Genomic DNA, 55921 nt, shown 5'->3' with positions numbered 1-55921 from the left:
TCACCCAAGACCTTGGACGACTTTTCAGCTGCCTTGTTGGAGGTCACCTTACCGGGCTTTGCTTGTGATAGCGCACTCCCTCCTGCTGACTTCGAGGCGGCCCCCGTCGCGTCGCTGCGGATTACGCCAGATGCCTTCTTGGCTACCTTGGGACTGGTGGTCTTGCCTGCCATTGCCGTCTCCTGTTGGTCTCGGGATCATAGCCGCTCCGCTTGGAGGCCCGCCCTCAGGAAGCCCTTGCAACGGCGCCAGTAGCGGCGAAGTTCGAGGGGTAAGGGGTAGCGCTGCACGACCCGCGTAGAGGCCGTTTGCACGCTCTCGGCCGGAGGAAGGCGGGGCGGCCGGCAGATTGATCCGTTGATTGTGAGCACCGCCCCCGCTGTTCGCCAATTGCCGCCCCCACTTGGAAGAGCGCACCTTGGGTGCGAATACCACATTGATCGAGTAGTCTCGCCACCCTCGACCATTGCCCCCTTCATTTGGTAGAAGCCTTCAAGTCGATTTCCCCCCCGATTAGGTAGAGCACCGCAGTCCTGCCAGCCGGAGACACTTCTGGCGAACTACACAACCACCTTACCCGCCGCCGCACGATCACTGCGCTGGCACCTCATCAAACTCACCGGACCTGCGTTCGCCCCGGTGATAAGACCTCAGCCGCTTTGGTTGTGGTGTGACTATGAGGGGGTAGGGGGAGTGAGACGAAGTCTCCCTATGGGTTTCCTGAGGGTGCATCTCAGAGATGCCTTCGGCATGAGGAGACCAAGGAAGAACATCCTCATCCTGATGCACCTTAGAGATGATCATGAAGATGTCCTGTTGTCACCCCTGAGGCCATCTCTATTGGTCTCCAACAGGTCGCCCTCCATGGGTCCCACTGAGCATGGGCTTCATCCGTGGTTTCACCTCATCCCTGTGCACCACCGCGTTCTATCGACAGCAACTTGAGGCCCAGGCCGACGATCTCGCCGTGACTCCAAGTCCCTGCCGATAGGTCGCCACCCGCGTCCTTCCTACGAGCCTTTGCGCCAACTTCGGTGCAGGGGCTTTTTCTTTGTTTCTCCACTTCACACGAGCTTGTAATGGCACAACATCCCCCGCGTGTAATCCGCGCCTACTCCCTTCCCGTTCCCCTGTTCGATCACCTCAAGGTGTTCCAGCGAAGCCTCCAACTCGCGGCCGATATCGCAGCGGGTACTCCAGCGCGAGAAGGCGATCCGCACTGGATCGATAACAGCCGCGCCCTCGCTAACATCCTGCAGCAGCACACCCTGTTCTCTGTGGCCGCAGGGCAGGCCGGTATGCAGTCGGCGGAATTCGCCGTCGCCCTTTATCAGGGTGATTTGAAGGCGGTCAGCTCCACCGAGGTCCAGGCATGAGTCGCGCCCAGGTAGGCGACCAATTCGGAGGGCAGCAACTCCAGACGCAGGCCCGCCCGGTGGCCGCTACGGAGCAAGCTGCGGCGCCCCAACAGGAGACCCGATGGAAGGGCCTCGCGGATGTCTTTGCGCAAGGCGCAGGACTGGCCGACACGGTGCGCCAGCAGGCGGAGATCGATGAGCGGAACGCCGCCAAGCGGTGGGCGCAATCGATGACCGTAGGGGAACTCGGCAAGGCAATTCAGGAGGGCAAGATGCTGCCCTCTCAAAGCCCTGTGTTCGTCGGGACGGTGCAGCACATTTGGGGCGTGAACTCGCATGAGGCGGGCATGCGCGACCTCACAACGAAAGTCGCCAAGGGTGAGCTGAAGTTCAACTCCACCGAGGAGGCGGACCAATACCTCACTGAGTGGCGTAACACCACGCTGGCGGGTCAGAGCGACTTCGCCAAGGCGGGCTTTGACAAGGCGTATACGCAGAGCCGCGACCGCGTGCTGGATCAAGTCGCCAAGGTGAACGATGCGCAGTGGGTCAACAACGCGACTACGCAAGCTGGGGACTTCCTCGCGAACGCCTTCAACACGGTCGCGGGGTCGGACTTCAAGGGCACCCCTCAGGAGGCCGCTGCGAATCTCATGTCGCAGTATCAATTGATGCGCCACACAAAGACCCTGCCGGATGCCGCTGCGAAGGGCGCCATGGGGGAGATGCTTGTCCGCATGGCTGGCTCCGGCCGCAAGGACATCCTCGAAGCATTCCTCGACACCGACATGGACGGCATCGGCAAGGTCCGATCGTTCGTCGGCGAGTCGAAGGCGATGACCCTGATACATCAGGCCGCGGCTGCCGATGACCAGGTCCAGCGCCAGCGCATCGATAGCGAGATGTTGCCTTGGTACAAGGCCGCTGACGCGGGCTCCTTGAACGTCACCAAGCTGGAGGCGTGGGCAGCCGATCCGAGAAACTCTAAGTTCGTTTCTAGCGCTACCGTTCACAGCCTCACCAGAGCCAATATGGCAGCTCTGGCGGATCAACAGCGGACTTTGGATCGGGCAAAGATCCAAGTAGCCGTGCAGGAGTCGGAACACAAGGCCCGACAATACGTAGACGCGGCCCTGGCCGAGGGCAGCCTATGGAAAGTGCAGGGAACCGGTACCCCGCAAGTGATTACCTCCAATGGCGACGTTCGGGACTTCGACGTAAAGGAATACGCCACGCAGGCGCTGGTCGTACGCACCGCGGGTACGGGGCGGGAAATCGTCGCACGCTGGACCCCGGGTACTACCCCGACACCCCAGCAAATCGAGCGGGCTGCGGCTGGCACCGGTCCCATGCCGCTACAGCAGCAAGTGTCGATATGGGCTCAAAACGGCTTGGATAACCCGAACTGGAAGAACGCACTTTCGTCCGGCTTCCTGAACCTTGCCACTATTGGAGTCGCCTCTAGAGGCAAGCCCACTGGGCAACTCAACGAGGCGGGGCAACAGGCCATTGCTCTCTTCCGCGAATTGGACAAGGTGAATTCCGAATATGTGCGTGGGCTGGTGGGAGAGAAGACCTACGAACGCTTTAGCGACATTGCCTTTTTGATGCATTTCGGACGCTCCGCAGACGAGGCCGCGGGACTCGCCGCTGGGGCCGCTTCCGGAAGCATCGCTGATAGCGACGTTGGCAAGCTAACGAAGAAGGTTCACGCCCAAGTTGCGATGCTGACAGAAGGGCCTTGGTACAAGCCAGATTGGGCCGCTAAGCTCATGGGGGAAAACACTACTGCGAACACGGCCCAAGTGTCCGGAGCGCTGCGGCGCTACGCCACTTTGTTAGCCCATAGCGGCCAATACGGAGATGCTGAAGCTGCCGTTACAGCAGCGTTCTCCTACCTGTCAGACGACGCCGTTTCGAGCAGGATCAATGGGACGCTATATCTCCGTTCGGAGCTTCCAGGCGGTCCACCCTCGCGGACCCGGGAGGAGTGGTTTAGCCGATTCATTAATGAGGTCCCGAAGAACCGCACTAAGGAGATGTTCGGTAAGCCACAGCCCGTCCGATTGGAATGGAATCCTGCCTCGCGTGCTTATCAGGCGTACGCAGGCGGCGTGCCCGTGACCAATCCTGACAACACTCTGGCGGTCTACAGCAGGGAAGCCATTCGGCAGTGGTACGAGGCGAAGGAACAGGAGGACGTTCTCAAAGCCGTCGCAAAAGGCTCTGCCAACGTGCAAGCCGTTCAGGACACCCGGAACGCCGCCGCACGAGTCTCTGACTGGGCGACGAATGACTTCGGCAGACCACCTAAGCCGGTCACCAAGCCGGCTCCCGCGGCATCGAAGCCCCCTACGCGGAACATCCCGGACTTCTGGATCACCCCCGAGGGGCAAGCAGCGGTCGCTGCTCGTAAGGGTGGCCCCGTAAGGACTCGCTAAGAATCCAGCCGCAGGCGAATCCCGTCTCCCACGCACCAAAGCCCCGCGAGCGTCCTCATGGCGTTCTGCGGGGCTTTTTCCGTTTCAACCCACTCAAAGAAATCAATGAAAGACACAGCACATGCACCCGGTGAGGAAATCCTCATCGAGCGGAAAATCACCTTCAGAAACTCCACTTTCGGCGGACTGAAGACCTACATACGCGAGCACCAGCAGAAGACCGGCGAACGCCTCACCAATGCTTCCGCAGTGGACCGCTTGCTTCGCGCCCAGTTGGTCTACGCGATCAACCGCCGAGCCGCTCACGAGATGATGACGCTGGCGACCCCGGTGGGCGCTGATGCGCTTCGGAGCGTGGACAACAGGGAGGAGCGAGCATGAGCAAGCGAGATGGCCGCTCTCTCCTCAGTACGGTCAACACCGTGCCCACCTCCACGATGCTGACCCTCGGCCTGAGGCCTACACAAGCGCGACGGATCATCCAGGTACGCCGCGTGTTACCGTTGATCGAGGACCGGCGAACCCCTTGCCTCGATGCCCGCAAATTGTGGGAGCGAATAGGCAAGCCGCACACCCGCTTTCGCAACTGGGCGGAGCACTACATCAGACCAATGATGGCGCGGCCAGGAACAAACGCAGAAATATGTGCGTTTGAAAAGAAGGACCGTCCTGGTAAGCCATCGAAGGAGTACACCCTCAGTCGCGACGTTGCGGCCAACTTGGCAATGATGGCAAACACCTTCGAGGGCGAATACATCCGTGCGTACTTCCTCGACATGGAAGATCTCGCGCATCGCCTCATGCTGCACCTCAGTGTCCGTATTACGGCCATCGTAGAGACCGATGCCCTGGTAACGCACATGTTCCGCAGGCGTGCCGGTGATGATGCAAAGGCGGGACGCATCGCGAAAAGTAGTGTGTGCTCGGTTGCGACTGAACGCGAAAAGCTGCTCAAGGAGGTTGTGTGCGACGTCTTGACCGGCCGCTCAACGGGGTACTGGCGGGAAACCTTCAGGCGCGGTTTGCGCGACGTGCTCGGCACGGAAGATGCGAAGCTTTATGCCAAGTGCTACGAGACGGCTCGTGCCGCGGTTGAGTCAGGTCTCATCCGAGATCAAGCTGCTTTGCGCAAGTTTCTGATGCCTTCGTATGGGAGCCGGATTGATCCTGCGCGATATCGACAGGCGGCGTGAAGTAGCGGAGGGCGGACCACTAAACCAGTCCTCTAATTTCACCCATGGGCAAGTCTCACAGCATCTGTTTCGTCACGCGTGACGATTTAGTATGGGTCCTTGAACACCAAGTCGGCCCGTCGCGCCTTGGGTTTCATGCTTTCCTTCTTATCCCATGTCTCCATCACGAATGTTGCTACGGTGTGCGCAGCGTTGACGGCAAGCCGAGCATGGCGGGGCTCCAACTTGTATCCCTTGCGGCCTTCGCTATGGGCGCTGCTTGCGTGCGTGCGTAGTGCGCCAATGCCGTCTACGACAGAGAACAAGCCGGTGATAATTCGTTGGAGGTCTTGGTCCTCGATGCTTGCAGGGTCTAGCCCCAGGTCGGCCCTGACGATCTTGAATACCGGCTGCAAGTCCTGCTTGTCGGGCATCGCGAGGCCGTTGTCCTCGATGTATGTCTTAAAGATAGATTCGAGAACGTTGGCAGCCGCCGACACCGCATCGCGTGGCTTGGCCTCAACGCTGTCCAGTGCTCGCTCAAATTCGCGATGGATGGCTGGAAGGTCGCGGCCCCTGATGAGGTCGCCGAGGGCCTTGCTTGGGGCCATCCCACCTGTTGCGATGATGCCGCCCTTGTGATAACTGAGGCTACACCGTGATAGCACTGATTCGACCTTGCGGACCAGCGCCCGCTTTTTGACGGCATGTTCAGGTTCGTCACCAAAACCCGTGTACTCGTAGTCTGCTTCCAGTTCTATGTCTTCCATGTAGCCACAGATGATCCGGCCCGCCACAGCCAATGGCTCCGCGTGTTGCTTGTTGGTGTTCCGCAACCAATCCTGAGCCTTTGCGACTTTGGTGCCTTCAGGGGCATCGCCAGAGGCTTCTGCGTGCATGAACAGGCCATTGAGCGTCGGATGCGTCTCGGCATGCGAGACGAGTTCAGCGATCACGGCGATGAGAGGCTGTGGGATTGGCTGAGCCACGGCTATCCCTTCAGCGCGTAAAAGATGTGCCACCACCATCCGGTTCGGGTCTCAGTCTTCTTGAGACAATCGAACAGCGCCAGCGGATCGGAGGGCTTCAAGGTGCATAGGCCAACCTGAAGCGCATACCGCTCGTTCTCGACTCGGACCAGCGCGAAGCCGAACCACGTGAGGAGGAGTATCAGTATCACGATTAGCACCATAGAGGCGGAGGACTTCATGAGCGGCATTCTGCTCGCGTTCGGCATCCCTTCCGGTGTCAGCCCCGGCGGAATGAGCGACAAGTTGCGGCGGGGTGCGGGGACCTCACGGCGCCACAACAGGTAGCGTAAGGCCCGGGTACCGGATCGCCTCCACGGCCTCGTGAATCTCGCCGAGCGTGTGATGGTCATAAACCACTGTGCCGACGCTACCCACAGTCTTGTGTCCGGTCACTTTGTCCATCGTGCCATCGCTATGGCCCGCGCGGCGCATCAGTGGGCGCACCGTGTGGCGGAAGCAATGAAAGTCTGGTCTTGTATCAGTGAGGCCCAGGGCATTTCGGTGATCTTTGAACCACCTTCCGAAGTAGTCGCTCGGCTTGCCCTTGCGTAACGGCAGAGCGGGCCACAGGGAATCGCTGAGGGACACCTTCACAGTCTCCACGTACTTTAGAAAACCGAGCCGAATAAGTTCGCTGTGAATTGGCACGCTGCGGTGGCCTGCGGCGCTCTTGATGCTCTGACCTTCGCCTTCGTTGGTCAGCACCAGGACGTTCACCGCATCGACCTTCTGAACGTCATCAGTGCGTAGCTGGCAGAGTTCTCCCAGGCGAGTCCCCGTGAACAGGCCCAACAGCGGAATCCAATAGGCTGCTTCACGGCCACCGTAGCGGGCATCGGGGAGGGCATAGGCTGTGTGCAGCGGAGAGGAGAACAGCGTCGCGAGTTCGTCATCCTTCCACGGCCTACGCTTGTTCGTCGTCGTGGTTTTGATGTCAAGGCCGACCCACGGTTGCTTAGGCAACCATTCCAAGGTTTCGGCAGCGAACTTCAGCAGGGATTTGATGTTCGTGAGTCGGTCGCGTGCGGTCTTTGTCGTGTTGCAGTTCTCCCATAGCCACGTCCGATACGTGTTGCCAATCTCCCGCGTGATGTCGGTTAGGGCGAGGCCCTTGTGTTGCCCTTCGAACTGCCTCAGGGCTCGGTCGTAGACCGCGATGGAATCAGCAGAGCGAGGCTTGTCGCCTGATTTCGTCCAGCGGTCGTAAACATCTCGCAAGGTGCGGGCCAGTGGTTTTGCGGCCGCTTTGAGTGCATCGGAGGAGGGAGGGACGACGGGCGTCTCAATCGCCTCTCCAGCGTCCCTGAGGGCAGCTTCCTGCCGCGCCTTACGGTAGGCCAGCAGACACGCCCCTAGAGCCTCCTGTGCGCCTTCCCCGTGGGGGTCGAAGGCTATCCCCAGCTTGAGGGCCTCGAAACGCACCAACGGAAGCACGGCGGCACGCCTGCGTTTTGCCAGATCGGCGCCTGCGCGGGCATCTAGTAAGGCGTTCAACCCTGCAAGCGTTTCCGCGTCGTCATCGCTGAGGCCTGCTCCGGCTGACATGTCGCGGAATGGGGCTACATGGGGAGTTGATTCGCCGATGCGCAGCGCCGAACTTCCGCGATGTTCAACAACTTTCGCGGCGTGTGCAAACGGGGCGAGTATCGATGCGTCCTCGCGCAGGGCGTCATCCTGGCGCAGCACCCGCGCACGAACCCTCAGGGCCAACTCTTGAGCTAGTTCTCGCGTGATGACCGATAGCGGCTGCGGTTTCAACTCGCGGCGCTTCGCGGCGAATTCAGCAAGCCATTCGGCACGTTTCATGGTGCCCCGAGCGGTGGCCTCTCGGCGGTCGCTTGTGTCCAGTGCGAGGTTCATCGCGCGTTTGCCGTAGACCTCGCGGAGGTCGGGCGGAACGACGATATTGATGTACCACCGCGTGCCTCGCAAATTCAAACCCGTGAGGGTGCCTGCCATGTCTTTCTCCAAGGTCATGGCTGTGCGAGGTTCTACAGTTAGGTTCTACAGACCGGGGCTCGTAACCCCTTGTCAGCGCGTAAGTTCTTGAAAACTCACGGCTTTTTGATGTTAGGTTGACGAGCCTTACCCCTGGCACTGACTACGCAGTTAGGGCTGCTTGGTTCCCCACCTGACCCGGTTGGCCACTTCACCATGCAGGGAGGCCCGTCAGCTTGCATTGTAACCCCCCAGGATGCGCGCACTTTGTGCCGCTTCTCCTTCTGCTGGCGAAACGGGGTTCACCGGCGTCCCATGAAAAATCCCGCTTTTTTTGATTGCCTTGCGAGCCCGGATCGTGCGGCTGCGCCTTTTAGAATGCCCGCAATGTCTTATCTCGTGCTCGCTCGCAAGTTCCGTCCGAAAACCTTCGGTGAGATGGTCGGTCAGGGGCATGTGGTGCAGGCGCTCGAGAACGCACTGACCACCCAGCGCCTCCATCACGCCTATCTTTTCACCGGTACGCGGGGCGTGGGCAAGACCACCGTCTCGCGCATCCTGGCCAAGTCGCTCAACTGCCAGGGGCCGGACGGGCAGGGGGGCATCACCGCCGCGCCGTGCGGCGTTTGCCAGGCGTGCCGCGACATCGATTCGGGCCGCTTCGTGGACTACACCGAGCTCGACGCAGCCTCCAACCGCGGCGTCGACGAAGTGCAGTCGCTGCTCGAGCAAGCCGTCTACAAGCCGGTGCAGGGGCGCTTCAAGGTCTTCATGATCGACGAAGTGCACATGCTCACGAACACCGCGTTCAACGCGATGTTGAAGACGCTCGAGGAGCCGCCCGAATATCTCAAGTTCGTGCTCGCGACCACCGACCCGCAGAAGGTGCCGGTCACGGTGCTCTCGCGCTGCCTGCAGTTCAACCTGCGCCCGATGGCGCCCGAGACGATCCTCGAACACCTGACGGGCGTGCTGCAGACCGAGCAGGTGCCGGCCGAGCCGCAGGCGTTGCGCCTCCTGGCGCGCGCGGCGCGGGGCTCGATGCGCGATGCGCTCTCGCTCACCGACCAGGCCATCGCCTTCGGCAACGGCGAACTGGTCGAGACCGGCGTGCGGCAGATGCTCGGCAGCGTGGACCGCGGCCATGTGTTCAAGCTGATCGAGGCGCTCGCGCAGGGCGACGGCAAGACCGTGGTCGACACCTCCGAGGCCTTGCGCCGCGACGGCATGTCCGCCGCGTCAACGCTCGAGGAGATGACGTCGGTGCTGCAGGGCATGGCCGTGCTGCAGGCGGTGCCTTCGCGGGCCGAGTCCGCCGATTCGGCCACCGATCCGGACGCCGCCGACACCGCGCGTCTCGCATCGCTGATGCCGGCCGACGAAACGCAGTTGCTCTACAGCCTCTGCCTGCATGGCCGGGGCGAACTGGGCCTGGCACCCGACGAGTACGCCGCGCTGACCATGGTGCTGCTGCGGCTGCTGGCCTTCAAGCCTTCCCACGCGGCCGCTTCGACGGCTACCCCGGAAAAAAAAACTCTGAATGAAGCCCAGGGTGCTTCGGCGAGGGCTCCGGCTCCTGTCGCTGCTCCTGCGCCCATGGCCAGGCCCCCGGCCGAGACCCCGCCTCCGACGGCGCCCACGCCGCCAGTGCAGGCTCCCGCCGCAGCGTCGAATGCACCGGCATCGGCCCCCGCGGGTCATCGCCTGGCAGTGGTCGACGAACCCATGCGGCAATCGGACCCAAGGCCCCCGCCGACGGATGCGCCTGCCAAGGTCGTCGGCATGCCGATCCGCGTGCAGCCGCCGCCCGGCCAGCGCGATGCGCCGCGCACCGACGAGCAGCGCGGGCCTGCCGCGCCGATCCCCCCCAGCGAGGACGGCGACTTCTGGTACGCCACGGTCACCCAGTTGGTCGCGGCCGAAAGCATCACGGCGCTCTCGCGCGAACTCGCCTTGCAATCGCAACTGGTGGGGCGTGACACCGACCAGTGGATCCTGCGCATCGAGCGGGAAACACTCAACCAGCCTTCCAGCCGCGAGAAGCTCACCGCGGCGCTCAACGCGCTCGGCCACGACATTAAGCTCGCGATCGAGATCGGCGGCGTGGTCGACAGCCCCGCGCGTCGCAACCGCCACGCCGCCGAGGAGCGCCAGCGCGTGGCCGAGGAGGCCATCCACAGCGACCCCGAGGTGCAGATGCTGATGCGCGACTTCGATGCGAAGATCGTCCCCGGAACGCTGCGGCCGGCCTGAGCGACTGAACCGGGCAACGTCGCCGCGTCTCTCTCTCTTATCCTTCATCCATTTTCTTCACCACACATACAGGACCAACGATGTTCAACAAAGGACAACTGGCCGGCCTCATGAAGCAGGCGCAGGCAATGCAGGACAACCTCAAGAAGGCGCAGGAAGAACTGGCCCACATCGAGGTCGAAGGCGAATCGGGCGCCGGCCTCGTGAAGGTCGTCATGACCTGCAAGCACGACGTCAAGCGCATCACCATCGATCCGAGCCTCCTGGCCGACGACAAGGACATGCTCGAAGACCTCGTGGCCGCCGCCTTCAACGCCGCAGTGCGCAAGGCCGAGGAAACCAGCGAGCAGAAGATGGGCAAGCTCACTGCAGGCATGCCGGGCCTCCCGCCGGGCATGAAGCTGCCGTTTTAATGACTCACCCCCAGGCTTGCCCACTGCGTGTGGCCGCCAACCCCCTTGCAGGGGGCAACACCGCTGGCCCGGCAAAGCCGGCTCCAGGGTGTTCGCGCGAAGGGAAACGTTGACATGGCCGACGCCAGTTCGCTCGACGCGTTGGTCGATGCGCTGCGCCGCCTGCCCGGTGTCGGCGTGAAGTCGGCCTCGCGCATGGCGTTTCACCTGCTGCAGCACGACCGCGACGGTGCCCAATTGCTGTCGCGCGCATTGCAGCAGGCAGCGGGCAATGTGCGGCACTGCGAACTCTGCAACACCTTCACGGAAGCGCCGATCTGCAGCGTGTGCATGGACTCGCGCCGCGATGGCACGAAGCTGTGCGTTGTCGAGACGCCCGCCGACCAGGCCGCGCTGGAGCGCACCGGTGCCTTCCGCGGCTACTACTTCGTGCTGATGGGCAAGCTCAGTCCGCTCGACGGGATCGGGCCGAAAGACATCGGCCTGCAGAAGTTGTTCGACCGTGCGCTCGACGGCACGGTAAGCGAAGTCATCCTCGCCACCAATTTCACCGCCGAGGGCGAAGCCACGGCGCACGTGATCGGCGAAGCGCTCAAGCAGCGCGGCCTCACCGTCACGCGCCTTGCGCGGGGCGTGCCGGCCGGCAGCGAGCTCGAGTACGTCGACCTCGGCACCATCGCGCACGCGCTGGTCGACCGCCGATAGCCCAGGCGACAGCGCCACGCCGACCGACATGACCCTCTCACTGCTCACCGTTGCCTACTGGTGCGTGTTCATCGCCTGCGGGCTGCCGTACCTTGCGGCATGGATCGCGAAGGCCGGCAACTTCGGTCCGCGCGACAACGTGCATCCGCGCGATTGGGCCGCCAGGCAGAACGGCTGGCGCGCACGCGCCAACAGCGCGCAGGCCAACACCTTCGAGGGACTGCCGTTCTTCATCGGCGCGGTGATCATCGCGCACCAGCTGGGCGTCAATCAGGCGCGGCTGGACATGCTGGCGGTGGCCTATGTCGTGCTGCGCACGATCTACCTTGCGATCTACATCAAGGGTCTGGGCGGTGTGCGCAGCGCTGTCTGGGCGCTCGCGTTCCTGGTCAACATCGCGATTCTTTTCCTCGCGAAGTAGGCTGCGGCAGGCCGTTTGGCAGAGGTGCGATGAGGCCTCTCGGGGAGGCCTTCGTGCTTACGTGGAAACCCGCACGGGATGACCCCGATGCAGGCAACGGGCGCGCACCCCTAAGCTCGATTCACTTCACAAGAATCAAAGAGCCCGCAGGACCGCTTCATGCTTCATCGCAGAACCCTCATTTCCGCCTCCGCAGTCGCCGCCGCCGCGATCGCGCTGCCGCGGGTTTTTGCGCAAGCCAAGCTGGAGAAAACGAAGATCTCCATCGCGGTCGGCGGCAAGGCCGCTTTCTATTACCTGCCTCTCACGATCTCCGAGCAGCTGGGCTACTTCAAGGCCGAAGGGCTCGAGGTGGAGATCTCCGATTTCGCCGGCGGCGCGCGCGCGCTGCAGGCGGTGGTGGGCGGCTCGGCCGATGTCTGCTCGGGCGCCTACGAACACACCATCAACCTGCAGGCCAAGAACCAGTTCTTCCAGGCCTTCGTGCTGCAAGGCCGCGCGCCGCAGATCGCGGTGGGCGTGTCGACCAAGAACATGGCGGGCTACACCGGCATCCAGGACTTGAAGGGGAAGAAGATCGGCGTCTCGGCACCGGGCTCGTCGACCAACATGGTGGCCAATCTCGTGCTCTCGCGCGGCGGCCTCAAGGCGAGCGAGGTGAGCTACATCGGCGTGGGTGTCGCGGCCGGCGCGCTCACCGCGCTGCGCTCGGGCCAGATCGACGCCATCAGCAACACCGACCCGGTGATGACGATGCTCGAGCAGAAGGGCGACGTGAAGATCATCAGCGACACGCGCACGCTCAAGGGCACGCAGCAGGTGTTCGGCGGACCGATGCCCGCGGCCTGCCTCTACGCGCCGATCGATTTCATCCAGAAGAATCCCAACACCTGCCAGGCGCTGGCCAATGCGATCGTGCATGGCTTGAAGTGGCTGCAGACGGCGGGGCCGGGCGACATCATCAAGACGGTGCCCGAGACCTACCTGCTCGGCGACCGCGCGCTGTACCTGGCATCCTTCGACAAGGTGCGCGAATCGATCGCCACCGACGGGCTCGTGCCGGCCGAGGGCCCGAAGACGGCGCTCACGGCCATCGCGAGTTTCGATGCCGCGGTGAAGGCCGACAAGATCGACCTTGCCCGGACCTACACCAACGATTTTGCTAGGCGCGCGAAGGACAGGTTCAAAGCCTGACTCCGAACGTCCCCGCGACCCGGCCTTGGCCGGGTTTTTTAATCCTGCAGACATGTCCGATCACGCACTCGAACTTCTCTCCATCAGCTGCACCTTCCACTCGAAGGACGACCCCGGCCAGCGCTACACCGCTGTCGCCGACACCACGCTGCGCATCAAGGCCGGGGAGTTCGTCTCCGTGGTCGGCCCCACGGGATGCGGCAAGTCGACGCTGCTGAACGTGGGCGCCGGGCTGCTCGAACCATCGTCGGGCACGGTCAAGGTGTTCGGCCAGACGCTTTCGGGCGTCAACGCGCGCGCGGGCTACATGTTCCAGACCGAGGCGCTGATGCCGTGGCGCAGCGCCGTCGCCAACGTGATGGTGGGGCTGCAGTACCGCGGCGTGTCCGATGCGGATGCGCGCGAGCAGGCCGAGGCCTGGCTCTCGCGCGTGGGCCTCTCGGGATTCGGCGACCGCTACCCGCACCAGCTCTCCGGCGGCATGCGCAAGCGGGTTGCATTGGCGCAGACGCTGGTGCTCGACCCGGACATCATCCTCATGGACGAGCCCTTCAGCGCGCTCGACATCCAGACCCGGCAGCTGATGGAAAACGAGGTGCTCGACATCTGGAGCGCGAAGAAGAAGGCGGTGCTCTTCATCACGCACGACCTCGATGAAGCCATTGCGATGAGCGACCGCGTGGTGGTGCTGTCGGCCGGGCCGGCGACGCACCCCATCGGCGAATTCGACATTGACCTGGCCCGTCCGCGCGACGTGGCCGAGGTGCGCACGCAGCCGCGCTTCGTCGAGCTGCACACGCAGATCTGGGAGGTGCTGCGCGACGAGGTGCTCAAGGGCTACGCGCAGCAACTGAGGAAAGCCGCATGATCCCGCGCCTCAATGAACGCAACGCGCGCTTCTGGCAGCTCGTGCTGCTGGTGCTCATCCTGGTGGGCTGGCACGTGGCATCGCGCAACCAGCAGTTCGCCTTCTTCGTCGGCGAGCCGATCCAGGTGGCGGGGCGCATCTGGAGCTGGTTCCTGCCGTTCGAGGTGCCGCCGAACCTGCTCTTTCCCGAGGGACTGAAAGGCAACGCCGACATCTACCGGCACCTGGGCACCACGCTGCTGGAGACGGTGCTGGCCTTCGGCATCGGCACCGTGATGGGTCTCGCTTGCGGCCTGTGGCTCGCGCTCGCGCCCACCGCGAGCCTGATCCTCGATCCCTACATCAAGGCTGCCAACTCGATGCCGCGCGTGATCCTCGCGCCGATCTTCGCGCTGTGGTTCGGCCTCGGTATCTGGAGCAAGGTGGCGCTGGCGGTCACGCTGGTGTTCTTCATCGTGTTCTTCAACGTCTACCAGGGCGTGCGCGAGGTGAGCCCGGTGGTGCTGGCCAATGCGAAGATGCTGGGCGCCAACCAGCGGCAACTGCTGCGCACCGTGTACCTGCCGAGCGCCACGAGCTGGGTGTTCTCGAGCCTGCACACTTCGGTGGGGCTGGCATTCGTCGGCGCGGTGGTGGGCGAGTACCTGGGCTCGGCGCGCGGCGTGGGCTACCTCATCCTGCAGGCGGAGGGCACGTTCGACGTCAACACCGTGTTCGCCGGTATCGTCGTACTCACGGCCTTCGCGCTGGCGCTCGACGGGATGGTCGGCCTGATCGAGAAGCGCCTCATGAAATGGCAGCCACGCAGCGGGGAAACCGAAAAACTCTAGCTGCCTGACATTCGACAACTGAAAGGGAGCGAGTCATGTCGAGCAAGAAAAACGGACTGCCAACGACTTTGCGATCGCGCGACCAGGCCGCCAGGGTCTCGAACGAAGAACTGTTCTTCGACCTGGTCTATGCGTTCTCGGTCACGCAGCTGTCGCACTACCTGCTGGACCACCTGAGCCTCCTGGGCGCGCTGCAGACGCTGGTGATGTGGTTCGCGGTCTGGCTCGGCTGGCAATACACCGCCTGGGCCACGAACTGGTTCAACCCCGGGTCGCTGCGCATACGGGGCATGCTGTTCGGCGTGATGCTGCTGGCCATGGTGATGGCGTCGGCGGTGCCCGGCGCTTTTGCCGAGCGGGGGCTGGTGTTCGCGTGTTGCTTTGCAGGCATCCAGGTCGGGCGCACCTTCTGCATGCTGATCGCGGTGGGCAGCAAGAGCCCGCTGGCGCCCAACTTCCGGCGCCTGCTGGCATGGAACTGCGTGGCGGCCGTGTTCTGGATTGCGGGCGGGTTGTCCGAGGGACCGTGGCGCATCGGCCTGTGGTTCGTCGGCGTGCTGTGCGAATACGTCGCGCCGATGGTGGGCCTGGTCTTTCCGGGGCTGGGTCGCTCATCGACGGCGGAGTGGACCATCGACGGCGGCCATCTCGCCGAGCGCTGCCAGCTCTTTGTGATCGTGGCGCTGGGCGAATCGATCCTGGCCAGCGGCATCGCGTTCGGCCATCACGCCGAGTGGCACCTGGTGGACGTGTACGCGCTTCTCGTGGGCTTCGCGGGCAGCCTGGCCATGTGGTGGATGTACTTCGACACCAGCGCCAGGGAGGCCACGCATTCGATCGAGCATTCGAACGACCCGGGCCGCATGGGCGCCAACTTCCACTACACGCACGTGATCCTGGTGGCCGGCATCATCGTGTGCGCGGTCGCGGACGAACTGGTGATCGGAGAGGGCGCGCACCACGCCCAACTCAAGTACCTCGGGCCGCTCCTGGGCGGGCCGGCCATCTACCTCTTCGGCAATGCGCTGTTCAAGCGCGTGGTGCGCGGCTTCCTGCCGCAGTCGCACCTCTACGGACTGATTGCGCTCGTTGTGCTCGCGGCGTTCGCGTCGCACCTCACGGTGCTGGTGGTGGGCACGCTGACCACGGTGGTGATGATTGCCGTGGCCGCGCTCGAAGCCGTGGTGCGGCGCCGGGCGTGGGCCGCCCAGGCGCATTGAACGGGCCCCGCCGGCGTCAGCGCTCCTGTCAGCGCTTTTTCTTGGCCGGCGTGCCGCCGCGCTTCTCGCGCACGACCTGCTTGCCCGCAGGCACCTTCACCACGTTCTTGCCGCGCGCCGTGTTGACCTGGGCGGGAGCGCCGCCACGCTTGGTGGGAGCCACTGCCGCCGCTTGCGCATGGCCGCGCGCCACCGCCACGCCCGCGCCGACACGGGCTGCCGGAGCCGCGCGAACCGGCAGGTACACGACCACGCTGTAGCCGCGCTTGAACGCGTGGTTGGGCTTGACGTCGTTCCACTCGGCCACGTTGGTGGGCTTGAGGTTGTAGCGGCGCGCGATGCTCGTCACGCTGTCGTTGCGCCCGGCCTTCACGGTCGTGCGGCGATTGACGATCTCGGGCTGGAAGCTCAGGTGGCCGCCATCGGCCACCACGGCCGCGACGTCTTCCTTGACGCGCGCGCCGCGCGGCACGATGAGCGTCGAGCCGGCCTTGATGAGCATGCGCGGCGGCACGTTGTTCATCGCGCGCAGGTCGCTCTCGCTCATGCCCGAGCGCTGGGCGGCGTCGGCCACCGTCATGGTGTTGGGCACGACCCAGGCGGTCCAGCTGGCGTACTGGCCTTGCGAGTAGGCGTCGAAGTTGCGCTGGAACACGGCCGCGTTGTCCCAGGGCAGCAGGATCTGCGGCGTGCCTGCGGCGATCAGCACGGGCTTGTGCGCGGCGGGGTTGAGGGCGCGGAAGTCCTCCAGGCGCACGTCGGCCAGCTTGGCGGCCAGCTCCACGTCCAGGTCGCGCGTGAGCGTGACGGTCTGGAAGTACGGGTGGTTGGCAATCAGCGGCAGCTCGGCGTTGAAGGCCTGCGGGTTGGCCACGATGTTCTTCACCGCCTGCAGCTTGGGCACGTACAGCCGGGTTTCGGCCGGCATGTTGAGGTCGCTGTAGGTGGTGGGCAGGCCCGCGCGCTGGTTCTTCGCGATGGCGCGGCTCACGCTGCCTTCACCCCAGTTGTAGGCGGCCAGCGCGAGCTGCCAGTCGCCGAACATGCCGTAGAGCTTCTGCAGGTAGTCGAGCGCGGCGCGGGTGGAGGCCACCACGTCGCGGCGGTCGTCGCGGAAGATGTTCTGCTTCAGGTCGAAGTCGGTGCCGGTGGCCGGCATGAACTGCCACATGCCCGCCGCACGCGCGCTGGAGACGGCCTGCGGGTTGAACGCGCTCTCGATGTACGGCAGCAGCGCGAGCTCGGTCGGCATGTTGCGCCGCTCGAGTTCCTCGACGATGTGGAACATGTACTTGTTCGAGCGCTCGGTCATGCGCTGGATGTAGTCGGGGCGGCTGGCATACCACTGCTCGCGATCGCGCACCAGGTCGCTCTCCAGGTTGGGCATCTTGAAGCCGCGGCGGATGCGGTCCCACATGTCGGCCGGCGGGGCCAGCGTGACCACGCTCTGCGAGTGGGCCTCGCTGCTGGACAGGGGAGAGAGGGCGTCGCGCGGATAGACGGGGGCCGCGCTGCCGGCGACCTTGGCGCCGGTGCCGCCGGCGGTGGTGCCGGCCTTGGGGGAAGAGGAGGAAGAGCTGTTGTCGGTAGGTGCCGCGCAGCCTGCGAGCACCAGGGAACCTGCAAGGCAGGTGGCAGCGAGAAATTTCATCGGAAGTCGTTTTTCCATTGGCGCAGTGCGGCGAACACATCGGCTTCGGCCGCGTCGGCGGAAAGCTCGGCATGCGCGCGCACCGCTCGAAGGACAGTGGCTTCGCGGCTGCGAAGAAAGGGGTTGATCAGGCGTTCGGTCGCCAGCTGCGAGGGCAGTGTGGGCTGCCCCTGCGCGCGCAGGCTTTCGCAACGCGCGTTGTAGTGAGTCAGATCGGCATTGCCCGGTTCCACCGCGCGGGCGAAACGCAGGTTAGCAAGTGTGTATTCATGGGCGCAGCACACGCGCGTGTCGCCGGGCAGCGCAGCGAGCGCATCGAGCGACGCGAGCATCTGCGCGGGCGTGCCCTCGAAGAGGCGGCCGCATCCGCCCGAGAACAGCGTGTCGCCGCAAAAGAGCAACGGCGTACGGCCTTCAGCGGCCGGAAGAAAGTAGGCGATGTGGCCCGCGGTGTGGCCCGGCACGTCGATGACCTCGAAGCGCAGGCCGAGCGCTTCGGCGGCGTCGCCCTGCACATGAGGCGTGAAAGGCTCGGGGATGCGTTCGCGCGCGGGGCCATGGACCGGCGCCCCCGTGGCGGCGTGCAGCGCGGCCACGCCGCCGGTGTGATCGGGGTGGTGGTGCGTGACTAGAATCGCGGCCAGCTGCAGCTTGTGGTGCGCCAGCGCATCGAACACCGGTTGGGCGTCGCCCGGATCCACGACGATGGCGCTGGACCCGTCGTGCAGCATCCAGATGTAGTTGTCAGCGAAGGCGGGCAGCGGAACGAGGGTCATGAGCGGACAAATTATAGGTTTGCAGGATTGGTTCGCGACCCCCCCGGGACGCTACCTCCTCGCGTGGGAGCAGGCCCAGTTCGACCAGGCGGTGGCCGATGTGTTCGGCTACCACGCGCTGCAGCTGGGCGCGGCCGAGGTCGAGGGCCTGCGCACCAACCGCATGCCGCACCGCTGGCTGGCCCTGAGCGACCCGATGCGGTCGGGCAAGGCGACGCTGCTGACCGACTTCACTGCGCTACCGTTCGCGGCCAACAGCCTCGACCTGGTGGTGATGCCGCATGCGCTGGAACTCAGTCCCGATCCGCACGCCACGCTGCGCGAGGTCGAGCGGGTGCTGGTGCCCGAGGGCCGCGTGGTGATCTGCGGGCTCAATCCGACCAGCCTCTGGGGCATGCGCCAGCGGCGCGCGCACCTGTACCGCAAGCTCGGCCTTGGCGATCTTTACCTGCCCGAGGGCGGGGAGTTCATCGGCTACTGGCGCATGCGCGACTGGCTGCGCCTCTTGAGCTTCGAGGTGGAGTCGGGGCGCTTCGGCGTCTACCGGCCCGCGGTGCGCAGCGATGCGTGGCTCGAGCGCTGCCGCTGGATGGACAAGGCCGGCGAGCGCTGGTGGCCGATCTTCGGCGCGGCGTATTTCCTCGTGGCCGTGAAGCGGGTGCGCGGCATGCGCCTCCTGAGCGCGGACTGGCGCCGGGCCGCGGCACGCGCCACGGCGCCGGTGTCGATCGCCGGCAAGGTGCATCGGCACCGGCCGGACCAGGCGGATTGATTGATTGAATCGAATACAGAGAAACAAGGAAAAGAGAGCTTGAACGAAGTCGTGATCTACACCGATGGTGCATGCAAGGGCAATCCCGGACCCGGGGGATGGGGCGCGTGGCTCAAGTCGGGCGCCACCGAAAAGGAACTGTTCGGCGGCGAACTCAACACCACCAACAACCGCATGGAGCTGACCGCCGTCATCGAGGGCCTGGCCGCGCTCAAGCGCCCCTGCAAGGTGCTGCTCTACCTGGACAGCCAGTACGTGCGCATGGGCATCACCGAGTGGATCCGCGGCTGGAAGGCCAAGGGCTGGATGACCGCCAGCAAGCAGCCGGTGAAGAACGTCGAGCTCTGGCAGCGGCTGGACAAGCTCGTGGCCGAAGGCGGCCACACGATCGAATGGCGCTGGGTCAAGGGCCACTCGGGCGACCCGGGCAACGAGCGGGCCGACATGCTCGCCAACAAGGGCGTGGACAAGGCGCTCGGGCGGATCTGAAGCCGGCGGCGCACTAGCCCGCCATGGCGCTGCGGTAAGGGAGCGGCGGTGTCCTGCGCTCGTTCAATGCGCGCTGCGCGTCCATCGGCCAGTACGGGTTGCGCAGCAGCTCGCGTCCGAGGAACACCAGGTCCGCGTCGCCTCGCGCAAGAATCTCTTGCGCCTGCCGGGCCTCGGTGATGAGGCCGACGGCGCCCGTGCACATGTCCGCAGCGCGCCGGACGTGGCTGGCCAGCGGCACCTGGTAGTTCGGCGCCACCGGAATCTGCGCGTCCGGCTGCAACCCGCCGGACGAGACATCGATCAGGTCGACGCCGTGCCGCTTGAGGCGAACGCACAGGCGCTCCGTGTCGGCCAGCTCCCAGCCCCCCTGGATCCAGTCCGTCGCCGAGATGCGAACGAAGAGCGGCATCTCCGCCGGAATGGCTTCGCGCACCGCCAACACGAGCTCGATGAGCAGGCGGTTCCGACCCTCCGGCGAACCGCCGTACGCGTCGCAGCGCTTGTTCGACAGCGGCGACAGGAACTGGTGCAGCAGGTAGCCATGCGCGGCGTGGAGCTCGACGATCTCGAAGCCCGCTGCCACCGCGCGGCGGGCCGCATTCGCAAAATCGCGCAGCAGGGCTGCGATGTCTGCGGTGCTCGCCGCGCGCGGCGTCGGCGAGGACGGGCTGAACGGCATCTGGCTCGCAGACAGCAGTTCCCATCCGCCGTCACAGGGCGGCAGCGGTGCGCCGCCTTCCCAGGAGGCCCGGCAACTGCCTTTGCGCCCGGCGTGGGCCAGCTGAATGCCGGGGACGGCGCCTTGCCGTTGGATGAAGCGCGCGATCCGTGCCAGCGGCTCGACCTGGGCGTCGTCCCACAGGCCCAGGCAGCCGGGGGTGATCCGCCCCTCGGGCGACACGGCCGTCGCCTCCACCATGATGAGGGCGGCCCCGCCCACCGCGCGACTGCCCAGGTGAACGAGGTGCCAGTCGTCGGCCATCCCGTCGCTGGCGGTGTACTGGCACATGGGGGACATCGCGATGCGGTTGCGCAGCGTGACGCCGCGCAGGGCGAGCGGGGAGAACAGCGTGGCATGGGTCATGCGGCCATGCTACGGGCGAGCCGGTGTTCGGGCGGTTGTCGGATTCGCCAACATGCGGTAAAAATCCGCCAATGTCGAAATCCCCGCCGCTCGTTGTCGCCGTGGTCTACGAGGGCATGAACCTCTTCGAACTCGGCGTCGTGGCCGAGGTGTTCGGCGGCGAGCGCCCCGACTTCGAGCAACCGCTTTTCGGGCTGAAGTTCGCGCAGGCCGAGCCGGGGCCGCTTCGCGCGGTGGGCGGGCTTCAATTGCGCACGCACGGCGGGCTCGGCGTGCTGAGAAGCGCCGACATCGTCGTGATTCCCGGCTGGCGGGACCCGCGGTCCGAGGTGCCGCGGCCGCTGAAGAACGCGCTGGCTGCCGCGCACGCACGCGGGGCCCGTCTGGTCTCCGTCTGCGCGGGAAGCTTCGTGCTCGCGGCCACCGGCCTGCTGGACGGCCGGCGCGCCACGACGCACTGGCGCTACGCCGAACTGTTCCGCGAGCGGTTTCCGCGGGTCGTGTTCGACCCCGATGTGCTCTACGTGGAAGACGACGCGTTGATGACTTCGGCAGGCAGTGCCGCGGGGATCGACGCCTGCCTTCAGGTCGTTCGCCAGTGCTACGGCGCCGACGTTGCGAACACCGTGGCGCGTGCGATGGTGACCAGTCCGCATCGCAACGGCGGCCAGGCGCAATACCTCGCCCAGCCTTTTCCGGCGCGCGCTGGCCGTTCCCTGGCGCCGTTGCTCGAATGGGCGCGGCAGCACCTGGCCGAGCCCATCACCGTCACGACGCTGGCCGCGCGCGGCGCCATGAGCGACAGGACGCTGCTTCGTCGGTTCATCGCCGAAGTGGGCATCGCGCCCAAGGCGTGGCTGCAGAACGAGCGGATCATGGCCGCGCAACGGCTTCTGGAGTCGACCGCTTCGTCGCACCAGAGCGTGGCGCAGGCGGTGGGTTTCGCGACCTTGGCTGCGTTTCGCAAGGCGTTCGCGCAATCGACGGGCCTCTCGGCGACGGCCTACCGCGAGCGGTTCAGGGCGTAGGCGGCGCGGCGGCTAGATCGCGCCGTCGAACATCATCACATCGACCTCTTCGCCGGCGGCGACGTGGCCCTGGTCGTGATGCAGCACCACGAGCCCGTTGGCTTCGACCATCGAGCTCAGAACGCCCGAGCCCTGGTTGCCCGCGACGCAGACCTCGGGCAACGACCCCGGCACGGCCTTGACGAACCCCCGTTGGTATTCGGTGCGGCCGGCCTTCTTGCGGATGGGCCCGGTGCTGCGTGCGCGCAGCATCGGCGGTGGCGCCGAGGCCGCGTCGTGGCAGCCCATCATGCGAAGCAGCGCGGGCCGAACGAAGGCCAGGAAGGTGACCATCACGGCCACCGGATTGCCGGGCAGGCCGAACAACACGGCGGGGCCTGCGGCTTCGGCACCCTCGCGTGGAATCAGGCCCACGGCCAAGGGCCGGCCAGGGCGCATCGCGACGTGCCAAAAGGCCATCTCGCCGACTTGCTGCATCACCTCCCGCGTGTGGTCTGCCGCGCCCACGCTTACGCCGCCGCTGGTGACGATGGCATCGGCTTCGCGCGCGGCGCGCTGCAGCGTCGCGGCCAGCGTGGCGGGGTCGTCGTGCACGAGGCCCAGGTCGATCACTTCGCAGCCCAGGCGCGCAAGCAGGCCGAAGACGGTGTATCGGTTGGAGTCGTACACCGCGCCTTCGCGCGGCGGCTCGCCGATGCACAGGATTTCGTCGCCGGTCGAGAAGTACGCGACGCGCAGCTTCCGAAGCGCAGCCACGCCGGGCAGGCCGAGGCTGGCCACCATGCCGAGGGCGGCGGGCGAGAGCCGTTCGCCGCGCCTGAGGGCCGGCTGGCCTTTCATGAGGTCTTCGCCCGCGAAGCGGCGGTTGTCGCCACGGCGCAGCACGCGGTCGGGGAAGCTCACGACGTCGCCCTCGACCTGGCAGAACTCCTGCGGGATCACGGTGTCCAGGCCCGCCGGCATCATCGCGCCGGTCATGATGCGCACCGCATCGCCCGGGGCCAGCGCGCCGCGCCAGGCCGTGCCCGCGAGCGCGGTGCCCACGACGCGCAGCTTGATGGAGTGATCGGCCGGGGCGTCCGTCGGGAGGACGGTGCCATCGAACGCGTAGCCGTCCATCGCCGAGTTGTCGTGCGGCGGCACGCTCACGGGCGAGACGATGTCTTCGGCCAGCACGCGGCCGAGCGCCTCGCGCAGCGACACGCTCTCGCGCTGGGTGACGACCAGGGGCGCGACCAGCCGGGCCAGGAAGGCCTGGACGGCATCGACGCTCAGCGTGTCGGTGTCATGGCCCGGGAGGGCGGCGGCGATGTCGGCGAGGCTGCTCATCGGGCTCATCGGGCTCATCGGGCTCATCGGTTTTGGAGTGCTTGCAATTCGGCGAGCGTGTTGGCGTTGAAGAAGGCTTCGGGCGAATCGCCGGGCCGGTCGAAGGGAACGAGCACGGTGCGGTGTTGCGCAGTCCACGCCTGCACCTTGCGGTGGCCGGCGTCGGTAAAGCGCTGCAGGCTATCGCGCAGGCTCGTGCGCAGCAGGCAGAAGACGGGCTGGGGGCGTAGCCCGGGCCCGCCATCGCCTTCGGAATCCGGGGCGCTGACCATGGCGATTTCCGCGTCGGCGGCGGCCAGCGCTTCGGACAGGCGCGCCGCCAGGTCGAGCGGGAAGAGCGGTGTATCGCAAGGCACGGTGAGCAGGAAGGGCGTGGCGCAATGCGCGAGGCCCGTGAGAAAACCTGCGAGCGGCCCCGGGTAGTCAGCGAGGCTGTCGGCCCGCACCGGAATGCCGAATGCTTCGTAGGCCGCGAGATTCCGGTTGGCGTTGATGATCGCCTGGCCGACCTGCGCGCCCAGCCGGCGCACCGCGTGCAGGGCGAGCGGCTCGCCGTTAAAGGTCTGCAGGCCCTTGTCGACGCCGCCCATGCGGGAGCCGCGTCCACCGGCCAGCACGAGGCCCGTGATTTCGGCAGGCGCGATAGCGGGATGCGCGGGCATGGCGGCAGCCCGCGTCATCCGCCGATGTAGCTCATCTCGACGCGGCGCGGCGCCTTGTCGTTGGCGTCGCCGCCGTCAGCGGTGTGGTTGGCGGCGTGGTCGGGGCCGCGCAGTGCGCGCAGCTCGGAATAGCGGTCGGCCCGGCCTTGCCAGATGTGGCCGATGGCCGAGGAGATGTCGACGTCGCTGGCGGCGCCGCGCAGCAGCGGGCGCAGGTCGTGGCCGGCGCTGGCGAAGAGGCACAGGTACAGCTTGCCCTCGGTCGACAGGCGCGCGCGGCTGCAGTCGTGGCAGAAGGCTTGGGTCACGCTGCTGATCACGCCGATCTCGCCGCCGCCGTCGGCATACGCCCAGCGCTGGGCGGTTTCGCCGGGGGTGGTGGCTTCGAGCGGCACCAGCGGAAACTCCTCGGCGATGCGCGCGATGACGTCGGCCGAAGGCAGCACCTCGTCCATGCGCCAGCCGTTGGTGGCGCCCACGTCCATGTATTCGATGAAGCGCAGCACCACGTTCCCGCCATGGTGCTCGCGGAAGTAGCGCGCCATCGGCAGGATCTCCTGCTCGTTGGTGCCGCGCTTGACCACCATGTTGACCTTGATGGGCCCCAGGCCCGCGGCCTGCGCCGCGTCGATGCCGGCCAGCACGTCGGCCACCGGGAAATCGACGTCGTTCATGTGGCGAAAGACCGCGTCGTCCAGGCTGTCCAGACTCACGGTCACGCGCTGCAGGCCGGCGGCCTTGAGCGCTGCAGCCTTGCGCGCGAGCAGCGAGCCATTGGTGGTGAGGGTGAGGGCCAGCGGCTGGCCGTCGGGTGTGCGGATCTCGGCGAGCTGCTCGATCAGCGCCTCGATGTTCTTGCGCAGCAGGGGCTCGCCGCCGGTGAGCCGGATCTTGCGCACGCCGTGTGCGGCGAACAGGCGCGCCAGGCGCGTCATTTCCTCGAAGCTCAGGAGCGCGCTGTGCGGCAGGTACTTGTAGTCCTTGTCGAACACGTCCTTGGGCATGCAGTAGCTGCAGCGGAAGTTGCAGCGGTCGGTCACGCTGATGCGCAGGTCGGTCAGCGGGCGGCCCAAGCGGTCGAGCAGCAGGCCCGTGGCGGGCACGGCGATGTCCGGCACAGCCACGGCGGGTGGCGCGCGGCCGATCTGCGAGATCGGGATGACGGTGCTGCTGCTGTTCTTCATGGCTTCGAGGGGCGGGGGGCCGATTTTGCGCCAGGCCTCAAGGACCTGTCGGGCGCGGGCTATACGGCAGGCTACTTGATCACGGCCGCATAAATCATGTCCCGGGTCAAGGATCTGTAATGTGTCCGGTATTTCGGCGACTGCAGCATCAGCACGACGAACATCTCGTTCTTCGGGTCCACCCACATGTAGGTGCCGCCCGCGCCGCCCCAGTTGTATTCGCCGCCGGCCGAGGGGTAGGGCGCCTCGCCGTCGTTGCGGCGCACCGCAAATCCCAGCCCGAAGCCGTAGCCCGGGCCCGGCAGGTAGAGCGGGCCGGGCACGATGCCGGCGCCCGCGTTGGAATGGTCGGCGGTCATCAGCGCGAGGGTGCGCGGGCCCAGATAACGCTTGCCGTCGAGCGAGCCGCCGTTCAGCAGCATCTGCAGGAAGCGCGCGTAGTCGCCGGCCGTGGACACCAGCCCGCCGCCGCCAGATTCGAGCTTGCGCACGACGCGCGGGTCGTTCAGGTCGGCGCCCACGCCGAAGCTGCGGTCGGTGGGAAGCGGCTCGGCGATGCGCGATTGGCGGTCCGGCTCGGGCACGTAATAGGTGGTGTCCTTCATGCCCAGCGGATCGAAGAGGCGCGCCTTCTCGAACTGGTAGAGCGACTGGCCGGACACGACCTCGATCACGCGGCCCAGGATGTCGGTCGACTGGCTGTAGTCCCAGGTGGTGCCGGGCTGGTAGGCCAGCGGCAGCTTGGCCAGGCGCTGCGAGAACTCGGCGTTGGTCGGGTCGTTGGCGCCCAGGCCGGCTGCGTTGTAGGCCTGCTTGACCAGCCCCGGTCCGAAGAATCCGTAGGTGAGGCCCGAGGTGTGCCGCATCAGGTCCTGCACGGTGATCGGCTTGCGCGCGGGCACCGTTTCGAGCACCGGCTTGCCATCGGCGCCTGGCTTTTCGACGCCGACGGTCATGCTGGCGTATTCGGGCAGATAGGTCGAAATCGGGTCGTCCAGCTTCAGGCGGCCGTCTTCCACCAGCATCATCGCGGCCACCGTGGTGATGGGCTTGCTCATCGAATAGATGCGGAAGATGCCGTCGCGCTGCATCGGCGTGCCTGCCGCGGGGTCGAGCTTGCCGACCGGCTCGAACCACGCCACCTTGCCTTGCCGGGCCACCAAAAGCACGGCGCCCGGGATCTTGCCGCTGGCCACGTCGGCCTTGAGCACGTCGGTGAGCATCTGCAGCCGCTCGCTCGAAAGCCCGACCCGTTCCGGCGTGGCGGTCGGCAGCGATTGCGCCGCGGCGAGCAGCGGTGCGGCCAGGCTCAGGCCGAGCACGGCCGTGCGCAGGGTGCGCTGGAAGAATTTCATGGTCTTGTCTCCGTCCTGTCGTTGATGAAAGTCGGCATGACGGTCTTGGCGCCGTCTGGGGAAGTCGATTGGCGGGGCGAGGCTAGCCCCTGCAGAGCTTCAGGTTCGTGCGGCTCGCGCGGACCACGGGCAGGATGTCCTCGCCGTCGGCGGGCGGGTAGGCGTCCTTCACGCCCTGGTCGGTGCGGGCGGCGTCTTCGGCCAGCGGCTCCAGGGTCTTCAGGCACCCGGCGCGGTCGCCGAGCCTGAACTGCGTGATCGCCAGGTCGTTGCGCACGCGGCCGGTGGTGATCCAGTCGAGCGTCTTGCTGCACTCGCCGAGCACGGGGGCGAGCGTGGCCTGGGCGGCAGCGAAATCTTTCGCGTCGTACTGGCGCTTGAAGGTCTTGCGCGAGGCGGCCACGGCCTTGTCGGTGCAGGCGGGGCTGGGCTTGAGGTAGGTGCCCTCGAACGAGGCGCGCGCCCCGCAGCTCTGGCGGCAGTCGTCCGAGCCGTTGGAGCTGACCTCGACCGAGCTGCCCTTGAGGGTGAAATTCACCACGCACCCGGTGTCGTCGATCTTGGATTTGCCGCGGACGATGGTGCCGTCGAGCGAGCAGAGGTGGGCGTTGGCGCCGATGGTCGAGATGTCGAAATGCCCGTTGGGCTTGATGCGCAGCGAGCCGGCGCCGCCCTCGTAGATGTAGTCCCCCGCCGGCGGGGTCGCGGTCTGCGCGCCGGCGAGGGCTGCGCCGAACGCCAGCAGGAAGGTCGGCACGAGGGGCAGGATGCGGTGCAATTTCATCGGTGCAAAGCCTTTCGGTGGACGCCGGGGCAGTGTATAGGGCTCGTTTCGTCATGTGACCGAATCTGGCGTGTTTGCGCCATCCGATTGGAAGATGTCTTGACGTGGACAATGAGAATTACTATTATTTGGACGCCTGATTACGCAGCACGTCGACCACGCAAAGGGCTCTTCAACCAAGGAGCTTTCGAACGTGCCGTACACCCTGCCACCCTTGCCCTATGCCTTCGATGCGCTCGAACCGCACATCGACGCGCAGACGATGGAAATCCACCACAGCAAGCATCACCAGACCTACGTGAACAACCTCAATGCGGCCGTCAAGGACACGCCGCACGAAGGCACGCCGGTCGAGCGACTGATCGCCGATATCGACCGATTGCCCGAGGCGCTGCATGCGCCGGTGCGCAACAACGGTGGCGGCCATGCCAACCACAGCCTGTTCTGGACCGTGATGGCGCCTGTCGGGCAGGGCGGCGGCGGCACGCCCACAGGCGAGCTCGCCATCGCCATCGACACCGACCTGGGCGGCTTCGATGCCTTCAAAGAAGCCTTCACCAAGGCCGCCCTCACGCGCTTCGGCAGCGGCTGGGCTTGGCTCGTGGTCGCCAAGGGCGGCAAGCTCGCGGTGGAAAGCAGCGGCAACCAGGACAGCCCGCTGATGCACGGCATCGGCTCGGGCAACACGCCGATCCTCGGGCTGGACGTGTGGGAGCACGCCTACTACCTGAAGTACCAGAACCGCCGCCCCGAATACATCGCGGCGTTCTACAACGTGGTGAACTGGGCCGAGGTGGCCCGGCGCCACGCCGCCGCCCTGACCGGCGCCTGAGGACATCACCCATGAACGACGAGCCGCAACACCCCCTGGGCACGGTAGCCACGGTACGCCCGCGGCCGACGCCCTCCGTTCGTGAATGGATCGGGCTGGCCATCGTTGCTGCCGGCGCGCTGGCGCTGGTGTCGCAGTTCTGGCAGTTCGTTCGGTCCGACCCGGTGGTGTGGAACGCCTTGCTCGGCGGCTCGGTGGCCGCGCTGGCGACCGCGCTGGGCACGCTGCCGGTCGTGTTTTCGCAAAAGCTGCCAGAGCGGCTGCAGGACACGCTGTTCGGTTTCGGCGCGGGCGTGATGCTGGCGGCCTGCGCCTTCTCGCTGATCATTCCGGGCCTCGACGCTGCGAAGAGCATCGGCGTGTTCGGCGGCGGCAGTTGGGCCGCGGGCGGCGTGATCGGCACGGCCATCCTGCTGGGCGGCCTCGTGCTCATGGTGATGGACCGCGTGCTGCCGCACGAGCATTTCATCAAGGGGCGGGAAGGGCAGTCGGCGAAACAGCTGCGGCGCACATGGCTCTTCGTGTTCGCGATCGCGCTGCACAACGTGCCCGAAGGCCTGGCGATCGGCGTGGGCTACGCGGGCAACAACGGCCTGCGCGCGGACGCGCTGGCCACCGGCATTGCGATCCAGGACGTGCCAGAGGGCTTGGTAGTTGCGGTGGCGTTGCTGGCGGCGGGCTACAAGCGCTGGTTCGCGGTGGCGATCGGCATGGCGTCTGGGTTGGTCGAGCCGCTGGGCGCGGTGCTGGGCGCTGCGGTCGTCGGCCACTCGGCGCTGTTGCTCCCGTGGGGGCTGGGCTTTGCGGCGGGCGCGATGCTGTTCGTCATCAGCCACGAGATCATTCCCGAGTCGCACCGCAAGGGGCACGAAGCCTTTGCGACCAGCGGGCTGATGCTCGGCTTCGTGCTGATGATGCTGCTGGACACCGCGCTGGGGTAGTGGGGCTCCCCTGAGCTTCGCGCACGTCGTGTTGCTTCTCTAACCCCTTCGCCGGGGGCGACACCTGCGGGCCGTCAAAGCCGGTTCCGCGCTACCTCCAGTAAGGACTCGCGCCCCTCAACCGTGCTTGACGGCTACGGTCTTCAGCGTGGTGAACCCATACAACGCCTCGAAGCCCTTTTCACGGCCGTAGCCCGAAGACTTCACGCCGCCAAAGGGCAACTCGACGCCGCCGCCCGCGCCGTAGTTGTTGATGAACACCTGCCCGCTGCGCACGCGCCGGGCCATGCGGAACTGGCGCGAACCGTCGGCCGTCCACACGCCGGCAACGAGGCCGAACTGGGTGGCGTTGGCGAGCGCCACCGCTTCGTCTTCGTCGGCGAACTGCATCGCGGCGAGCACCGGGCCGAAGACTTCTTCCTGTGCGAGGCGATGGCCGACCGGCACGTCGCGCAGCAGCGTGGGCGCCTGGTAGAAGCCGGTTTCGGGCGCTTCCTCGACGACGATGCCCTGCGCCACCATCGGGATGCCAGCATGTTGCGCGTCGCTCAGGAAGTCCCACACGCGCTGCTGCTGCGTCTGGCGAATCAGCGGGCCGACGTCGAGGTCCATCGCCGCCGGGCCGACGCGCAGCGCTTCGAAGGCGTGGCCCAGGCGCTCGAGCAAAGGCTCGTAGATGGCGCGCTGGATCAGCACGCGCGAGCCGGCCGAACAGGTCTGGCCGGCGTTCTGCACGATGGCGTTGATGACCACGGGAATCGCCGCGTCAAGGTCGGCGTCCGCAAAGATGATCTGCGGGCTCTTGCCGCCCAGCTCCAGCGTGACCGGGCAATGCCGCTCGGCCGCCACCTGCTGGATCAGCGTGCCGATCTTGGGGCTGCCGGTGAAGCTGATGTGGTCGATGCCTTCGTGCCGCGCGAGCGCGTCGCCCACTTCGTGGCCGTAGCCGGTCACGATGTTGAGCGCTCCCGCCGGAAAGCCGACTTCGGCCGCCAACTGCGCCACGCGGATCAGCGAGAGGCATGCGTCCTCGGCCGGCTTCACCACGCAGACGTTGCCTGCGGCAAGTGCACCGCCCACGCTGCGCCCGAAGATCTGCATCGGGTAGTTCCACGGAATGATGTGGCCGGTGACGCCGTGCGGCTCGCGCCACGTGAAGACGCTGTAGCCGTCCTGGTAGGGAATGGTCTCGCCGTGCAGCTTGTCGCAGGCGCCGGCGTAGAACTCGAAATAGCGCACCAGCGCCACCGCGTCGGCGCGCGCCTGCTTGACGGGCTTGCCGCAGTCGCGCTGCTCGATCAGCGCGAGCTCGTCGACGTGCTCGGCGATCTTCTGGGAGAGCTTGTAGAGCAGCCGGCTGCGGTCGGCCGCGCTGACCTTGTGCCACACGCCCTCGAAGCAGTCGCGCGCGGCGCGCACGGCGGAATCGATGTCGGCGGCGTTGCTGCGCTGGATGTCGTCGAAAGGCTGGCCGTCGGACGGGTCGATGACCGGTAGGGTGCGGCCGGAGGCGGAGGGGACGTCGGCGTTGGCGATGTAGTTGAGCTGCATGGGGCGGGATTTTGCGCGAACGCGAAAAAGCCGTGGCCTGGGCGTCTACTGTCCTGGCGCGGTCAGGAAAATGCGGCCTAGCAGATTTACTTAGTATTTAAGTACTAGAAAACCGAAGTGCCTCGCGAAAACCCAGTCCAGCGTGGAAAAAGCACGAGACCGTGAGCGTCTTCACGGAGGAAACAAGGGATACATGCGGATACGATATGAAGTGGTCAGGTCGCAGAACTCGACTTGGATGGGCTGTATCGGCGTGAGGGGCGATGCAGATGTGGAGAAGTCTTACTTAAAACACGAAGGAAACGTACTGTGGCGATCATCGACGGCACTCCCGGAAACGATACTTTGGTTGGAACCCCCGGTTCGGACGTCATTCACGGCGGCGCCGGGAACGATCTCATCGACGGCGGCGCCGGCAACGATGTCATCTACAGCGATGCAGGGGACGACGACATCTGGGGTGGCCAGGGTAACGACATCATCACTGGCAATAACACCGGTGCAGTCATCGTTCACTACAACGACGGCCCCGCTGGCGTCAGCGTTGATCTCCGGTCCGGCACTGCGACGGATGGCTGGGGTAATCGCGACACGTTGTCTCAAATCTACGCAGTCGTCGGTTCGGACTTCAACGACACGCTGACTGCGTTGGGTGCCACGAGTTCTGTCTACCTCAATGGTGGGAACGGCGACGACAAGATCACTGGCGGCTGGGGCAACGACGCGCTGGTCGGCGGTGCGGGCAACGACGTCATTGACGGCGGAGATGGGATCTTCGGCACTGCGAATACTGCTTATGGCGCGGTCTACCGCCTTTATCAGGCGACCCTTGGCCGAGAGCCCGACGTCGGTGGCATCGAAAGCTGGGCGGGGGCCCTCAAGACGGGTACGGCCCTGAAGACCGTCGCTGCGGGATTCGTGGGCTCCGCGGAATTCCAATCTGTGTACGGTGCTCTGAACAACTCCCAGTTCGTGACGTTGCTCTACCAGAATGTGCTGGGTCGTGCGCCGGATGCCGGAGGGCTCGCATCCTGGGTCCAGGCATTGAATGCCGGCACTTCCCGTGCGGATGTGGTCGTCGGCTTTTCTGACTCCAGCGAATTCAGGAGCACGACGTCGACTGACGTCGACGCCTTCATGACTTCAAAGTTCAGTGCGGAGCACCAGGGAGCGGTTTATCGCCTCTATAAGGCCACCCTGGGCCGCGAGCCCGATGGCGGCGGCCTGGTCAGTTGGACTAACACCCTGGACAACGCCAGCCAGACTATCCAGGCAGTCGCACAGGGTTTCGTTGGATCCGCAGAGTTCCAGAGCACCTATGGCACGCTGAACAACAGCCAATTCGTGTCGCTGCTCTACCGCAACGTGCTGGGTCGTGATGCGGATGCAGGTGGGTTGGCTGCTTGGGTCAATGCGCTGAACAATGGAACGAGTCGTGCAAGTGTGGTGGTGGGTTTCTCCGACTCCCCGGAATTTCGTTCAACCACTGCCCCAGGGCAGGCCACCTACATGGCATCGACCTTTGGGAGCTGGAGCGACGATCTGCGCGGCGGCTCGGGGAGCAACACGCTTCTGGGTGGCCGCGGGGCAGACACTTTCATCTTCGATTTTGCGAACCCGGGCAACGACCAGGTTTACGGGCTTGAGAACGTCGACACGTTGAGATTCACTGGCGGCTTTGGCTACAACAGTGCTGCCGACGTCCTGAGCCACATGACGCAGAACGGCCAGAATGTGGTCTTCACCGATGGCAACCAAAGCATCACGTTCCACCACGCAACGCTCGCCCAGCTGTCGCAGGCCAACATTCAACTGACTGCGTGACGTAGCTAACGCGTCGCCATTGCACTGCCTGCGCTGCAGGGCGACGCGGCGCCCCGATTGAGAAAAGAGCTTGGACTGCTTTGGACCAGAAGGCCATGGAAGAGGGGGGCGCAAGCCAGTCGCAGCAGGCCTTGAATAGTCCTGGCGGCGCTGGCACGTCGGCTCAGCCCGGGGGGGCTTCTTTCCCAGCACTCCAGGGCCTCTCAGCCTTGCAGCCGATCGTTGCATTCTTCTCCCTGGAGATGAGCGTCCAGGCGTTGGGCCAGGCGATGGGCTGGCGGCCTGAAACCCCCATCGGCGTTCAGGAGCTGCAGCATGCAGCGCGGCATTTGGGGCTCGTGTCGAAGCCTCTGCAAGTCCGGGACCGCCCCTCACGCAAATGGCCGCTCCTCCAGCAGCGCGGCGGGGCTCGGTCACTCCCCATTCCCTGCGTGATCACCAGTGCCGATGGCAATGTCGTCACCGTGGTTGCACGACGCGAGACACGCGGTGCACCTGCAGGGCCGCGCCCGGGCGTCGCGAGCGAATCGGGCGCGGCTGATCCAAAGCTGCCTTCGGAAGAGCTGCTGCTCTGGGTGCCCCGAACCTCGAAGTTCACGTGGGTCTCGATGGCTGACCTGGTTGGAAGCCATGGGGAAAACGGTGTCCTCCCCGTCATCCGTTTCCGCCAGCCCCTGCAACTCGGTGCCGCCAGCGGTGCGCCCTCCCGGCGTTTCGGTCTCGGGTGGTTCGTGCCGGTGCTCTGGCGCTATCGCAAGCCATTGGGACAGGTGCTGCTCGGCGCATTCCTGCTTCAACTGGTGGCGTTGACGACGCCTCTGTTCAGTCAGGTCATCATCGACAAGGTGCTGATGCACAAGAGCTTGTCGACCTTGCATGTTCTGGGTATCGGCATGGCGGGCCTGATCGTCTTCGAGGCCGTCACCAACACGCTGCGCGGGTACATGCTTGCCCATACGTCGGCCCGCCTCGATGCGGGCTTGTCGAGCGACCTCTTTCGCCACGTGCTCAGCCTGCCCATCCGCTACTTCGAGCAGCGCCAGGCTGGCGACACGCTGGCCCGCACGCGCGAGCTCGAGAACATCCGCAGCTTCTTCACAGGCGGCGCGCTGACGACGTTGGTCGACGGGCTCTTCATAGGCATCTTCATCGCGGTGATGCTGCTCTACAGCATCAAGCTGACCATCGTCACGCTCATCGGCTTGCCGATCCTTGCTCTTGTCACGCTCGTGGCGCAACCCATTTTCGCGAGGGCGCTGCAGACGAAGTTCGACCGCAGCGCGGAGGCCGGCAGCTTCATGGTCGAGAGCATCCAGGGGATCCATACGCTCAAGAGCCTGGCGCTGGCGCCCATGTGGCAGCGCAAGTGGGACCTGCTCGCCGCCCGGCAAGTGGCGGCTGGGTTCGATGTCAGCAAGCTGGGCAACGCGGCGCAAAGCATTTCGCAGGCGGTCCAGCGGATGCTGACCCTGGCGGTGCTCTGGGTCGGCACCACGCTGGTGATGAACAACGACCTCACCGTCGGTGGGCTCATCGCGTTCCAGATGCTGGCCGGGCAGGTGCTGCAACCCGTGTCCCGCCTGGTCGGTCTCTGGCAGAACTTCCAGCAGGTCAAGCTGTCGGTCGACCGCATGGGCGACCTCATGAATGCGCAGCCGGAGCCCACCAACACGGGGGTCCAGGCCATGCCGCCGCTGAAAGGGCGCGTCGAGTTGCAGTCGATTCATTTCCGCTACCAGGCAGAAACGCCGCTCGTGCTGAACGACGTGAGCCTTCTCCTGGAGCCCGGCGAAGTGGTGGGCATCGTGGGGCGCTCCGGGTGCGGCAAGTCGACGCTCACAAAGCTCATCCAGCGGCTCTACGGCATGGAGGCTGGACGCGTGCTGGTCGACGGCCACGACATCGCGCATGCCGATCCGCAGCAGTTGCGTCGGCAGATTGGCGTCGTGTTGCAGGACAGTTTCCTCTTCAGCGGGACAATCGCGGAAAACATCGCCGTCGCCCATCCGGGGATGTCTTTCGACCGCATCGTCTTTGCGGCGCAGCAGGCGGGGGCGCACGAGTTCATCACCGCCTTGCCGCAGGGTTACCAGACGCCAGTGGGCGAGCGCGGTGCCCTTCTGTCCGGCGGGCAGCGCCAGCGGATCGCGATCGCCCGCGCACTGACGGGCGACCCACGCATCCTGATCCTGGACGAAGCCACCAGCGCGCTGGACGTCGAGAGCGAACAAGCCATCCAGGCCAACATGGCGCAGATCTGCCGCGGCCGCACGGTCATCATGATTGCCCACCGTCTCTCCACGCTGCGTCATTGCTGCCGCATCGTCGTGCTCGACAGCGGCAAGGTGGTGGAGCAGGGCGGACTGCAGGAACTCATCGCACAACAGGGCGAATTCGCCAGGCTCTGGGCCATGCAGCAGCACGAGCCGGGCGCCGGTGTTCGCAAGAATCTGGCAACGCATCGTGCCGAGCGGCGCGGCAACCCTGCGGAGACCGAGGCATGAGTACCGTGCTCTCCTCCAAGGAACGGGCGTTCCACAGCCCGGCGCTCGCCATCGAGGAAACGCCTCCGGCGCCCTTTGCCAGTGGGCTGATGTGGGCGCTGGCCGTGCTGCTGCTCGGCGCCATCACCTGGGCATGCATCGGCGAGATCGAGATCGTGGCGACGGCGCCCGGCCGGCTGATTCCCGATGGCAGGGTGAAGGTCCTGCAGACGATCGAGCCGGCCCTCGTGCGCGCCATTCACGTGCGCGAAGGCCAGCGCGTCAAGGAGGGCGACCTTCTGATCGAGCTCGATCCGACGCTGTCGCAGGCCGATCTGTCCAGCAGCCAGCAGCGGCTGCAGCAGAACCAGCAGCAGATGGCGCGGCTCATGGTGGAAATGAAGGGGCAGCACCTGCCCATGTCCGCTTCGGGTGCCGGCGCCAGCGGCGCGCGGACTCCCCCAGCGCTGACCCCCGACCAGATGGCCACGATCCAGGCCCGCGAAGCCGCCTTCGAGGCCAAGCTCGCGGAAGCCAAGGCGTCGGTGGATGAAAAGACCAAGGCCCTCAGGGCGGCTGAGTCGACGCACACGAAGCTGCGCCTGAACCTCGGCCTGGCGACCAAGCGCTATCAGCAGAGCCTGGCGCTGGTCAAGGAAGGCTTCTTCAGCGAAGGCGAGCGCCTCAAGCAGGAACAGGAAGTGGTCGGCCTGGAACATGACCTCGCAGCTCAGAGCCAGACGCTGGCCCAGCTCGCCGCGGGGCTGCAGGAGGCACGCTTCCGGCAGGCGGCCGTGGAGCAGGAGCGCAAGGTGCAGATCCTTGCCGAGGTCGAGCAGGCCAGCCGCGAGGGTGCGAGCCTCCAGGCCGAGTTCGACAAGGCTCAGCAGCTCAACGGCCTCAAGACGCTGCGCGCGCCGGTGTCAGGCGTGGTCCAGAGCATCGGCGTCACGACGCTGGGGAGTGCGGTGGCGGCCAATCAACCGCTCCTGACGATCGTGCCCGAGAACACGCCGTTGATCGCCGAGGTCCTGCTCAGCAACAACGACATCGGCTACGTCAAGATCGGCCAGCCTGTCGAGGTCAAGCTCGACAGCTTTCCGTTCACGCAGTACGGCGCGGTGGTGGGCACGGTGAAATGGATCAGCGCGGACGCCGAGTTCCAGAACCCGCAGGCGCTCGACAAGCAGACGGGCACCGGCCAAGCCGCGTCGAGCAATCGCAACTTCGACAGCAGCAATTCGGACCAGCGAACGAACGGCCTGGCCTACCGGGTACAAGTCGCTCTTGCCGGGCCTGACGCCAGCATCTGGGTCAAGGGGCACGCGCAACCGTTGCAATCGGGCATGAGCCTGCAGGCGGATATTCAGACCGACAAGCGCCGGTTGATCCAGCTGGTGCTGAACCCGCTGGAAAAGGGCTGGAACGAAGGCGTCCGGGTCAGGTAGGGCCTGAACCTGCCACCTTGTTGTTCACTTCGCCGCCGTGGCTTTCGGCAGCGCCCGCACCGCATTCAGCATGCGCTCCACATGCTTGTCCGGATTCAGGTTCTGGTAGTAATAAGCCACCTTGCCGTCCGTCGAGATCACATACGACAGCCGGTTGGCGAAATCCGGGCGGGTCTGCATGAGCGCGTCGAAGCCGTTGATCACGGTCTTGGCTTCGTCCGATGCCACCGGGAATCGGCTCTGGCAGGACTTGACCGAGAACTTCGAGAGCGTGTCGATGTCGTCGGCCGAGACGCCGATCACGGTGGCGCCCAATGCGGCGAACTGATCGACAGCCTCGGCGAAGGCGTGGGCCTCGATCGAGCAGTCGTTGGAGTCGGCGGCCGGAAAGAAGTACAACACCACCGGTCCCTTGGCGAGCGCGTCGGCCAGCGAATAGCGGAATGTCTTGCCCCCCAGCGCGGCGTTGGCGGTGAACTTGGGCACAGGGTCGCCGATGTCCAGGGCAGCCCAGGCAGGGTTTGCAAGCGCGGAAAGTGCGGAGATGGCGGCAAAGGCCGTCATCAGCGCGATGCGTGAGAGGATCGGTCGGGCCATGATGTAACTCCGTGCAGGTGTGACGTGAATTCTAGGACGGTGCACCTTTCGCAAGAGAGAAATGAAACTGACACACCCCGGCCGGCGTACTTATTGCAGCGACTGAAAAATCAAAAGACGGGAATCATCATGAACGGCTGGGATCGACTTTGGCGCGTGGCGCTCGCGGGCTTTCTGCTGGCAGTGCTCGCTGCCTGCGGCTCGCTGCCGCCGGCAAAAGACCGACCCGCCGAGCACGCGGACTCGGCCGATCCATCGACCAGGCTCTCGAAGATCGTGGCAGCGTCCACCCCGCCTGGCGAACATTCGGGCTTCCGGCTGATGCCGCTGGGCGTCTATTCGCTCGATGCGCGCATCCAGCTCGCGCAGCGCGCCCAGCAGTCGCTGGTGGTGCAGTACTACCAGCTGGAAAATGACGCCGTCGGCCGCCTGCTGCTGCGCACGTTGCGGGAAGCAGCGGCGCGTGGCGTGAAGGTGCGGGTGCTGGTGGACGACCTCTACACCGTCAAGAGCCAGCAACTGCTGCTGGCGCTGTCCGAAACACCGAACGTGCAGGTGCGGCTTTACAACCCGTTCTGCTGCGGCCGCAACGGTTTTCTCTCGCGCTTCGCGGCCTCGCCCTGGGAGATCGTGCGGCTCAACCACCGCATGCACAACAAGCTCTTCATCGCCGACGGTGCAATGGCGGTGGTGGGCGGGCGCAACATCGCCGACGAGTATTTCGTGTTGAGCGAGGCGCAGAACTTCATCGACATGGACGCGCTGGTGGTGGGCAAGGTGGTGCCGCAGCTCGAATCCATCTTCGACGCCTACTGGAACAGCGTGCAGGTCTGGCCCATCGCCGACATCGTGAGGGGCGAGGGCGGCCGCACGCCCGGCAGCGCCGAGTTCGACGACTGGATCGGCATGGCCGCGCCGCCACCGAAGATCGTGCTGCCGCCGTCGGACATCCTGGGGTATGGCCCGATCGCCGAGGAGCTCGACGGCGGCCGCATGGGTCTCCTGTGGGGCGAGGCGCGCGCCATCGCCGACCCGCCGACCAAGCCCGCGACCATGACGGCCGACGAAGCCATCTCCACCAGCGTGACGATGAAGGTCTGGGGTCTCTTGATGGACGCCAAGACCGAGGTCGACCTGACATCGCCGTACCTCGTGCCGGGCGAGCGCGGCATGGCGGCGTTCGACGACCTGGCCAAGCGCAAGGTCAAGCTCACGCTGCTTACCAACTCGCTGGCTGCCAATGACGAGCCGCTGGTGCACACCGGCTATGCGCGCTACCGCGAGCGGCTGCTGCAAAGCGGCGCCGACCTGTACGAACTGAGCCCGCAGCGCACCAGCAAGGGCGAGCGTTTCGGCATGTTCGGCAAGTCGCTCGGCCGGCTGCATGCCAAGACCGCGGCGATCGACAAGACGCGCATCTTCATCGGCTCGATGAACCTGGACCCGCGCTCGGCCAGCCAGAACACCGAGATGGGGTTGGTGGTCGACAGCCCCCAGCTGGCGCGCGAGATGCTGCGCATCATCAATATCAGCAAGCTGCAGAACTCCTATCGCCTCAGGCTGGCCAAGGACACCGGCACGCTGCAGTGGCTCACCACCGACGGCGAGAAAGAGGTAATCCTGACCTCCGAGCCCGAGTCGGGCTTCTTCCAGCGCTTCTACAACATGCTCATCGCACCCATCGTTCCCGAGATGCTGTTGTAGCCTCGGGGGATGGCGCAGACCTTCACTTCACTGCCCGCCCTGCAGGTCATGCTGTGGGGTGTGCTTTTTTTCGGCGGCATCTACCTGGGCTTCGGCGCCATCACCTGGCTGCTGACGAAGCGGGTGCTGCCGGCGATGGGCATCGGGCGGGTGCTCGATCCGCGGCCGCTGCAGCCGGGCCAGTTGCGGCGGGAGCTCTCGCAGTCGGGCATCTCGGTGCTGATCTTCGGGCTGGGCATGGTGTTTCCGTGGGGCTTGCTGCAACTGGGCTGGGCGCGGCTCGATCCGGATGCAGGATGGCGGCAGATCGCCGTTGAGACCCTCGTGCTGGCGGTGTGGAACGACGTGCATTTCTGGGTCAACCATCGCCTGTTGCACACGCGCCCGCTGCGCCGCTTTCACGGGCCGCACCATCGCTCGTTCGTGACCACGCCGTGGGCCACCTACAGCTTCCACCCCATCGAGGCGCTGATGCTGGGCAACGTGATCCTGCTGCCGATGGTGGTGCATGACTTCAGCTTCTGGTCGCTGGCGGCAGTGCCTGTGTTCAGTCTGTTCTTCAACTGCGTCGGGCATTCCAACTACGACTTCTTCACGGGGGTGTCGTACAGCCACTGGTTCGCCGCGAGCCGCCGGCACCACCTGCACCACGCATGCCACAACGGCAACTACGGTTTTCAGTTCACCTTCATGGACCGGCTGTTCAAGACGCGCATCGCGGCGGATGCGGCCGAGCCGCACTTCCAGGCCTTCCGGGACAAGCAGGCGCGGCAGCATGGCACGCCCGCCTGAGGCGTCGCGCGGCCTGGTGCGCCTGCGGCACTGGCGCGATTGGCAAAGCCTCGCATACCTGCTCGCGCTGCCGGCGCTGGCGGCGTGGCAGTGGGTGAACGGCTTCGACGTGCTGCTCTACGCGCTGATGCTGTTCCTCACGCTCGGTGTCGGCGTCATCCATCACAACCACGTGCACCTGCGCATGTGGCGCGGGCGGGGCATGAACCGGCTGACCGACTTCTGGATCACGCTGCTGCAGGGCCATCCCACCTTCGTGTTCTGGCCCGCGCACGTGGCCAACCACCATCGCCACCGGCATGGCCCGAAGGACGTGGCGCGCACCTACCGCTTCGGCGGCGACACCAACCACCTGTGGGGCTACCTGCTGCATCCGTTCCAGGCGGTATGGGTGTTGATGCCGGTGTTCGTCGGCTGGCTCGCGCGTCTGCGGGCGCACCGGCGCGGCGCGTGGCGCTATTGCATCGCGCAGTACGTGCTGTGGCTCGCGAGCTGGGCCGTGCTTCTTGCGCTCGACTGGCGCAAGGCATTGCTCTTCGTGATCGTGCCGCAGCTGCACGGCTTGCACTGGCTGCTGGCGACCAACTACCTGCAGCATGCGCATGCCGATGGCCGAAAGGTGTCGGCCAAGGGGGCGTCGCGCGATACCCCCGGTGGCCGTCTGAACTACGCGCGCAATTTCGAAGGGCTGGTGAACCCGTTGTTGTTCAACATCGGCCTGCACACCGCACACCACGAGAATCCGCATGCCCATTGGTCCGAGCTCACGCACCTGCACCGCACGCGCTACCGCGCGCAGGTCGATCCCGTGCTCAACGAGGGCGGGCTGGTTCCCTACATGCTGCGGGTTTTCGTGCTGGGGACCGTGTGGCCGCGTTTTCGCAGCCGCTCGCTGATGCCTCCCGATTCCTCCACTCACTGAACCATGCCTGTTTCATTCCAACGCGTGTACCTCGAGAGCGCCGGCTATTTCATGCCGGGCGAGCCCATTCCCAACGACCGCATGGACGCGTACATCGCGCCGCTCAACCGCATGTCCGAGCGCATCAAGCGGCGCATCCTCGCGGAGAACGGCATCCTCACGCGGCACTACGCCATCGATGCGGAGGGCGTGACGCAGCACAGCAATGCGCAGCTCGCCGCGGGCGCCATTCGCGATTGCCTGCGGCGCGGCGGCGCGGAACTGTCGCGGGTGTCGCTGCTCGCGAGCGGCTCCTCGGGTGGCGACACGCTGATGCCGGGTTTCGCCAACATGATCCAGGGCGAACTCGCGGCGCAGCCGATGGAGACGCATTCGGTGCACGGCATCTGCGCAGCCGGCGTGTCGGCGATCCAGACGGCTGCGCAGGGCATCGAGTTGGGTGCGCACCGCAGCGCGATGGCGGTGGCGAGCGAGATGCCGTCGCGGCTCTTCAAGCGCTCGCGTTTCGCGGCCCGTGGGTATGAAACCGACTTCGACTCGCACTTCCTGCGCTGGATGCTGTCCGATGGCGCAGGGGCGCTGCTGCTTTCGGATGGCTCGCCTGCATTGGCGGGCGCGCCTGGCCTCCGCTTGAAGCTGAAATGGGTGCACCAGCGCGCGTTCTCGGGCGACTACCCCGTGTGCATGCAGCTCGGCCTGACCGAAGACCGCGCGCGCGGCCACCTCGACTTCGGCTCCTGGGCCGAGGCCGAAGCCGCCGGTGCGCTCTCGCTGCGCCAGGACATCCGCCTGCTGCCGCACCTGTTCGACATCGGCATCCACGAATACGCGGGGCTGGTGCGCGACGGCTGGGTCGATCCGAAGCGGGTCAATCACTTCCTGTGCCACTACTCGTCGGAAAAATTCATCCCGGTCGTCGAAGACTTGATGAACAAGGCCGACCTGTCGATTCCGCGCGAGCGCTGGTGGAGCAACCTCGCGTGGCGCGGCAACACGGGGGCCGCGTCGATCCTGATCATGCTGGCCGAATTCCTTCATACGAAGACGCTGAAGCCGGGCGAGCAGATCTTCTGCTACGTGCCCGAGTCGGGGCGCTTCATGGCGGCGTACATGCTGCTGGAAGTCGAAGCGACCGATGCGGCACCTGCAGCGATAGCGGCACCCCGTGCCGCCGTGCCGGACGACGATCTCGTCATTGCACCTCCGCACGACCCGGCCGCGGCGCCCGACGGCCTTGGGGCCTTGCTCACCGAACTGGCCGCCATCTGGCACGACTACCGCTCCCGCGTCTGGCGCACGCCGCTGATCCGCCAGATCCGAGAACGTCGCTTCGCGTTGCCCGATTACCTGAACTGGATGGAGCAGTGGGTGCCGCAGGTGCGCGAGGGCAGCCTGTGGATGCGCGAAGGCGCCGCCTCGTTGAGCGAGCCGTACCAGATGCTGGCCTCGCTGATCGGCGTGCACGCGGGCGAGGAGCAGAACGACTTCAATATCCTCTTCAGCGACTACCAGAAGGCCGGCGGCACGGTCGCGCGGATCGACGATCTGCGCCGCAACCCCGGCGGCGAGGCGCTCAACGCATACCTGCACGGCCTAGCCGCCACGCGGGACCCAATCGGCCTGTTGGGCGCGATCTACATCATCGAAGGCACGGGCCAGCGCATCGTGCCGGCGCTGCTGCCGCTCATCAAGGCCAGCGTGAAGCTGCCGCCCGATGCCTTTCGGTTCCTCGAATATCACGGCCACAACGACGAGAACCACCTGAACCGCTGGCTCGCCGCGGTCGAGATGGTCATGGCCGTCGAGGGGCAGGCCCGGGCGGCCCGCCAGATCATCGACACGGCGCGCCACACGGCGGCGCTCTACCTGATGCAGTTCCAGCACATCACGGAGCGGATGCCGCATGAGCCGCCGGGCCGCCCCAAGGCGAATACCGCAGCCGCAGGCGGAGGTTTCCAATGAGCCGAACGCCTGAATTCCTGACGCAAGCCCATGACGATCGCGACCCGAGCCCGTGGCTTGCGCTCTACCTGGACCAGAGCACGCCGCTGCCGGACAACGTCAAGTCGGCGTGGCTCGCCGATTCGAGTTCGGGCTCGCGCCAGTACCTGCTGCCCTTTTTGCGGCCGATCGCGCGGCTGACGATCATCCTGATCCAGATCGTGAAGGTGTTCGTGCCGCGCAACTGGTCGCATTCGATGCTGCTGCACCGCTTTCTGGCGTGGGGGCTCAAGCGCTTTGTGTCGCCGGAGGCGAACTGGCTGATTCTTCGGCACTTTCACCTGGGCTCGCAGGTGCTGGCGTTCATCGGGCGCAATTCGCCGGCGTCGGTTGCGACGAATCCGCTGGAGCCCGCGGACCTCGACGCGCTGAAGGACGAGATGTTCCTGAAGCACGACCTGAACCTCTTCAACTTCGTGATCCGCCTCAACACGGCGCTGCGAGAGAAGGGCGTCGCGCTGTGCAAGGCGGAGAAGGTCGATTTCTCGATGATCAAGGAGCCGGGGCTGCGGCTGGAGGACATGCCCCAGGGCAAGCTCAATTTCCTGGACCTGCAGAGCGCGATCGAGCTTTTCACGCCGCTCTACCAGCTGATGCTGACGGACAACGATTTCTGGCGCGCCGCCAACTCATTGCAACTGGACGAAACCATCGGCATCTACACGGCGACGATCCTGAATGCGCCGGAGCACCTGATCCTGGTCAACAACAAGCACCCGCTGGTGCCCCTGTCGACCCTCAGGGCGGGGCACCGGCTGGTGATCCACGGGCTGTCCACGGAAATGCTCCACAGCCTGCTCCAGCGCATGCAGGCGGCCCAGAAAGCGGGAGAGCCGGAAACAGCCCTCTTCGACCAGCCACTTGCATAGGCGTATGCTGCCCCCAGATGCGAACCATGAACACGACCCACAATCCGTCCCCCAAGACCGATCTGGCAGTGACCCAGGTGCTGGCGCAACTGCTGGAACGCCTGGAGCACAGCGCCGTGCCCGTAGGCGCCGAGCAGTACCGCTCGGTGGTCGAGCACCTGGTGCATGAGTTCGAGGATGTCGCGCCAGGCGCCGAGCTGGGCCGCCTGCTCGATGCCTATCCGGCCGCATCCGAGGTTTATGAGAACCTCAACTATCACCACGCCGGGCTTTGCCGCTCGGCATTGGATGTTTCCCTTGCGGCTGAAGTCAGCGCCAGGGAAGCCATTGCACGCGCCATGGGCGCTGCCAAAACGAACAAGGACAAGACGCATGGCGAAGGGTGAAGTGAAGACGGCAGTGGTGGCGGACGGCCTGCGCTACAAGACCAAGACACCGGGTTCCCCGTTCCGCGCCTCGGCGTCGTTCAGCGGGGCGACCATGTCCTGCTTCATGTGCGGCAAGCACCGCGTGCGTTCGCAATTGCGCACGCGCCAGGTGCTGGGCAAGTCGCAAACCGTCTGCGCGCCTTCGTGCAAGGCGCTGGACGAAGCGCTGGAGCAATCGGAAACGTCTTCCGGCTAGTTTTCAGCTAGCACGAAGGAGAGACGTTTTGGCGACATGCCCCCGTGAAGATGTCACAGATTTCCTTCCACAATGGTCTCAATCGATATACAGTTAGACACAATTGATGCAGGTAATTGCATTCATTCAAAAGTTCTAATCTGTAGCCGATGACAAATCAATTCCAGCAAGGCCTTGGCTGCCCGGCATTGGGCGTGAACTTTGACGTTGACGCCTGCGAAAGGGGCCTGTCATGAGCAAGCCACGCCATGTCGTCATGCAGGTGGTCAAGCGCTCTTCGGGCAGCGCCACGCACCACGTCGAATTCCTCATGGACGACAACTTCGCCGAGCGCCTGCGTCAGTTGCGTTCGCTGGTGCCGCCCCTGGGCAGCCTCAACAAGCAGCGCGATCTGGTGATCGACAAGGTGAGGGTGCGCCTGCCCAACGCCATCTGGCGCTCCGGCAACGAGATCGACATCGACGGGGGCGTCGAAGGCTCCTGCATCGTCATCGCGGCGGAAGGCTCCTTCAACTGCGGTGGCAAGGACCGCAAGACGCGCGAGAAGCTCGTGACGTACAACTTCTCGATCGCGCGTCTGGTCGAGCTCCACGCCGAACGCCCCGAGGGCGAGACCTTCTACATCCGCGATGGCACCTTCGCCAACGACGAGCCGGCCGATTCGCCTGCCGGTCGCTGGGTCGCGTCGATGCACGAGCTCGAAGTGGTGATGCGCGTGCCCGACGCCCCATCGGACTTCGACACCCTGCACGACCTGTCGCTGCGTCCCGAGCAGCAACAGGCGCGCAGCGGCACTGGCGGCGGCACGCACCGCGCCAGCATGTACTGAAAAGAGACGATCAGGACGCAGCCGTCTCAGGCACGACGCCCACGGGCGTGTACTGCGCGCGGTTGTCCGCCAGCCAGCGCGTCGACAGGCTGCTGTCCTGTTGCGCCGGATGGAAGTCTGCACGCAGGTAGCTGCGCCAGCCGCGCAGGTTGCCGCGCAAAAGGCCTCCCTTGCCCAGCAGGATGCGCGTCGCGCTCTTCCATGTCGCCCACTTCCACAGTTGTTTTTCGTGGCGCAGGTTGTCGATGGTCTGGTGCATCAGGTCGCCGAGAAACATGACGGTCACGCGGCGGAACCAGCGCCTTCGCCATTCGTCCGAACCGCCCGTGGCCTTGTAAATGTCGAAGGCGACCGACTTGTGCTCCAGCTCTTCGGCGCTGTGCCAGAGCCACATGGTGCGCAGGCGCGGCTCCGCGCCGTCGAGGATCTCGGGACGCGCCAGCAGCCACTCGGCGAACATCGCGGTGAAATGCTCGGTGGCCGCCGTAACCGCCAGCGCGTGGCGCGGATCGGCTTCTTCCATCAGCGACAGGCGCTTGCTGGCGCGCGCGGTCCAGCCGTCGACGAGGCCCTGTTCTTCGAGGTGGTTGTTGAAGAGCGAATGGATGCGCCGATGCGTGGCCTCCTGCCCGATGAAGCCGCGCACGTCGGCACGGTACTTTTCCTGCGCCTCGGGCGGCAGCGTGGCCATCGCGTCGCGCACGGCGTCGATGAAGAATTGCTCGCCGAAGGGAAAGCTCATCGACAGGGCATTGAAGAAGGCGCTGGAGAATGCATCGCCGCCGCACCAGTTGCGGGCAAAGGGCGATTGCAGGTCGATCAGCAGGCGGCGGACAACGAGTTCGGTCATGAAAACAATCCTCGGGCAGGCGTGGGAAGAAACTTGGTACATCTCCGTACCGCACGCCTTCCATGGTGCGGGTCGATGCTGGTACTGTCAAGTACCGAGGCGTAGGAAAATGTGCCATCCATGACCGACACCATCGAAAAAACCGTGGCCTCCAAGTCGGCCGAGGGCACGGAAAACGAGCACTATGCGCGCCTTCTCCAAGGCATGGCGCACGCCGTGGCGGCCAAGGGCTACGCCGACACGACCATCGCCGACATCGTGCGCGAGGCGGCCGTCTCGCGGCGCACGTTCTACGAACACTTCAGCACCAAGACCGAGTGCCTGATCGCGCTCTATGAAACCGCCAGCCGCCTCGCGCTGCAGGCTGTGAGCGAGGCCTTCGACCCCGCGCAGCCGTGGCACGCACAGGTCGAGCAGGCGATGACCGCGTACTTCGACTACCTGGCGCAGGACCCGGTGCTGCTGCGCACGCTCTTCGTCGAGATCCTGGGCCTGGGCATGCCGGGGCTCGTGGCGCGCCGCCGAGTCAATGACGAGATCGCCAACTTCATCCAGGTGGCCATCAACAGCAGCGAGATGGATGGCAGCCCGGCGGCGCACCTGACGAGCGAGATGGCCATGACGGTCGTCGGCGGCATCAACGAACTGGTGCTGCAGGCCATCGAGCAGAACCGTGCCGGCGACCTGCGCGAACTGGTGGCGCCCGCCACGCGCCTCGTGCGCGCCGTGGCCGCCGAGAGCCAGCGCTAGGCGGCTTTGCGGTCCGCCTTGCGGGGCGTGGCCGCGATGAAGCTCTGGATCGACGGCGGCAGCGACTGGCCGATCTGCCCGAGCTTCTGGTTGAGAGGGTCTAGGTCCAGGTTCAGGTTGGCGTTGTAGGCGTAAGCCAGCCACGAGACGCTGACGACGGGGCCGCCCAGGCGCTTGAGGCCTTCGCTCTGCAGCCTTCGACTCGACGGCCGAGCGCGCGGCGGCCAGCTTGTCGGACCGCTCGACCATCCGGGCACGCGCGGCGTCGAAGCTCAGGGGCGGGGCTTCCGGCCGAGCCTGCGCGAACGCGCAGGTGCGCCCATCGCCTGCAGCAACACCAGGGCATGCAGGCGCTGTAAGTGACCTCGGCGAAGGCTTTTCATCGGTTCAGGAGGTCTCCTCGGAATGACTCCATTGCCCGGCCAGCGGTGAAAACGTCAGTGCATTCTTCAGCCCGGCTTTCTCTGCGCCGGGTCGTAGAAGAACTGCTCTTCGGCGATGCGCTCGCCTTCCCAGCGTTGCCACGCGATCTCTTCCATGCGCATGGTGGCGCCGCCCTTGAAGACGAACTCGAAGACCCAGTGGATCGCCACATGGTCGCCGTTCACCAGTACGGGCCGCACGCAGGTGGAAGTGACCGACTCGGTGCGCGCGAGCACGGCGCTCTCCTGTGCGACCAGCGTGCTGCGCCCGCGCCTCGGCTCCGCCTGGTTCTCGCGCATGGTGGCGTCTTCGGTGTAGTAGTCCTCGATGACCTGCGCATGCGCGCCGCCTTCGACGGCGGCGATGAAGGCTTCGAGCCGTGCGGGCGTGGGCATTTTCAGGACTTCACTTTCACTTCGACGCGGCGCGCCTCCGAGGCCGGCCCGTCGGCCTGCGACTGCTCGGGCTTGGCCAGCTCGATCTTGTCTTCGGGCGCACCCGCGGCCTTGAGCGCATCGCTCACGGCCATGGCGCGCTGCTTGGCCAGCTCGGCGTTCTTGGCCGGGTCGCCGCTCGCGTCGTGGTACCCGCTCACGAGCACGGTGCTGCCGCTCTGCACGGCCTTGATGACATCGGCCAGCGCCTCCTTGGCGTTGGGCGCGACTTCGGAACTGGCGCTCGCGAAGTAGAACTTCACGACACCGTTCTCCACCTTCACCGCGGCAGCTTCGACCGCTGACACCGCGCCCGACGCAACGGCGGCCGCCGGGGTGGCGGGTGCGGGTGGCACTGTGGCCGCAGGCGCGGTCACTGCGGTCGGCGTCTCGACCTTGGCGGGCGCCATCGCGGCCGCATCGCCGGCATGGAACTTCACCACCAGCGGCACGATGAGCAGCGCCACGATGTTGATGATCTTGATGAGCGGGTTCACGGCCGGGCCGGCGGTGTCCTTGTAGGGATCGCCCACGGTGTCGCCGGTGACGGCTGCCTTGTGCGCCTCGGAGCCCTTGCCGCCGTGGTGGCCGTCTTCGATGTATTTCTTGGCGTTGTCCCAGGCGCCGCCGCCCGTGCACATCGAGATGGCGACGAAGAGGCCCGTGACGATCGTGCCCATCAAGAGGCCGCCCAGCGCCTTCGGCCCGAGCACCAGGCCCACGACGATCGGCACCACCACCGGCAGCAGCGAGGGGATCATCATTTCCTTGATGGCCGCGCCGGTCAGCATGCCCACGGCCTTGCCGTACTCGGGCTTGCCGGTGCCTTCCATGATCCCGGGGATCTCGCGGAACTGGCGGCGCACTTCTTCCACCACCGCGCCGGCCGCGCGGCCCACGGCTTCCATGGCCATCGCGCCGAAGAGGTACGGAATCAGCCCGCCGATGAACAGGCCCACGATCACCATCGGATCGCTCAGGTTGAAGCTGATGTTGAGGCCGAAGCTCTCCAGCTTGTGCGTGTAGTCGGCAAAGAGCACCAGCGAGGCGAGGCCTGCCGAGCCGATCGCGTAGCCCTTGGTCACGGCCTTGGTCGTGTTGCCGACCGCATCGAGCGGGTCGGTCACGGCGCGCACGCTGTCGGGCAGCTCGCTCATCTCGGCGATGCCGCCGGCGTTGTCGGTGATGGGGCCGTAGGCGTCAAGCGCGACCACGATGCCCGCCATGCTCAGCATGGACGTTGCGGCGACCGCGATGCCGAACAGGCCGGCCAGCGAATACGAAGCCAGGATCGCGATGCACACGAAGATCACCGGCCAGGCGGTCGAGCGCATCGAGACGCCCAGGCCCGCGATGATGTTCGTGCCGTGGCCCGTGGTCGAGGCCTGCGCGATGTGCTGCACCGGCTTGTACTGCGTGCCGGTGTAGTACTCGGTGACCCACACCAGCGCTGCGGTGAGCGCCAGGCCCACGAAGCAGGCGCCGAAGAGCTTCAGCTGGCTGCCGCTCGCGGCGATGGCGTTATCCGGAATGATCCAGGCCGTGACGAACCAGAACGCGATCAGCGACAGGACGCCCGCGACCGCCAGGCCCTTGTAGAGCGCCGGCATCACGTTGACCATGCCCGGCGAGGCCTTCACGAAGAAGCAGCCGATGATCGACGCGATGATCGATACGCCGCCTAGAGCGAGCGGATACAGCACCGCGTTGCCGGGCGCCGTGGTGACCATCAGGGCGCCGAGCACCATGGTGGCGATCAGCGTCACCGCGTAGGTCTCGAACAGGTCGGCCGCCATGCCGGCGCAGTCGCCGACGTTGTCGCCTACGTTGTCGGCGATCACCGCCGGGTTGCGCGGATCGTCTTCCGGAATGCCGGCTTCGACCTTGCCCACCAGGTCGGCGCCGACGTCGGCGCCCTTGGTGAAGATGCCGCCGCCCAGCCGCGCGAAGATCGAGATCAGCGAGGAGCCGAAGGCAAAGCCGATCAGCGGGTTGAGGATGGCCGCCAGGGTGTGGTCCGACTTGGGTGCGCTGCCGGCCAGGAACCAGTAGAAGCCGGTCACGCCCAGCAGGCCCAGGCCCACCACCAGCATGCCGGTGATGGCGCCGCCGCGGAACGCCACGTCCAGCGCCGGGCCGATGCCCTTGGTGGCCGCCTGCGCGGTGCGCACGTTGGCGCGCACCGACACGTTCATGCCGATGAAGCCGCAGGCGCCCGAGAGCACCGCGCCGACCACGAAGCCGACGGCGGTGGTCAGGTCCAGGAAGAGGCCGATCAGGACCGCCAGGACGACGCCGACCACCGCGATGGTGGTGTATTGCTTGGCGAGGTAGGCCGAGGCGCCGGCCTGGATGGCAGCGGCGATTTCCTGCATCCGGGCGTTGCCCGGGTCCTTGGCGAGAATCCAACTTCGGGCCCAGAAACCGTAGCCGACGGCCACGAGGCCGCAGACGAGGGCGAGTATCAGGGGGGTGTTGCCGATCATGCTTTGCTTCTCCATTCGTTCGTTGTGACTTGTGGAGACGGACAGCATGGGCCCTGCGTGCAACGCGTACGGGACCATGTTCTCCGCCGCGTTGCTTCCTCGAAGCTCGCTGCACCGAAAAGGTGAGGAGCCGATTGGCCAACGGGTGCAATTTACAGGCAAAAACGCGGCCGTGTGCGACCGCTCGGTGACACGGAAAGTAAACTCAGGGTTTGTCCCCGTCTCCACAATACTTTTCAACTACTCGAAAAACGTCATGTCCTTCGACAAAGTCTCCCCCGGCAAGAACGTCCCCGATGCCTTCAACGTCGTGATCGAAATCCCGATGAACGCCGACCCGATCAAGTACGAAGTCGACAAGGAATCGGGCGCGATCTTCGTGGACCGCTTCATGACGACGGCCATGTACTACCCCGCCAACTACGGCTACGTGCCGCAGACCTTGTCGGGCGACGGCGACCCGGTCGACGTGCTGGTGATCGCGCCGTACCCGCTGCTGCCGGGCGTGGTCGTGCCCTGCCGCCCCCTGGGCATCCTGATGATGGAAGACGAAGCCGGCGTCGACGGCAAGGTGCTGGCCGTGCCCACCGACAAGGTGCTGCCGATCTACAGCCACTGGAAGTCGGTCGACGACGTGAACCCGATGCGCCTGAAGGCCATCAGCCACTTCTTCGAGCACTACAAGGACCTGGAAGCGGGCAAGTGGGTCAAGGTGCTGGGCTGGGAAGGCATCGACGCGGCGAAGAAGGAAGTCGTCGACGGTATCGCCGCGTACAAGAAGTAATCCAGGTCGTTTTCACTTCGCGCCCTCGAGCGCGAAAGGCGAACGGCGCGGATCGCGCACGTAGGCGCCTTTGAGCGAGGGCGCGCATTCGGCCCCGTCGGAGACCGTGATGCGGTCGGCGGCAAACTGGAAGGTGCGGGTGCAACGCCCGCCTTCCGCCACCCTCAGGCGCTGGCCGGCTTCGAGCACGTTTCGTCCCTGCAGCAGCATGTTGCCGCGTGGGTCGGGGCAGATGTAGATCTCGACATCGAGCTGCCCGCCGTCGCCGGGCGTGACATCGAGGAAGCGGCCTTCGTGCGGGCATTTGCCCTGTACGTAGCGGCCCATCCAATGCAGCAGCGGATGGCTGAGGTACGCGATGCGGCGCTGGTAGTCCTGCGTCAGGCAATCGACGTTGCCCTTGCACTCGCGGTTGCGTACCGCGATCCAGTCGCGCTGGTCGCGCCGCAGGATCGTTCCCCATTGGCCCGCATCGGGCATCTCGAGCTGGCGCTGGTAGAGCGCGGCCAGGGCCTCGTCCTGCCGCGACAGGCCCGGGTCGGCGCAGATGGCTTTTTCGGTCGCGTTGCCGGCCTTGGCGCAGTCGAAGCTCGCGGCACAGGCGTGGCCGGCGCAAGCGAAGCAGAGCGCTGCAAGAGCGAGACGAATCAACGGGCGCATGCGGTCCTCCTCGGAGTCTGGCTTTTCCGGCCCGGATGCTAGGAGAGGCGCCGTGCGCCGTCGATGTGCCGAACGGTCAAGGGCGCTATGCCCTTGGACAGAGCCTGTGCTTCAGCCTGCCGCCTTGAACGGGCTGCGCTCGCCCAGGTGGTCCATGTAGTTCTCGATGCCGGCACCCTCGCGTTCGAGAAAGCGCTCGACCGCGTCCGAGAACGCCGGGTGCGCCAGCCAATGCGCGCTGGTGGTTTTCACCGGCATCAGCGCGCGCGCCATCTTGTGCTCGCCTTGTGCGCCGCCCTCGAAGCGCTGTGCCCCGTGCGCGATGCACCAGGCGAGCGGCTGGTAGTAGCAGGCCTCGAAATGCAGGCAGTCGACGCGCTCCAGCGCGCCCCAGTAGCGGCCGTAGGCAACGAGCGGTTCGTCCGGCTGCGTGGAGAGCGCGATCAGGCTGGTCGCCATGGGCTTGCCGTTGCGCTCGGCGACGAACAGCAGCCAGGCCTCGGGCAGGGTGTCGGCCATGCGCTGGAAGAAATCGCGCGTGAGGTAGGGCGGGTTGCCGTGCTCGCGGTAGGTGCGCTCGTAGCAGCGGTAGAAGAAATCCCAGTCGGCCTTCGAGATGTCCTTGCCGCGCGACCAGCGGAAGCTCACGCCCGCATCGGCGACCTTGCGGCGCTCCTGGCGGATCTTCTTGCGCTTGTCGTGGGCGAGGCTGGCCAGGAAGGTGTCGAAGTCGGGGTAGCCGGGCTGCGCCTTCCCTTCGGAGGATGGCGAGGACACGTCGGTGCCGAGCGTGGGCGCCATGTTCGTCCAATGGAACTGCACCGTGTTGCGCAGCATCAGCCCGGCTTCGGTGCACGCTGCGATGTCTTCGTCGGCGCCGAACAGCAGATGCAGAGAAGAAAGTTCTTCCTGCTTGCACCAGGCGACCAGCGCCTGCACCAGCAGCGTGCGGCTCTGCGCATCGCGCGCCAGGAGCCGCGTGCCCGGCACCGGCGTGAAGGGCACCGCGACCACGGCCTTGGGGTAGTAGGCGAGGCCGTGCTGCTCGTAGGCGTTGGCCCAGGCCCAGTCGAAGACGTACTCGCCGTACGAATGGTCCTTGATGTAGACCGGGCAGGCGGCTTGCAACTGCTTGCCGCGCCAGAGCGTGACGAACTGCGCCGTCCATCCGCTGGCGGGCGATGCGCTGCCGCTTTCGTGCAGCGCCGCGAGGTATTCGTGGCGCATGAAAGGCGAGGGCTCGGCCTGCGCGGCGAGCAGCGCGTTCCAGGCTTTCGGGCTCACGTCCGACGGTGACGCCAGAACCCGAATGACATAATCGTTCAAGCCTTTTTCTTCCTTCTGTATGACGCTCAAGCTCGCCATCGCGCAACTCAATTTTGTGGTGGGCGACCTCGCCGGCAACGCAAGAAAGATCGTCGATGCCGCACGCAACGCCCATGCGCAAGGCGCGCGCCTGCTCCTGACGCCCGAACTCTCGATTGCCGGCTATGCAGCGGAAGACCTGTTCCTCCGTCCCGCCTTCACCGAAGCCTGTGATGATGCCGTGAAAGGCATTGCCGCTGCGCTGGCCGACCTCAAAGACATGGTCGTGGTGGTGGGGCATCCGACCGGGGGAAGCCTTCGCAGCCGCTCCGTGGCAGTGCAGATGCGCCACAACGCCGCCAGCGTGATCAAGGAAGGCCGCATCCTCGAGACCTATGCCAAACGCGAGCTGCCGAACTACCAGGTGTTCGACGAGCGCCGGTATTTCACGCCGGGGCGGGGCACTTGCGTGTTCGAGGCGGGCGGGGTTTCCGTCGGGCTGCTGATCTGCGAGGACGCATGGTTCGACCAGCCGGCCGAGCTGGCCCGCGACGCCGGCGCCGAGGTGCTGGCCGTGATCAACGCCTCGCCCTATCACGTGGGCAAGGAGGGCGAGCGCGTCGCGCGCATGGCGGATCGGGCGCGCGCCGCAGGGTTGCCGCTGGTCTACGCGCACCTGGTCGGTGGGCAGGACGAAGTGGTGTTCGACGGTGCTTCGTTCGCGCTGCAGGCCGACGGCGCGCTCGCCATGCAGGCCGAGAGCTTCCAGGAGAAATTGGTCTTCGCGCAGCTGGAGCGCGCACCGCAAGGCGGCATCGGCTTCGCGATCGAGTCCGATGCAGTGGCCGGCCCACGCGACGCGGAAGCGCAACTGTGGGACGCCCTGGTGCTCGGCGTGCGCGACTACATCTGCAAGAACGGCTTTCCGGGCGCCATCCTGGGGCTCTCGGGCGGCATCGACTCCGCATTGGTGCTTGCCATCGCGGTCGATGCACTCGGCAAGGACAAGGTGCGCGCGGTGATGATGCCTTCGCCTTACACGGCCGACATCAGCTGGATCGACGCACGCGAGATGGCGAAGCGCCTGGGCGTGCGCTACGACGAGATCTCGATCGAGCACACCTTCGAGTCCTTCAAGGGTGCCCTCGCCGAAGAGTTCAAGGGCCGGCCCGAGGACACGGCCGAAGAAAACATCCAGGCCCGCATCCGCGGCACGCTGCTGATGGCCCTGTCGAACAAGTTCGGCTCAATCGTGCTCACCACGGGCAACAAGAGCGAGATGGCTACCGGCTACTGCACGCTCTACGGCGACATGGCAGGCGGCTTCGCGGTGATCAAGGACCTGCTCAAGACCACGGTGTTCGCGCTGGCGCGCTGGCGGAACGCCCATGACCCGTACGGCACCGGCGTCGCGCCGATTCCCGAGCGGATCATCACGCGCCCCCCGAGCGCCGAGCTTCGGCCCGACCAGACCGACCAGGACAGCCTGCCGCCCTACGACATCCTCGATGGAATCCTGGCACGCTACATGCAGGACGACGAGGGCATCGACGAGATCATCGCCGCGGGCTACGAACGCGCGGTGGTCGAGGGGGTTGCGAGGCTCATCAAGATCAATGAATACAAGCGGCGCCAGGCGCCGGTAGGAATCCGGGTGACCCACCGCAGCTTCGGCAAGGATTGGCGTTACCCTATCACCAGCAAATTCAACGAAACCGCCGGAGCACAAAAACCATGAAGCAGATCACCGCCATCGTCAAACCCTTCAAGCTCGAGGACGTGCGCGAGGCCTTGGCCGAAGTGGGCGTTACCGGCCTGACCGTGACCGAGGTCAAGGGCTTCGGCCGCCAGAAGGGTCACACCGAGCTCTACCGCGGCGCCGAGTACGTGGTCGACTTCCTGCCCAAGATGAAGGTCGAAGTGGTCGTGAACGAGGGCGACGTGGAGCGCTGCATCGAGGCCATCGTCAATTCGGCGCGCACCGGGAAGATCGGCGACGGCAAGATCTTCGTCACGGCCGTGGAGCGCATCGTGCGCATCCGGACCGGCGAAGAAAACGAAAACGCTGTCTGAAGCAAAAAAGCCCCGGTGACCGGGGCTTTTTCTTTGGAGGGGGCGTCAGAGGTTTTCGGACAGCCTGTCTTCGCGCGGATGGAGCGGCACTTTGGCGCGCAGTGCGGTGAGCAGTTCGGTGGAGTCGGTGCCTGTGCGGATCAGCTGCATCTGCCAATCGCCCATGAAGCCCTCGCGCACGCTGTGCGCGAGAAAGTCGAGCAGCTTGTCGTAATAGCCGGCGGTGTTGAGGATGCCGGTCGGCTTGTCGTGGTAGCCGAGCTGGCGCCAGGTCCAGATCTCGAACAGCTCCTCGAAGGTGCCGATGCCGCCCGGCAGGGCGATGAAGGCATCGGCGCGCTCGCCCATCATGGCCTTGCGCTCGTGCATGGTGTCCACCACGTGCAGTTCGTCGCACAGCGGATTGGCCAACTCCTTGTCGACCAGGGCCTTGGGGATGATGCCGACGACGCGGCCGCCGGCAAGGCGGGTGGCTTCGGCCACCGTGCCCATCAGGCCGGTGCGGCCGCCACCGTAGACCAGTTGGCCGCCATGCTGGCCGATCCACTGGCCGACTGCCCTGGCGGCCTCGGAAAACTCGGGGCGCTCGCCGGGGCGCGAGCCGCAATACACACAGATCGAAAATTCAGGATTCATCCCGCCATCATGCCTCGGGACGCGGGCCCGCTCATGACACGAAGCGCGCCCATAATGCCGCCGCCCAGATGCCACCGCACAGCGTGAGCGAGAGCAGCACCGCGGCGCTGCCCATGTCCTTGGCGCGCTTGGAGAGGTCGTGCCATTCGGGGCCGATGCGGTCGATGGCAGCCTCCACGGCGGTGTTGAGCAGCTCGACGATCATCACCAGGATCGCGCTGCCGGCGAGCAGTGCCACCTCGACCCAGCTGCGGCCGAGCCAGAAGGCGGCCGGGATCATCACGATCGACAGGATCGCTTCCTGGCGGAAGGCGGGTTCGCTCCAGCCGGCACGAAGGCCATGGAGCGAGATCAGCGTGGCATGAAAAACGCGCTCGAAGCCCTTGCGGGCCTTTTGCGGATTGACGGCGGGGTCGGGAAGCTCGGGCAGGGCACTCATCGGCGGCTCATGGGCTTGGAAGTGATGAGCCGCGTACCGGCCCAGGCGTCATGCCAGAACTGGCGATCGGGGTGGAAACGTGCAAGAACCGCCCAGACGGCGACCCAGCCGAAGATCAGCACCGTCGATTCGGCGCCCGACAGCTTGAAGGGCGCAATGGCAGCGAGCGGGGGCAGGAACCAGATCCAGCTGAGCAGGTAGCGGGCCAATGCCCGGCGCTGGCTGACGGGCTGGCCGTGGATGTCGACGATGCGGATGTTCCAGGTCTTCATCGCGAGCGTCTGGCCCTTGGTCCAGAACCAGACGAAGTACACGCCGAACACGACGAAAAGGAAGGCCTGGAACAGGTGCCGGCGCGAGTCCATGGCGTCCCGCATCTGGCCCAGCGTGCTGAACAGCCAGCCCGAGACGAACACGACTGCGAACAACAGCATGCCCTCATAGAGCCAGCAGGCCATCCGGGGCCAGAGGCCGGGCACTGTCGAGGAAGGGGCGCTGGTTGCCGGGGAAGCAGGCGAGGCGGGCTGATCGGGCCCCGAAGCCTCGGGAGAACTGGAAACCATCGAAGCCTTGGTGTCAGGGGGCGGAGGGAAGCTGCTCGGCCGGCGTCGGCGGCGGGACCTGGGCCTCGGCGGGAACCGGCGGCGCGGCGACGCCGACGGGCGCAGGCGCCGCGGCGGGCGCGAGGCTGGCCGCGGCAGGC

At 65.8% G+C, this 55921-nt stretch carries 53 protein-coding genes and 1 other RNA gene; 32 read left to right on the top strand and 22 right to left on the bottom strand.

Annotated features, from left to right (window positions below; all coding sequences use genetic code 11):
* Positions 1 to 1079 precede the first annotated feature (1079 nt).
* From RT97_RS00270 to RT97_RS00255, 4 genes are all read left to right on the top strand, one after another.
* Positions 1080 to 1376: a hypothetical protein gene (locus tag RT97_RS00270; protein WP_042576775.1), complete on the top strand. Its 297-nt coding sequence runs from the start codon at positions 1080 to 1082 to the stop codon at positions 1374 to 1376.
* Complete coding sequence (locus tag RT97_RS00265) at positions 1373 to 3799, top strand: hypothetical protein (RefSeq protein WP_042576774.1); 2427 nt, start codon at positions 1373 to 1375, stop codon at positions 3797 to 3799. The genes RT97_RS00270 and RT97_RS00265 overlap by 4 nt, the downstream gene beginning before the upstream one ends.
* A 105-nt stretch (positions 3800 to 3904) precedes the next feature.
* Positions 3905 to 4180, top strand: coding sequence for a hypothetical protein (locus RT97_RS00260; RefSeq protein WP_042576773.1), 276 nt, complete (start codon positions 3905 to 3907; stop codon positions 4178 to 4180).
* Positions 4177 to 4992, top strand: coding sequence for an antA/AntB antirepressor family protein (locus tag RT97_RS00255; protein ID WP_042576772.1), 816 nt, complete (start codon positions 4177 to 4179; stop codon positions 4990 to 4992). The genes RT97_RS00260 and RT97_RS00255 overlap by 4 nt, the downstream gene beginning before the upstream one ends.
* A gap of 86 nt (positions 4993 to 5078) precedes the next feature.
* On the opposite strand, the gene RT97_RS00250 is transcribed toward RT97_RS00255, so the two are convergent.
* The 3 genes from RT97_RS00250 to ffs form a co-directional block, all read right to left on the bottom strand.
* The gene (locus tag RT97_RS00250; protein ID WP_253278092.1) at positions 5079 to 5927 is read right to left on the bottom strand and encodes an abortive infection family protein; all 849 of its coding nucleotides are present in this window, start codon (positions 5925 to 5927) and stop codon (positions 5079 to 5081) included.
* 339 nt (positions 5928 to 6266) lie between these two features.
* Positions 6267 to 7961 (bottom strand): site-specific integrase, encoded by a 1695-nt coding sequence (locus RT97_RS00240; RefSeq protein WP_172672133.1) that lies wholly within the window; start codon positions 7959 to 7961, stop codon positions 6267 to 6269.
* A 115-nt stretch (positions 7962 to 8076) separates the two neighbouring features.
* An RNA gene (ffs, locus tag RT97_RS32265) (signal recognition particle sRNA small type) lies at positions 8077 to 8173 on the bottom strand.
* A gap of 154 nt (positions 8174 to 8327) precedes the next feature.
* On the opposite strand from ffs, the gene dnaX reads away from it, so the two are divergent.
* From dnaX to RT97_RS00200, 8 genes are all read left to right on the top strand, one after another.
* Positions 8328 to 10193, top strand: coding sequence for a DNA polymerase III subunit gamma/tau (gene dnaX / locus RT97_RS00235; protein WP_042576769.1), 1866 nt, complete (start codon positions 8328 to 8330; stop codon positions 10191 to 10193).
* Between the two features lie 80 nt (positions 10194 to 10273).
* A complete protein-coding gene (locus RT97_RS00230) occupies positions 10274 to 10606 on the top strand; it encodes a YbaB/EbfC family nucleoid-associated protein (protein WP_007836669.1) in 333 nt (110 codons plus the stop codon).
* 114 nt (positions 10607 to 10720) lie between these two features.
* Entirely contained in the window at positions 10721 to 11311 is a 591-nt protein-coding gene (gene recR / locus RT97_RS00225) for a recombination mediator RecR (RefSeq protein WP_013540938.1), read from the top strand.
* A 28-nt stretch (positions 11312 to 11339) separates the two neighbouring features.
* Positions 11340 to 11732: an MAPEG family protein gene (locus RT97_RS00220; RefSeq protein WP_042576768.1), complete on the top strand. Its 393-nt coding sequence runs from the start codon at positions 11340 to 11342 to the stop codon at positions 11730 to 11732.
* Between the two features lie 159 nt (positions 11733 to 11891).
* Positions 11892 to 12926: an ABC transporter substrate-binding protein gene (locus tag RT97_RS00215; protein WP_042576767.1), complete on the top strand. Its 1035-nt coding sequence runs from the start codon at positions 11892 to 11894 to the stop codon at positions 12924 to 12926.
* A gap of 52 nt (positions 12927 to 12978) precedes the next feature.
* Positions 12979 to 13794, top strand: a complete 816-nt coding sequence (locus tag RT97_RS00210; protein WP_042576766.1) for an ABC transporter ATP-binding protein — start codon at positions 12979 to 12981, stop codon at positions 13792 to 13794.
* Positions 13791 to 14624 (top strand): ABC transporter permease, encoded by an 834-nt coding sequence (locus RT97_RS00205; protein WP_042576765.1) that lies wholly within the window; start codon positions 13791 to 13793, stop codon positions 14622 to 14624. The genes RT97_RS00210 and RT97_RS00205 overlap by 4 nt, the downstream gene beginning before the upstream one ends.
* A gap of 35 nt (positions 14625 to 14659) precedes the next feature.
* Positions 14660 to 15844, top strand: a complete 1185-nt coding sequence (locus RT97_RS00200) for a low temperature requirement protein A (protein ID WP_042576764.1) — start codon at positions 14660 to 14662, stop codon at positions 15842 to 15844.
* 28 nt (positions 15845 to 15872) lie between these two features.
* Here the strand turns inward: RT97_RS00200 and RT97_RS00195 are convergent, their stop codons facing one another.
* Positions 15873 to 17495 carry a transglycosylase SLT domain-containing protein gene (locus tag RT97_RS00195; RefSeq protein WP_042576763.1) on the bottom strand — a complete coding sequence of 541 codons (1623 nt, stop codon included), beginning with the start codon at positions 17493 to 17495 and terminating at the stop codon, positions 15873 to 15875.
* Complete coding sequence (gloB, locus tag RT97_RS00190) at positions 17492 to 18271, bottom strand: hydroxyacylglutathione hydrolase (RefSeq protein WP_042576762.1); 780 nt, start codon at positions 18269 to 18271, stop codon at positions 17492 to 17494. The genes RT97_RS00195 and gloB overlap by 4 nt, the downstream gene beginning before the upstream one ends.
* Positions 18272 to 18290: 19 nt before the next feature.
* Here gloB and RT97_RS00185 point away from each other — a divergent pair, with 19 nt between their 5' ends.
* Positions 18291 to 19043 (top strand): class I SAM-dependent methyltransferase, encoded by a 753-nt coding sequence (locus tag RT97_RS00185; RefSeq protein WP_042576761.1) that lies wholly within the window; start codon positions 18291 to 18293, stop codon positions 19041 to 19043.
* Positions 19044 to 19082: 39 nt separating this feature from the next.
* On the top strand, positions 19083 to 19532 hold the full coding sequence (gene rnhA / locus RT97_RS00180; protein ID WP_042576760.1) for a ribonuclease HI: 450 nt from the start codon (positions 19083 to 19085) through the stop codon (positions 19530 to 19532).
* Positions 19533 to 19545: 13 nt separating this feature from the next.
* Here the strand turns inward: rnhA and RT97_RS00175 are convergent, their stop codons facing one another.
* Complete coding sequence (locus RT97_RS00175; RefSeq protein ID WP_042576759.1) at positions 19546 to 20619, bottom strand: NADH:flavin oxidoreductase/NADH oxidase; 1074 nt, start codon at positions 20617 to 20619, stop codon at positions 19546 to 19548.
* A 71-nt stretch (positions 20620 to 20690) separates the two neighbouring features.
* Between RT97_RS00175 and RT97_RS00170 the strand changes: the two genes are divergently transcribed.
* Positions 20691 to 21647, top strand: a complete 957-nt coding sequence (locus RT97_RS00170) for a helix-turn-helix domain-containing protein (RefSeq protein WP_042576758.1) — start codon at positions 20691 to 20693, stop codon at positions 21645 to 21647.
* Positions 21648 to 21659: 12 nt separating this feature from the next.
* Here RT97_RS00170 and moeA read toward each other — a convergent pair whose 3' ends face one another.
* The 5 genes from moeA to RT97_RS00145 all read right to left on the bottom strand — a co-directional run bounded on the left by moeA (position 21660) and on the right by RT97_RS00145 (position 26961).
* Entirely contained in the window at positions 21660 to 22976 is a 1317-nt protein-coding gene (gene moeA / locus RT97_RS00165) for a molybdopterin molybdotransferase MoeA (protein ID WP_042576783.1), read from the bottom strand.
* Positions 22977 to 22999: 23 nt separating this feature from the next.
* On the bottom strand, positions 23000 to 23638 hold the full coding sequence (gene mobA, locus RT97_RS00160; protein ID WP_042576782.1) for a molybdenum cofactor guanylyltransferase MobA: 639 nt from the start codon (positions 23636 to 23638) through the stop codon (positions 23000 to 23002).
* Positions 23639 to 23652: 14 nt separating this feature from the next.
* Positions 23653 to 24822: a GTP 3',8-cyclase MoaA gene (gene moaA, locus RT97_RS00155; RefSeq protein WP_042576757.1), complete on the bottom strand. Its 1170-nt coding sequence runs from the start codon at positions 24820 to 24822 to the stop codon at positions 23653 to 23655.
* 71 nt (positions 24823 to 24893) lie between these two features.
* The gene (locus RT97_RS00150; protein WP_042576756.1) at positions 24894 to 26177 is read right to left on the bottom strand and encodes a serine hydrolase domain-containing protein; all 1284 of its coding nucleotides are present in this window, start codon (positions 26175 to 26177) and stop codon (positions 24894 to 24896) included.
* An 82-nt stretch (positions 26178 to 26259) separates the two neighbouring features.
* Positions 26260 to 26961 carry a hypothetical protein gene (locus RT97_RS00145; protein ID WP_042576755.1) on the bottom strand — a complete coding sequence of 234 codons (702 nt, stop codon included), beginning with the start codon at positions 26959 to 26961 and terminating at the stop codon, positions 26260 to 26262.
* 193 nt (positions 26962 to 27154) lie between these two features.
* Here RT97_RS00145 and RT97_RS00140 point away from each other — a divergent pair, with 193 nt between their 5' ends.
* Both RT97_RS00140 and RT97_RS00135 read left to right on the top strand, forming a co-directional pair.
* On the top strand, positions 27155 to 27793 hold the full coding sequence (locus tag RT97_RS00140; RefSeq protein WP_042576754.1) for a superoxide dismutase: 639 nt from the start codon (positions 27155 to 27157) through the stop codon (positions 27791 to 27793).
* A gap of 11 nt (positions 27794 to 27804) precedes the next feature.
* The gene (locus tag RT97_RS00135; protein ID WP_253278091.1) at positions 27805 to 28734 is read left to right on the top strand and encodes a ZIP family metal transporter; all 930 of its coding nucleotides are present in this window, start codon (positions 27805 to 27807) and stop codon (positions 28732 to 28734) included.
* A gap of 117 nt (positions 28735 to 28851) precedes the next feature.
* Here RT97_RS00135 and RT97_RS00130 read toward each other — a convergent pair whose 3' ends face one another.
* Complete coding sequence (locus RT97_RS00130) at positions 28852 to 30285, bottom strand: aldehyde dehydrogenase family protein (RefSeq protein ID WP_042576753.1); 1434 nt, start codon at positions 30283 to 30285, stop codon at positions 28852 to 28854.
* Between the two features lie 309 nt (positions 30286 to 30594).
* Between RT97_RS00130 and RT97_RS00125 the strand changes: the two genes are divergently transcribed.
* The 3 genes from RT97_RS00125 (at position 30595) to RT97_RS00115 (ending at position 36040) form a co-directional block, all read left to right on the top strand.
* Positions 30595 to 32109, top strand: a complete 1515-nt coding sequence (locus RT97_RS00125; RefSeq protein WP_042576752.1) for a DUF4214 domain-containing protein — start codon at positions 30595 to 30597, stop codon at positions 32107 to 32109.
* Positions 32110 to 32318: 209 nt separating this feature from the next.
* Positions 32319 to 34613 (top strand): peptidase domain-containing ABC transporter, encoded by a 2295-nt coding sequence (locus RT97_RS00120; protein WP_172672132.1) that lies wholly within the window; start codon positions 32319 to 32321, stop codon positions 34611 to 34613.
* Positions 34610 to 36040, top strand: coding sequence for an HlyD family type I secretion periplasmic adaptor subunit (locus RT97_RS00115; RefSeq protein WP_042576751.1), 1431 nt, complete (start codon positions 34610 to 34612; stop codon positions 36038 to 36040). The genes RT97_RS00120 and RT97_RS00115 overlap by 4 nt, the downstream gene beginning before the upstream one ends.
* A 24-nt stretch (positions 36041 to 36064) precedes the next feature.
* Here RT97_RS00115 and RT97_RS00110 read toward each other — a convergent pair whose 3' ends face one another.
* Entirely contained in the window at positions 36065 to 36637 is a 573-nt protein-coding gene (locus RT97_RS00110; RefSeq protein ID WP_042576750.1) for a peroxiredoxin, read from the bottom strand.
* A gap of 129 nt (positions 36638 to 36766) precedes the next feature.
* Between RT97_RS00110 and RT97_RS00105 the strand changes: the two genes are divergently transcribed.
* From RT97_RS00105 to RT97_RS00070, 8 genes are all read left to right on the top strand, one after another.
* Complete coding sequence (locus tag RT97_RS00105) at positions 36767 to 38341, top strand: phospholipase D family protein (RefSeq protein ID WP_042576749.1); 1575 nt, start codon at positions 36767 to 36769, stop codon at positions 38339 to 38341.
* 9 nt (positions 38342 to 38350) lie between these two features.
* Positions 38351 to 39133 (top strand): sterol desaturase family protein, encoded by a 783-nt coding sequence (locus RT97_RS00100; RefSeq protein WP_042576748.1) that lies wholly within the window; start codon positions 38351 to 38353, stop codon positions 39131 to 39133.
* Positions 39117 to 40055 carry a fatty acid desaturase gene (locus RT97_RS00095; protein WP_042576747.1) on the top strand — a complete coding sequence of 313 codons (939 nt, stop codon included), beginning with the start codon at positions 39117 to 39119 and terminating at the stop codon, positions 40053 to 40055. The genes RT97_RS00100 and RT97_RS00095 overlap by 17 nt, the downstream gene beginning before the upstream one ends.
* 3 nt (positions 40056 to 40058) lie before the next feature.
* Positions 40059 to 42017, top strand: coding sequence for a StlD/DarB family beta-ketosynthase (locus tag RT97_RS00090; protein ID WP_042576746.1), 1959 nt, complete (start codon positions 40059 to 40061; stop codon positions 42015 to 42017).
* Positions 42014 to 42925: a DUF6999 family protein gene (locus tag RT97_RS00085; protein WP_042576745.1), complete on the top strand. Its 912-nt coding sequence runs from the start codon at positions 42014 to 42016 to the stop codon at positions 42923 to 42925. The genes RT97_RS00090 and RT97_RS00085 overlap by 4 nt, the downstream gene beginning before the upstream one ends.
* A gap of 17 nt (positions 42926 to 42942) precedes the next feature.
* Complete coding sequence (locus RT97_RS00080) at positions 42943 to 43311, top strand: hypothetical protein (protein WP_042576744.1); 369 nt, start codon at positions 42943 to 42945, stop codon at positions 43309 to 43311.
* Positions 43298 to 43549 carry a hypothetical protein gene (locus RT97_RS00075; protein ID WP_042576743.1) on the top strand — a complete coding sequence of 84 codons (252 nt, stop codon included), beginning with the start codon at positions 43298 to 43300 and terminating at the stop codon, positions 43547 to 43549. Before RT97_RS00080 ends, RT97_RS00075 begins: the two co-directional genes overlap by 14 nt.
* 232 nt (positions 43550 to 43781) lie before the next feature.
* Positions 43782 to 44378 (top strand): hypothetical protein, encoded by a 597-nt coding sequence (locus tag RT97_RS00070; protein ID WP_042576742.1) that lies wholly within the window; start codon positions 43782 to 43784, stop codon positions 44376 to 44378.
* Positions 44379 to 44388: 10 nt separating this feature from the next.
* On the opposite strand, the gene RT97_RS00065 is transcribed toward RT97_RS00070, so the two are convergent.
* Positions 44389 to 45228: a metal-dependent hydrolase gene (locus tag RT97_RS00065; RefSeq protein WP_042576741.1), complete on the bottom strand. Its 840-nt coding sequence runs from the start codon at positions 45226 to 45228 to the stop codon at positions 44389 to 44391.
* Positions 45229 to 45348: 120 nt separating this feature from the next.
* Between RT97_RS00065 and RT97_RS00060 the strand changes: the two genes are divergently transcribed.
* A complete protein-coding gene (locus tag RT97_RS00060) occupies positions 45349 to 45978 on the top strand; it encodes a TetR/AcrR family transcriptional regulator (RefSeq protein ID WP_042576740.1) in 630 nt (209 codons plus the stop codon).
* Here the strand turns inward: RT97_RS00060 and RT97_RS00055 are convergent.
* From RT97_RS00055 to RT97_RS00045, 3 genes are all read right to left on the bottom strand, one after another.
* The gene (locus RT97_RS00055) at positions 45975 to 46235 is read right to left on the bottom strand and encodes a hypothetical protein (protein ID WP_042576739.1); all 261 of its coding nucleotides are present in this window, start codon (positions 46233 to 46235) and stop codon (positions 45975 to 45977) included. The genes RT97_RS00060 and RT97_RS00055 overlap by 4 nt on opposite strands.
* 192 nt (positions 46236 to 46427) lie before the next feature.
* Complete coding sequence (locus tag RT97_RS00050) at positions 46428 to 46796, bottom strand: nuclear transport factor 2 family protein (protein WP_042576738.1); 369 nt, start codon at positions 46794 to 46796, stop codon at positions 46428 to 46430.
* Positions 46797 to 46798: 2 nt separating this feature from the next.
* Complete coding sequence (locus tag RT97_RS00045) at positions 46799 to 49321, bottom strand: sodium-translocating pyrophosphatase (RefSeq protein ID WP_155403692.1); 2523 nt, start codon at positions 49319 to 49321, stop codon at positions 46799 to 46801.
* 256 nt (positions 49322 to 49577) lie between these two features.
* Here RT97_RS00045 and ppa point away from each other — a divergent pair, with 256 nt between their 5' ends.
* The gene (gene ppa, locus RT97_RS00040; protein WP_042576736.1) at positions 49578 to 50105 is read left to right on the top strand and encodes an inorganic diphosphatase; all 528 of its coding nucleotides are present in this window, start codon (positions 49578 to 49580) and stop codon (positions 50103 to 50105) included.
* A gap of 12 nt (positions 50106 to 50117) precedes the next feature.
* Here ppa and RT97_RS31965 read toward each other — a convergent pair whose 3' ends face one another.
* Both RT97_RS31965 and RT97_RS00030 read right to left on the bottom strand, forming a co-directional pair.
* Positions 50118 to 50765, bottom strand: coding sequence for a lysozyme inhibitor LprI family protein (locus tag RT97_RS31965; protein WP_052810505.1), 648 nt, complete (start codon positions 50763 to 50765; stop codon positions 50118 to 50120).
* A gap of 111 nt (positions 50766 to 50876) precedes the next feature.
* A complete protein-coding gene (locus RT97_RS00030) occupies positions 50877 to 52091 on the bottom strand; it encodes a GNAT family N-acetyltransferase (RefSeq protein WP_042576778.1) in 1215 nt (404 codons plus the stop codon).
* 19 nt (positions 52092 to 52110) lie between these two features.
* Between RT97_RS00030 and RT97_RS00025 the strand changes: the two genes are divergently transcribed.
* Both RT97_RS00025 and RT97_RS00020 read left to right on the top strand, forming a co-directional pair.
* The gene (locus RT97_RS00025; protein WP_042576735.1) at positions 52111 to 53808 is read left to right on the top strand and encodes an NAD+ synthase; all 1698 of its coding nucleotides are present in this window, start codon (positions 52111 to 52113) and stop codon (positions 53806 to 53808) included.
* Positions 53805 to 54143 carry a P-II family nitrogen regulator gene (locus RT97_RS00020; RefSeq protein ID WP_013540975.1) on the top strand — a complete coding sequence of 113 codons (339 nt, stop codon included), beginning with the start codon at positions 53805 to 53807 and terminating at the stop codon, positions 54141 to 54143. The genes RT97_RS00025 and RT97_RS00020 overlap by 4 nt, the downstream gene beginning before the upstream one ends.
* 45 nt (positions 54144 to 54188) lie before the next feature.
* Here RT97_RS00020 and RT97_RS00015 read toward each other — a convergent pair whose 3' ends face one another.
* From RT97_RS00015 to RT97_RS00005, 3 genes are read right to left on the bottom strand one after another with little or no spacing between them, the layout of a single operon-like run.
* Complete coding sequence (locus RT97_RS00015; RefSeq protein ID WP_042576734.1) at positions 54189 to 54779, bottom strand: TIGR00730 family Rossman fold protein; 591 nt, start codon at positions 54777 to 54779, stop codon at positions 54189 to 54191.
* Between the two features lie 31 nt (positions 54780 to 54810).
* Entirely contained in the window at positions 54811 to 55218 is a 408-nt protein-coding gene (locus tag RT97_RS00010) for a diacylglycerol kinase (protein ID WP_042576733.1), read from the bottom strand.
* On the bottom strand, positions 55215 to 55781 hold the full coding sequence (locus RT97_RS00005; RefSeq protein ID WP_042576732.1) for an RDD family protein: 567 nt from the start codon (positions 55779 to 55781) through the stop codon (positions 55215 to 55217). The genes RT97_RS00010 and RT97_RS00005 overlap by 4 nt, the downstream gene beginning before the upstream one ends.
* Positions 55782 to 55921: the final 140 nt, after the last annotated feature.

Source organism: Variovorax paradoxus (genome assembly GCF_000834655.1).
In the GTDB taxonomy this organism is placed as follows: Bacteria; Pseudomonadota; Gammaproteobacteria; order Burkholderiales; family Burkholderiaceae_C; genus Variovorax; species Variovorax paradoxus_F.
The sequence above is the reverse complement of the archived record's forward strand: the minus strand, read 5'-3'. Positions and strand labels throughout refer to the sequence as shown.

Coding starts and splice junctions, on each gene's coding strand:
- RT97_RS00270 (WP_042576775.1), top strand. CDS start 1,080: ATGGCACAACATCCCCCGCGTGTAATCCGCGCCTACTCCCTTCCCGTT.
- RT97_RS00265 (WP_042576774.1), top strand. CDS start 1,373: ATGAGTCGCGCCCAGGTAGGCGACCAATTCGGAGGGCAGCAACTCCAG.
- RT97_RS00260 (WP_042576773.1), top strand. CDS start 3,905: ATGAAAGACACAGCACATGCACCCGGTGAGGAAATCCTCATCGAGCGG.
- RT97_RS00255 (WP_042576772.1), top strand. CDS start 4,177: ATGAGCAAGCGAGATGGCCGCTCTCTCCTCAGTACGGTCAACACCGTG.
- RT97_RS00240 (WP_172672133.1), bottom strand. CDS start 7,961: ATGGCAGGCACCCTCACGGGTTTGAATTTGCGAGGCACGCGGTGGTAC.
- dnaX (WP_042576769.1), top strand. CDS start 8,328: ATGTCTTATCTCGTGCTCGCTCGCAAGTTCCGTCCGAAAACCTTCGGT.
- RT97_RS00230 (WP_007836669.1), top strand. CDS start 10,274: ATGTTCAACAAAGGACAACTGGCCGGCCTCATGAAGCAGGCGCAGGCA.
- recR (WP_013540938.1), top strand. CDS start 10,721: ATGGCCGACGCCAGTTCGCTCGACGCGTTGGTCGATGCGCTGCGCCGC.
- RT97_RS00220 (WP_042576768.1), top strand. CDS start 11,340: ATGACCCTCTCACTGCTCACCGTTGCCTACTGGTGCGTGTTCATCGCC.
- RT97_RS00215 (WP_042576767.1), top strand. CDS start 11,892: ATGCTTCATCGCAGAACCCTCATTTCCGCCTCCGCAGTCGCCGCCGCC.
- RT97_RS00210 (WP_042576766.1), top strand. CDS start 12,979: ATGTCCGATCACGCACTCGAACTTCTCTCCATCAGCTGCACCTTCCAC.
- RT97_RS00205 (WP_042576765.1), top strand. CDS start 13,791: ATGATCCCGCGCCTCAATGAACGCAACGCGCGCTTCTGGCAGCTCGTG.
- RT97_RS00200 (WP_042576764.1), top strand. CDS start 14,660: ATGTCGAGCAAGAAAAACGGACTGCCAACGACTTTGCGATCGCGCGAC.
- RT97_RS00195 (WP_042576763.1), bottom strand. CDS start 17,495: ATGAAATTTCTCGCTGCCACCTGCCTTGCAGGTTCCCTGGTGCTCGCA.
- gloB (WP_042576762.1), bottom strand. CDS start 18,271: ATGACCCTCGTTCCGCTGCCCGCCTTCGCTGACAACTACATCTGGATG.
- RT97_RS00175 (WP_042576759.1), bottom strand. CDS start 20,619: ATGACCCATGCCACGCTGTTCTCCCCGCTCGCCCTGCGCGGCGTCACG.
- RT97_RS00170 (WP_042576758.1), top strand. CDS start 20,691: ATGTCGAAATCCCCGCCGCTCGTTGTCGCCGTGGTCTACGAGGGCATG.
- moeA (WP_042576783.1), bottom strand. CDS start 22,976: ATGAGCAGCCTCGCCGACATCGCCGCCGCCCTCCCGGGCCATGACACC.
- mobA (WP_042576782.1), bottom strand. CDS start 23,638: ATGCCCGCGCATCCCGCTATCGCGCCTGCCGAAATCACGGGCCTCGTG.
- moaA (WP_042576757.1), bottom strand. CDS start 24,822: ATGAAGAACAGCAGCAGCACCGTCATCCCGATCTCGCAGATCGGCCGC.
- RT97_RS00150 (WP_042576756.1), bottom strand. CDS start 26,177: ATGAAATTCTTCCAGCGCACCCTGCGCACGGCCGTGCTCGGCCTGAGC.
- RT97_RS00145 (WP_042576755.1), bottom strand. CDS start 26,961: ATGAAATTGCACCGCATCCTGCCCCTCGTGCCGACCTTCCTGCTGGCG.
- RT97_RS00135 (WP_253278091.1), top strand. CDS start 27,805: ATGAACGACGAGCCGCAACACCCCCTGGGCACGGTAGCCACGGTACGC.
- RT97_RS00130 (WP_042576753.1), bottom strand. CDS start 30,285: ATGCAGCTCAACTACATCGCCAACGCCGACGTCCCCTCCGCCTCCGGC.
- RT97_RS00115 (WP_042576751.1), top strand. CDS start 34,610: ATGAGTACCGTGCTCTCCTCCAAGGAACGGGCGTTCCACAGCCCGGCG.
- RT97_RS00110 (WP_042576750.1), bottom strand. CDS start 36,637: ATGGCCCGACCGATCCTCTCACGCATCGCGCTGATGACGGCCTTTGCC.
- RT97_RS00105 (WP_042576749.1), top strand. CDS start 36,767: ATGAACGGCTGGGATCGACTTTGGCGCGTGGCGCTCGCGGGCTTTCTG.
- RT97_RS00100 (WP_042576748.1), top strand. CDS start 38,351: ATGGCGCAGACCTTCACTTCACTGCCCGCCCTGCAGGTCATGCTGTGG.
- RT97_RS00095 (WP_042576747.1), top strand. CDS start 39,117: ATGGCACGCCCGCCTGAGGCGTCGCGCGGCCTGGTGCGCCTGCGGCAC.
- RT97_RS00090 (WP_042576746.1), top strand. CDS start 40,059: ATGCCTGTTTCATTCCAACGCGTGTACCTCGAGAGCGCCGGCTATTTC.
- RT97_RS00085 (WP_042576745.1), top strand. CDS start 42,014: ATGAGCCGAACGCCTGAATTCCTGACGCAAGCCCATGACGATCGCGAC.
- RT97_RS00080 (WP_042576744.1), top strand. CDS start 42,943: ATGCGAACCATGAACACGACCCACAATCCGTCCCCCAAGACCGATCTG.
- RT97_RS00075 (WP_042576743.1), top strand. CDS start 43,298: ATGGCGAAGGGTGAAGTGAAGACGGCAGTGGTGGCGGACGGCCTGCGC.
- RT97_RS00070 (WP_042576742.1), top strand. CDS start 43,782: ATGAGCAAGCCACGCCATGTCGTCATGCAGGTGGTCAAGCGCTCTTCG.
- RT97_RS00065 (WP_042576741.1), bottom strand. CDS start 45,228: ATGACCGAACTCGTTGTCCGCCGCCTGCTGATCGACCTGCAATCGCCC.
- RT97_RS00060 (WP_042576740.1), top strand. CDS start 45,349: ATGACCGACACCATCGAAAAAACCGTGGCCTCCAAGTCGGCCGAGGGC.
- RT97_RS00050 (WP_042576738.1), bottom strand. CDS start 46,796: ATGCCCACGCCCGCACGGCTCGAAGCCTTCATCGCCGCCGTCGAAGGC.
- RT97_RS00045 (WP_155403692.1), bottom strand. CDS start 49,321: ATGATCGGCAACACCCCCCTGATACTCGCCCTCGTCTGCGGCCTCGTG.
- ppa (WP_042576736.1), top strand. CDS start 49,578: ATGTCCTTCGACAAAGTCTCCCCCGGCAAGAACGTCCCCGATGCCTTC.
- RT97_RS31965 (WP_052810505.1), bottom strand. CDS start 50,765: ATGCGCCCGTTGATTCGTCTCGCTCTTGCAGCGCTCTGCTTCGCTTGC.
- RT97_RS00025 (WP_042576735.1), top strand. CDS start 52,111: ATGACGCTCAAGCTCGCCATCGCGCAACTCAATTTTGTGGTGGGCGAC.
- RT97_RS00020 (WP_013540975.1), top strand. CDS start 53,805: ATGAAGCAGATCACCGCCATCGTCAAACCCTTCAAGCTCGAGGACGTG.
- RT97_RS00015 (WP_042576734.1), bottom strand. CDS start 54,779: ATGAATCCTGAATTTTCGATCTGTGTGTATTGCGGCTCGCGCCCCGGC.
- RT97_RS00010 (WP_042576733.1), bottom strand. CDS start 55,218: ATGAGTGCCCTGCCCGAGCTTCCCGACCCCGCCGTCAATCCGCAAAAG.
- RT97_RS00005 (WP_042576732.1), bottom strand. CDS start 55,781: ATGGTTTCCAGTTCTCCCGAGGCTTCGGGGCCCGATCAGCCCGCCTCG.